55 protein-coding genes and 2 riboswitches (1 of these 57 running past the window's edge) are annotated in these 56,189 nt (G+C 69.0%); of the genes, 25 read left to right on the top strand and 30 right to left on the bottom strand.

What is annotated here, in order from left to right; all coding sequences use genetic code 11:
* Positions 1 to 1,117 carry the 5' portion of a cytochrome c oxidase subunit I gene (gene ctaD, locus ACPYN7_RS15295; protein WP_424348202.1) on the bottom strand. The gene continues 521 nt to the left of window position 1, outside the view, so 1,117 of the gene's 1,638 nt are visible here — the first part of the coding sequence; its start codon is at positions 1,115 to 1,117; its stop codon lies off the left edge, out of view.
* 328 nt (positions 1,118 to 1,445) lie between these two features.
* Positions 1,446 to 1,736 (bottom strand): DUF6457 domain-containing protein, encoded by a 291-nt coding sequence (locus ACPYN7_RS15290; protein WP_058872360.1) that lies wholly within the window; start codon positions 1,734 to 1,736, stop codon positions 1,446 to 1,448.
* Positions 1,737 to 1,837: 101 nt separating this feature from the next.
* Here ACPYN7_RS15290 and ACPYN7_RS15285 point away from each other — a divergent pair, with 101 nt between their 5' ends.
* A complete protein-coding gene (locus ACPYN7_RS15285) occupies positions 1,838 to 2,353 on the top strand; it encodes a hemerythrin domain-containing protein (RefSeq protein ID WP_058872359.1) in 516 nt (171 codons plus the stop codon).
* Positions 2,354 to 2,567: 214 nt separating this feature from the next.
* Positions 2,568 to 3,698 carry an alcohol dehydrogenase family protein gene (locus tag ACPYN7_RS15280; protein WP_424348200.1) on the top strand — a complete coding sequence of 377 codons (1,131 nt, stop codon included), beginning with the start codon at positions 2,568 to 2,570 and terminating at the stop codon, positions 3,696 to 3,698.
* A gap of 1,024 nt (positions 3,699 to 4,722) precedes the next feature.
* On the opposite strand, the gene ACPYN7_RS15275 is transcribed toward ACPYN7_RS15280, so the two are convergent.
* From ACPYN7_RS15275 to ACPYN7_RS15235, 9 genes are all read right to left on the bottom strand, one after another.
* On the bottom strand, positions 4,723 to 5,121 hold the full coding sequence (locus ACPYN7_RS15275; protein WP_424348199.1) for a hypothetical protein: 399 nt from the start codon (positions 5,119 to 5,121) through the stop codon (positions 4,723 to 4,725).
* Positions 5,122 to 5,175: 54 nt separating this feature from the next.
* Positions 5,176 to 7,599 (bottom strand): phosphotransferase family protein, encoded by a 2,424-nt coding sequence (locus ACPYN7_RS15270; protein ID WP_424348198.1) that lies wholly within the window; start codon positions 7,597 to 7,599, stop codon positions 5,176 to 5,178.
* Positions 7,596 to 9,425 (bottom strand): ABC transporter ATP-binding protein, encoded by a 1,830-nt coding sequence (locus tag ACPYN7_RS15265; protein WP_424348197.1) that lies wholly within the window; start codon positions 9,423 to 9,425, stop codon positions 7,596 to 7,598. The genes ACPYN7_RS15270 and ACPYN7_RS15265 overlap by 4 nt, the downstream gene beginning before the upstream one ends.
* Positions 9,422 to 10,696 carry a glycosyltransferase family 4 protein gene (locus tag ACPYN7_RS15260; RefSeq protein WP_082696856.1) on the bottom strand — a complete coding sequence of 425 codons (1,275 nt, stop codon included), beginning with the start codon at positions 10,694 to 10,696 and terminating at the stop codon, positions 9,422 to 9,424. Before ACPYN7_RS15260 ends, ACPYN7_RS15265 begins: the two co-directional genes overlap by 4 nt.
* Positions 10,696 to 12,018, bottom strand: a complete 1,323-nt coding sequence (locus tag ACPYN7_RS15255; protein WP_082696855.1) for a glycosyltransferase — start codon at positions 12,016 to 12,018, stop codon at positions 10,696 to 10,698. The genes ACPYN7_RS15260 and ACPYN7_RS15255 overlap by 1 nt, the downstream gene beginning before the upstream one ends.
* A complete protein-coding gene (locus ACPYN7_RS15250; RefSeq protein WP_058872362.1) occupies positions 12,018 to 13,223 on the bottom strand; it encodes a glycosyltransferase family protein in 1,206 nt (401 codons plus the stop codon). The genes ACPYN7_RS15255 and ACPYN7_RS15250 overlap by 1 nt, the downstream gene beginning before the upstream one ends.
* 154 nt (positions 13,224 to 13,377) lie before the next feature.
* Entirely contained in the window at positions 13,378 to 14,046 is a 669-nt protein-coding gene (locus ACPYN7_RS15245) for a response regulator transcription factor (RefSeq protein WP_058872353.1), read from the bottom strand.
* Between the two features lie 9 nt (positions 14,047 to 14,055).
* On the bottom strand, positions 14,056 to 15,570 hold the full coding sequence (locus ACPYN7_RS15240) for a sensor histidine kinase (RefSeq protein ID WP_424348196.1): 1,515 nt from the start codon (positions 15,568 to 15,570) through the stop codon (positions 14,056 to 14,058).
* A 414-nt stretch (positions 15,571 to 15,984) separates the two neighbouring features.
* Positions 15,985 to 17,490, bottom strand: coding sequence for an L-lactate permease (locus tag ACPYN7_RS15235; protein WP_424348195.1), 1,506 nt, complete (start codon positions 17,488 to 17,490; stop codon positions 15,985 to 15,987).
* 132 nt (positions 17,491 to 17,622) lie between these two features.
* Here ACPYN7_RS15235 and ACPYN7_RS15230 point away from each other — a divergent pair, with 132 nt between their 5' ends.
* Both ACPYN7_RS15230 and ACPYN7_RS15225 read left to right on the top strand, forming a co-directional pair.
* Positions 17,623 to 18,120 (top strand): DUF1990 family protein, encoded by a 498-nt coding sequence (locus ACPYN7_RS15230; protein WP_424348194.1) that lies wholly within the window; start codon positions 17,623 to 17,625, stop codon positions 18,118 to 18,120.
* 164 nt (positions 18,121 to 18,284) lie between these two features.
* Positions 18,285 to 18,539: a hypothetical protein gene (locus tag ACPYN7_RS15225; RefSeq protein WP_424348193.1), complete on the top strand. Its 255-nt coding sequence runs from the start codon at positions 18,285 to 18,287 to the stop codon at positions 18,537 to 18,539.
* Between the two features lie 380 nt (positions 18,540 to 18,919).
* On the opposite strand, the gene ACPYN7_RS15220 is transcribed toward ACPYN7_RS15225, so the two are convergent.
* The 5 genes from ACPYN7_RS15220 to ACPYN7_RS15200 form a co-directional block, all read right to left on the bottom strand.
* Positions 18,920 to 19,657, bottom strand: a complete 738-nt coding sequence (locus ACPYN7_RS15220) for a hypothetical protein (RefSeq protein ID WP_424348192.1) — start codon at positions 19,655 to 19,657, stop codon at positions 18,920 to 18,922.
* A 71-nt stretch (positions 19,658 to 19,728) separates the two neighbouring features.
* On the bottom strand, positions 19,729 to 20,454 hold the full coding sequence (locus tag ACPYN7_RS15215) for an ABC transporter ATP-binding protein (RefSeq protein ID WP_424348191.1): 726 nt from the start codon (positions 20,452 to 20,454) through the stop codon (positions 19,729 to 19,731).
* Positions 20,451 to 20,993, bottom strand: a complete 543-nt coding sequence (locus ACPYN7_RS15210) for a helix-turn-helix domain-containing protein (RefSeq protein ID WP_424348190.1) — start codon at positions 20,991 to 20,993, stop codon at positions 20,451 to 20,453. The genes ACPYN7_RS15215 and ACPYN7_RS15210 overlap by 4 nt, the downstream gene beginning before the upstream one ends.
* Positions 20,994 to 21,388: 395 nt before the next feature.
* Positions 21,389 to 21,787, bottom strand: coding sequence for an ester cyclase (locus ACPYN7_RS15205; protein WP_284563864.1), 399 nt, complete (start codon positions 21,785 to 21,787; stop codon positions 21,389 to 21,391).
* Between the two features lie 83 nt (positions 21,788 to 21,870).
* Complete coding sequence (locus ACPYN7_RS15200; RefSeq protein WP_284563863.1) at positions 21,871 to 22,605, bottom strand: MerR family transcriptional regulator; 735 nt, start codon at positions 22,603 to 22,605, stop codon at positions 21,871 to 21,873.
* 154 nt (positions 22,606 to 22,759) lie between these two features.
* Here ACPYN7_RS15200 and ACPYN7_RS15195 point away from each other — a divergent pair, with 154 nt between their 5' ends.
* Complete coding sequence (locus ACPYN7_RS15195) at positions 22,760 to 23,773, top strand: arsenic resistance protein (RefSeq protein ID WP_336650633.1); 1,014 nt, start codon at positions 22,760 to 22,762, stop codon at positions 23,771 to 23,773.
* Positions 23,774 to 24,072: 299 nt separating this feature from the next.
* Complete coding sequence (locus tag ACPYN7_RS15190) at positions 24,073 to 25,146, top strand: acyltransferase family protein (protein WP_424348189.1); 1,074 nt, start codon at positions 24,073 to 24,075, stop codon at positions 25,144 to 25,146.
* Positions 25,147 to 25,371: 225 nt separating this feature from the next.
* On the opposite strand, the gene ACPYN7_RS15185 is transcribed toward ACPYN7_RS15190, so the two are convergent.
* The 8 genes from ACPYN7_RS15185 to ACPYN7_RS15150 form a co-directional block, all read right to left on the bottom strand.
* Entirely contained in the window at positions 25,372 to 26,016 is a 645-nt protein-coding gene (locus ACPYN7_RS15185; RefSeq protein ID WP_101851597.1) for a cation diffusion facilitator family transporter, read from the bottom strand.
* Positions 26,013 to 26,363, bottom strand: coding sequence for an ArsR/SmtB family transcription factor (locus ACPYN7_RS15180; protein ID WP_101851596.1), 351 nt, complete (start codon positions 26,361 to 26,363; stop codon positions 26,013 to 26,015). The genes ACPYN7_RS15185 and ACPYN7_RS15180 overlap by 4 nt, the downstream gene beginning before the upstream one ends.
* Positions 26,364 to 27,149: 786 nt before the next feature.
* On the bottom strand, positions 27,150 to 27,797 hold the full coding sequence (locus ACPYN7_RS15175) for a vitamin K epoxide reductase family protein (protein WP_424348188.1): 648 nt from the start codon (positions 27,795 to 27,797) through the stop codon (positions 27,150 to 27,152).
* Positions 27,790 to 29,721: a cytochrome c oxidase assembly protein gene (locus ACPYN7_RS15170; protein WP_180814633.1), complete on the bottom strand. Its 1,932-nt coding sequence runs from the start codon at positions 29,719 to 29,721 to the stop codon at positions 27,790 to 27,792. Before ACPYN7_RS15170 ends, ACPYN7_RS15175 begins: the two co-directional genes overlap by 8 nt.
* 91 nt (positions 29,722 to 29,812) lie before the next feature.
* On the bottom strand, positions 29,813 to 30,439 hold the full coding sequence (locus ACPYN7_RS15165; RefSeq protein ID WP_424348187.1) for a DsbA family protein: 627 nt from the start codon (positions 30,437 to 30,439) through the stop codon (positions 29,813 to 29,815).
* A 108-nt stretch (positions 30,440 to 30,547) separates the two neighbouring features.
* The gene (locus ACPYN7_RS15160; protein WP_019311266.1) at positions 30,548 to 31,462 is read right to left on the bottom strand and encodes a cation diffusion facilitator family transporter; all 915 of its coding nucleotides are present in this window, start codon (positions 31,460 to 31,462) and stop codon (positions 30,548 to 30,550) included.
* Positions 31,459 to 31,827 carry an ArsR/SmtB family transcription factor gene (locus ACPYN7_RS15155; RefSeq protein ID WP_284563862.1) on the bottom strand — a complete coding sequence of 123 codons (369 nt, stop codon included), beginning with the start codon at positions 31,825 to 31,827 and terminating at the stop codon, positions 31,459 to 31,461. The genes ACPYN7_RS15160 and ACPYN7_RS15155 overlap by 4 nt, the downstream gene beginning before the upstream one ends.
* A 455-nt stretch (positions 31,828 to 32,282) precedes the next feature.
* Positions 32,283 to 32,933: a C40 family peptidase gene (locus ACPYN7_RS15150; RefSeq protein WP_284563861.1), complete on the bottom strand. Its 651-nt coding sequence runs from the start codon at positions 32,931 to 32,933 to the stop codon at positions 32,283 to 32,285.
* A gap of 5 nt (positions 32,934 to 32,938) precedes the next feature.
* Positions 32,939 to 33,092: riboswitch (cyclic di-AMP (ydaO/yuaA leader) on the bottom strand.
* A gap of 387 nt (positions 33,093 to 33,479) precedes the next feature.
* On the opposite strand from ACPYN7_RS15150, the gene ACPYN7_RS15145 reads away from it, so the two are divergent.
* Complete coding sequence (locus tag ACPYN7_RS15145; protein ID WP_156125410.1) at positions 33,480 to 33,632, top strand: hypothetical protein; 153 nt, start codon at positions 33,480 to 33,482, stop codon at positions 33,630 to 33,632.
* 55 nt (positions 33,633 to 33,687) lie between these two features.
* Here ACPYN7_RS15145 and ACPYN7_RS15140 read toward each other — a convergent pair whose 3' ends face one another.
* Both ACPYN7_RS15140 and ACPYN7_RS15135 read right to left on the bottom strand, forming a co-directional pair.
* Positions 33,688 to 34,386, bottom strand: coding sequence for a cation transporter (locus ACPYN7_RS15140; protein WP_019311262.1), 699 nt, complete (start codon positions 34,384 to 34,386; stop codon positions 33,688 to 33,690).
* Entirely contained in the window at positions 34,383 to 34,715 is a 333-nt protein-coding gene (locus tag ACPYN7_RS15135; protein WP_019311261.1) for an ArsR/SmtB family transcription factor, read from the bottom strand. Before ACPYN7_RS15135 ends, ACPYN7_RS15140 begins: the two co-directional genes overlap by 4 nt.
* A 115-nt stretch (positions 34,716 to 34,830) precedes the next feature.
* On the opposite strand from ACPYN7_RS15135, the gene ACPYN7_RS15130 reads away from it, so the two are divergent.
* From ACPYN7_RS15130 to ACPYN7_RS15120, 3 genes are all read left to right on the top strand, one after another.
* Positions 34,831 to 35,472, top strand: a complete 642-nt coding sequence (locus ACPYN7_RS15130; RefSeq protein ID WP_019311260.1) for a methyltransferase family protein — start codon at positions 34,831 to 34,833, stop codon at positions 35,470 to 35,472.
* Positions 35,473 to 35,663: 191 nt separating this feature from the next.
* Entirely contained in the window at positions 35,664 to 36,944 is a 1,281-nt protein-coding gene (locus tag ACPYN7_RS15125) for an Nramp family divalent metal transporter (RefSeq protein ID WP_424348186.1), read from the top strand.
* Positions 36,945 to 36,988: 44 nt separating this feature from the next.
* Positions 36,989 to 37,684, top strand: a complete 696-nt coding sequence (locus ACPYN7_RS15120; RefSeq protein WP_019311257.1) for a metal-dependent transcriptional regulator — start codon at positions 36,989 to 36,991, stop codon at positions 37,682 to 37,684.
* Positions 37,685 to 37,723: 39 nt separating this feature from the next.
* Here ACPYN7_RS15120 and ACPYN7_RS15115 read toward each other — a convergent pair whose 3' ends face one another.
* The gene (locus ACPYN7_RS15115) at positions 37,724 to 38,272 is read right to left on the bottom strand and encodes a DUF3093 domain-containing protein (protein ID WP_231559544.1); all 549 of its coding nucleotides are present in this window, start codon (positions 38,270 to 38,272) and stop codon (positions 37,724 to 37,726) included.
* A gap of 346 nt (positions 38,273 to 38,618) precedes the next feature.
* Complete coding sequence (locus tag ACPYN7_RS15110; RefSeq protein WP_284563860.1) at positions 38,619 to 39,161, bottom strand: hypothetical protein; 543 nt, start codon at positions 39,159 to 39,161, stop codon at positions 38,619 to 38,621.
* Positions 39,162 to 40,083: 922 nt separating this feature from the next.
* Here ACPYN7_RS15110 and ACPYN7_RS15105 point away from each other — a divergent pair.
* The 5 genes from ACPYN7_RS15105 to ACPYN7_RS15085 all read left to right on the top strand — a co-directional run bounded on the left by ACPYN7_RS15105 (position 40,084) and on the right by ACPYN7_RS15085 (position 45,387).
* Complete coding sequence (locus ACPYN7_RS15105) at positions 40,084 to 40,272, top strand: DUF305 domain-containing protein (protein ID WP_284563958.1); 189 nt, start codon at positions 40,084 to 40,086, stop codon at positions 40,270 to 40,272.
* 142 nt (positions 40,273 to 40,414) lie between these two features.
* The gene (locus ACPYN7_RS15100) at positions 40,415 to 42,574 is read left to right on the top strand and encodes a cytochrome c oxidase assembly protein (protein WP_284563957.1); all 2,160 of its coding nucleotides are present in this window, start codon (positions 40,415 to 40,417) and stop codon (positions 42,572 to 42,574) included.
* Between the two features lie 185 nt (positions 42,575 to 42,759).
* Complete coding sequence (locus tag ACPYN7_RS15095; protein WP_336650717.1) at positions 42,760 to 43,413, top strand: hypothetical protein; 654 nt, start codon at positions 42,760 to 42,762, stop codon at positions 43,411 to 43,413.
* Positions 43,414 to 43,555: 142 nt separating this feature from the next.
* On the top strand, positions 43,556 to 44,155 hold the full coding sequence (locus ACPYN7_RS15090; protein ID WP_284563955.1) for a copper resistance CopC family protein: 600 nt from the start codon (positions 43,556 to 43,558) through the stop codon (positions 44,153 to 44,155).
* 245 nt (positions 44,156 to 44,400) lie between these two features.
* On the top strand, positions 44,401 to 45,387 hold the full coding sequence (locus ACPYN7_RS15085) for an SURF1 family protein (protein ID WP_284563954.1): 987 nt from the start codon (positions 44,401 to 44,403) through the stop codon (positions 45,385 to 45,387).
* A 111-nt stretch (positions 45,388 to 45,498) separates the two neighbouring features.
* Here ACPYN7_RS15085 and ACPYN7_RS15080 read toward each other — a convergent pair whose 3' ends face one another.
* Positions 45,499 to 46,302, bottom strand: coding sequence for a WecB/TagA/CpsF family glycosyltransferase (locus ACPYN7_RS15080; RefSeq protein ID WP_284563953.1), 804 nt, complete (start codon positions 46,300 to 46,302; stop codon positions 45,499 to 45,501).
* A gap of 543 nt (positions 46,303 to 46,845) precedes the next feature.
* Positions 46,846 to 47,211 (bottom strand): hypothetical protein, encoded by a 366-nt coding sequence (locus ACPYN7_RS15075; protein ID WP_348651682.1) that lies wholly within the window; start codon positions 47,209 to 47,211, stop codon positions 46,846 to 46,848.
* Positions 47,212 to 47,815: 604 nt separating this feature from the next.
* On the opposite strand from ACPYN7_RS15075, the gene ACPYN7_RS15070 reads away from it, so the two are divergent.
* The 10 genes from ACPYN7_RS15070 (at position 47,816) to ACPYN7_RS15025 (ending at position 55,856) form a co-directional block, all read left to right on the top strand.
* Positions 47,816 to 48,094 (top strand): hypothetical protein, encoded by a 279-nt coding sequence (locus tag ACPYN7_RS15070; RefSeq protein ID WP_284563952.1) that lies wholly within the window; start codon positions 47,816 to 47,818, stop codon positions 48,092 to 48,094.
* The gene (locus ACPYN7_RS15065) at positions 48,091 to 48,219 is read left to right on the top strand and encodes a hypothetical protein (protein WP_255219702.1); all 129 of its coding nucleotides are present in this window, start codon (positions 48,091 to 48,093) and stop codon (positions 48,217 to 48,219) included. The genes ACPYN7_RS15070 and ACPYN7_RS15065 overlap by 4 nt, the downstream gene beginning before the upstream one ends.
* 114 nt (positions 48,220 to 48,333) lie before the next feature.
* Positions 48,334 to 48,504, top strand: coding sequence for a hypothetical protein (locus ACPYN7_RS15060; protein WP_284563951.1), 171 nt, complete (start codon positions 48,334 to 48,336; stop codon positions 48,502 to 48,504).
* Positions 48,505 to 49,076: 572 nt separating this feature from the next.
* A riboswitch (cyclic di-AMP (ydaO/yuaA leader) is annotated at positions 49,077 to 49,232 on the top strand.
* Between the two features lie 5 nt (positions 49,233 to 49,237).
* Positions 49,238 to 49,897, top strand: coding sequence for a C40 family peptidase (locus ACPYN7_RS15055; RefSeq protein ID WP_284563950.1), 660 nt, complete (start codon positions 49,238 to 49,240; stop codon positions 49,895 to 49,897).
* A gap of 784 nt (positions 49,898 to 50,681) precedes the next feature.
* Positions 50,682 to 51,329, top strand: coding sequence for a DUF3105 domain-containing protein (locus tag ACPYN7_RS15050; protein WP_424348185.1), 648 nt, complete (start codon positions 50,682 to 50,684; stop codon positions 51,327 to 51,329).
* A complete protein-coding gene (locus ACPYN7_RS15045) occupies positions 51,326 to 52,009 on the top strand; it encodes a DUF305 domain-containing protein (protein ID WP_144943352.1) in 684 nt (227 codons plus the stop codon). The genes ACPYN7_RS15050 and ACPYN7_RS15045 overlap by 4 nt, the downstream gene beginning before the upstream one ends.
* A gap of 285 nt (positions 52,010 to 52,294) precedes the next feature.
* Positions 52,295 to 53,260 (top strand): cytochrome c oxidase assembly protein, encoded by a 966-nt coding sequence (locus ACPYN7_RS15040; RefSeq protein WP_144943356.1) that lies wholly within the window; start codon positions 52,295 to 52,297, stop codon positions 53,258 to 53,260.
* 463 nt (positions 53,261 to 53,723) lie between these two features.
* On the top strand, positions 53,724 to 54,893 hold the full coding sequence (locus tag ACPYN7_RS15035) for a heparan-alpha-glucosaminide N-acetyltransferase domain-containing protein (RefSeq protein WP_336650737.1): 1,170 nt from the start codon (positions 53,724 to 53,726) through the stop codon (positions 54,891 to 54,893).
* Positions 54,894 to 55,426: 533 nt separating this feature from the next.
* Positions 55,427 to 55,645, top strand: coding sequence for a hypothetical protein (locus ACPYN7_RS15030; protein WP_424348184.1), 219 nt, complete (start codon positions 55,427 to 55,429; stop codon positions 55,643 to 55,645).
* A gap of 49 nt (positions 55,646 to 55,694) precedes the next feature.
* A complete protein-coding gene (locus tag ACPYN7_RS15025) occupies positions 55,695 to 55,856 on the top strand; it encodes a hypothetical protein (RefSeq protein ID WP_186367325.1) in 162 nt (53 codons plus the stop codon).
* Positions 55,857 to 56,189: the final 333 nt, after the last annotated feature.

Here is a 56,189-nt window from a genome sequence, read left to right as displayed (position 1 = left end):
AGTGGGCGACCACGAAGTAGGTGTCCGAGACGTGGAAGTCCAGCGGCGGGACCGCCAGGATCACCCCGGTGAGCCCGCCGAACAGGAACGTGAACAGGAAGCCCAGGACCCAGAGCATGGGGGTCTCGAAGGTGATCGAGCCCTGCCACATGGTGCCGATCCAGTTGAAGAACTTCACCCCGGTGGGCACCGCGATCATCATGGTCATGAACGCGAAGAAGGACAGCATCACGGCACCGGTGACGTACATGTGGTGGGCCCACACCGTCATGGAGAGGGAAGCGATGGCGATGGTCGCGAAGACCAGGCCCTTGTACCCGAAGATCGGTTTCCTCGAGAAGACGGGGATGATCTCCGTGACGATCCCGAAGAACGGCAGCGCGATGATGTAGACCTCGGGGTGGCCGAAGAACCAGAACAGGTGCTGCCACAGCACCGCTCCCCCGTTGGCCGGGTCGAAGATGTGCCCGCCCAGGGTGCGGTCCATGCCGAGTGCGAACAGCGCCGCGGCCAGCGGCGGGAAGACCATGATCACCATCAAGGACGTGATCAGGGCGTTCCAGGTGAAGATCGGCATCCGCCACACGGTCAGGCCCGGGGCGCGCATGCACAGGATCGTGGTGATGAAGTTGACGCCGCCCATGATCGTGCCGAAGCCGGACAGGGCCAGGCCGAAGACCCAGAGGTCACCGCCGGCGCCGGGTGAGAACGAGGAGTTGGACAGCGGTGTGTAGGCGAACCAGCCGAAGGAGGCCGCGCCCTGCGGGGTGAGGAACCCGGCGGTGGCGATCAGGGATCCGAAGAGGAAGAACCAGAAGGCCAGGGCGTTGAGCCGCGGGAAGGCGACGTCGGGGGCGCCGATCTGCAGCGGGACGATGACGTTGGCGAAGCCGACGAACAGCGGGGTGCCGAACATCAGCAGCATCAGGGTGCCGTGCATGGTGAACAGCTGGTTGTACTGCTCCTTGGTCTCCAGGATCTGCATGCCCGGCTCGAAGAGCTCGGCACGGATCAGCAGCGCCATCACCCCGGCGATGCAGAAGAAGGCGAAGGAGGAGATCAGGTACATGTACCCGATCGTCTTGTGGTCGGTGGACGTGATCCAGTTGACGACCATCCGGCCTTTGGACCGGGGCACCACGGCCGGGACGGGTGCGGCCCGGGTCTGATCGGCGGTGTACTGCTGGATGGCCACGGTTGCCTCCCGGTCCGATCGATGCCCCACAGGATCGAGGAGCGGCTGCTTTCGGCGACTGCTCCGCCCGGAGGCTCGTTACGGCCACTCTATTCAGTATGTCAAGCGCAATATTCGGGGAGCGGAGCAGGACAGCTGCGAGAACGTACAGGTCCCCGTGCGCGCGAACTCGGGGACGCGGGCATTCCGGGCGAGAACCCCGCCGCACCTCGCTTCACCGAGGCGAACACCAGGTGCTGCCCCGCCGCCCTCAGCCCTCCCGGGGACCGGCCGCCGGCGCCGGGACGACGCCGGCGACGTCGCGCACCGCTTGCCCAGCGCCAGGCCCCTCGAGGCCCTGGGCACGGACAGCCGCGAGGTAACCGGCAACATAGGCCGTCACCGGCACCGCGGGGCGGGCCACCGCGGCGGAAACGGCCCCGGCCAGAGCCAGCAGCTCCTCGAGGGGGACGTCCAGCCCCTCCAGGTCGAACTCGACCCTCAACTGCTCGATCCACCGCGAGAGCAACCGTCGCTCGTCGGGAGTCATTTCTTTTGCCATCACAAAATCCTTTCGTCATGAGCGAGAACGCCGGCCGGCCGAGGGATCCCGCCCCCGTCGAACCCTTGAATTTGCCTATCATATGCTAGTTAAATACGAGCATGACCACCACAAACGAGAACGACACCACCGACGCCGCCGACCCGATGAGCTCCGTGCCCCGTGATTCCCGCGGCCACCACGCCGGCTTGTGGTCGGCGCTGACCCAGCGCACCGACGCCCTCACTGCCACCATCGACACCGGCCACGACGACCTGCGCGCCCGGAGCGCCCTCGTCCACTTCCTGCGCGGTGATGTCCTCGCTCACCTCGAGACCGAGGAACGCGTTCTCTACGAATGCGCACGCACGATCGGCGCCCACAGCCTCGTCGCCGCACTCGAGGTCGACCACCAGTTCCTCCTGCGCCTGATCGAGCGCATCGAGCAGGCCGACACCGCCTTGGAAGCGGCCTTGTCCGCCCGCGCTCTGGCCGTGCTGATCGCCCTGCGGATCGAGAAGGAAGAGACCGTGGTGCTCCCCGCCCTCGCCCAGGCCGGCATCGATGTCTCCGCCCTCCTGGACCGCATGGTCGTTCAGATGGCCACCGACTACGATTCCCACTTCGTCTACCTCTGACCGACAGCGCCTCGCGGGAAACCGGTAGGCACGGATGCTGATCGGGCGAAAGCGCCCCTGACGGGATCACTTCACCTCGGTCCCGCACTGTGGGCGCCCGAGGCGAGCTGTTGACCGGAGGCAGGCAGCCGGTGCGCGCTGTCGGCCCGTCGAAAGGCACACCGCCACCATCGGCTCTATGGCGCCCCCAGCCCGGGTGGCAGAGGATGGGGCCATGGCCACGCCTTCTTCCCGCCCCGCGGAACGTGCTCCCGTCCGGACCATGGTCGCGGTCGTCACGACCGGGGTCGGCGGCTGTGACCGGCTCGTGCTGTCCCGCGTGCCGACACCCGAGCCGGGCGAGGGCGAGGTGCTGGTCCAGGTCCTGGCGGCCGGGGTCAACAACACCGAGATCAACACCCGGCTGGGCTGGTACTCCTCCTCGGTGACGGCAGGCACCGACGACGCCTCGGAGGACCTTACCGGGGACGCCTCGGCGCGGCCGGACGGGGGCTGGAACGCGGCCACCCCGTTCCCCCTGATCCAGGGCGCGGACTGCTGCGGCCGGGTTGTCGCCGTCGGTCCCGGCGGGGACGAGTCCGTGCTCGGGGATCGAGTGCTGGTCCGGCCCTGCATGCGCACCCGGAGCTTCTCCTCGTGGGACACCGTCTGGCTGGGCTCCGACGTCGACGGAGCCTTCGCACAGTTCGTCGCCGTCCCCGCACACGAGGCCTTCCCGGTCCACTCGCACTGGAGCGACGCGGAGCTCGCCACCATCCCGTGCGCCTACGGAACGGCGGAGAACATGGTCGGGCGCGCCGGGATCACCACCGGAACCCGGGTCCTGGTGACCGGCGCCTCCGGCGGCGTCGGATCGGCCGTGGTGCAGCTGGCCAAACGACGCGGAGCGCACGTCATCGGCACGGCCGGTGAGACCAAACAGGACCGGGTCCGTGCCCTGGGCGCCGACGAGGTCATCGGGCGCCACGAGCCACTGGACCTGCTGGGGGCTCAGAGCGTGGACGTCGTGATCGACAACGTGGCCGGCCCCGGCTTCCCGGAGCTGCTCGGACTCCTCGTGCGGGGTGGGCGGTATGTCTCCTCCGGTGCCATCGGCGGCCCCCTGGTCGAGCTCGACATGCGCACCCTCTACCTGAAGGACCTCACCCTGATCGGGTGCACAGCGTGGGACGAACAGGTCTTCCCGGACCTCATCTCCTACATCGAGCGCGAGGAGATCCGGCCGCTCCTGGCCAAGGTCTTCCCGCTCGACCGGATCGCGACCGCACAACAGGAATTCCTGGAGAAAACGCACGTCGGCAACTTCGTCCTGGTCCCGCCCCAGCCCGGTCCCGCATCCGCCTGACAGGGCTGACGCACGAGAAGACACCCTGGCCGAGGAGCAATCCGAGGTATCCAGCACGAACCGTGAGGGCGTCGGTCAGGACGGCAGGAGCCTGGCCCGGCACAGCGTCCACCCGGATCCCGTCTCACCGGGGATTCGTGCCTCCGATGCAGGACATCGACGTCGGGCGGCGCTGCACCAGCACCCTGCTGAGCCACCCGAGCACTGGCACGGTCCGGCGGGCCGCAGAACACCGCGGAACCGGAGCAGGATCGGCCGAACGGGAGCCCCACCGGAGACAAGACTTCCAGTGGGTCAGTGGCCGGCAGCCGGGCCATATGCAAAGCAATCCGCACTGAAGATGTCGAAAGGGATTTCAAGGATCGTCGCCCCGATGACGACTCCGAACGCCTCCCCACTCACCCCGAGGCGATGGTCAAAGGGTCGATGATCGGGCTGACGTCCCGAAGACCCGCCTCCGCCCCTGGTAGGCCAGACAGGCCCCGTCAGCACTTTCCCGACACGTTCCAACGGCCCGACGGCCGGCCGTGTTCAGCCGACGTGCCAGTGACGGCGAATGAGCTCCTCCCGGGCAGCCGCATCTTCTGCGAGCTCCCCGACCGGCGTGGCGTCGTCGGGGTCGCGCAAGCCCACGAGACAGGCGTCGATGAGCGCGCCGGGGAAGACCCCGCCCGCCTCGAAGAGCTCGCGCTCGGCCTCGAGCCGGAGATCCAGCGATCACGGTGGTGATGGACTGAAGGTTGTGCCGTGACCCGACTGGTGTTCGTGCTGGCCGACCTGCCGGTGCACCTGACCGGGACGATCCGCGCCGTCCGGCTCAAGCTCGGTCCTACTCCACCACCGAGCACCGATCCCCACGGCGGACGCCCCCGTGAGCATGGCGCAGTGGTGACCCCGTCGCCCCTGGCGACCCGTGGCACAGAACCAGACGTCCACCTGAGAGGGTCATCTCAGAGGCGCCCCTGTGAGCAGCTTCCGGGTTCGCTGCTGCAGTCCAATTGCTGTCCTCGCCATCCCCTGCTTCTCAGTCGTCGTCCCAGTCATCATCCCAGTCGTCGTCCCAGTCGTCGTCGGCCGGGGCGGGCTGCACGGGCAGCGGGACCTGGGCCGGTGGAGCCGGATCCACCGGGGCGGATTGCTCATCGGGGAGCGGGTCCGCCGGCTTGGTTGTCGTGGAGTCTTCCGCATTCCGTTCCGCGTTGTCGGTGTCGGGGCTCGACGTGTTCTCGGGGACCGGTGTCTCGGCGGACGGCGCTTCGGAGCGCTGGACGGCGCCGGGTGACGGGCCCGGTGCGGGGGTGCCGCTCACGGAGACGCCGTCGCGCACGATCTCCACCCGGTCCGTGTCGCCGGCCACGCTCCACAGCAGCAGCGCCAGCGCCGCGACGACCGTCAGGGAGACTGCCGACCAGAAGATCCTCATGCCGTCCAGTGTCCGGCAACGCCGTGAGACGGGCATGAGAACATGAGGACCTTCTCAGGAGCCCAGTTTGTCGAGCAGTCCCTGCGCCACGTGGCGCCAGCGCGGGCGGAAGGCGTAGAGGCAGGCGAGCCGCAGCCGGGTCGCCTCGGCGTAGACGGCCAGGCGAGCCGGGTCCGCCTCCAGGGTCTCGGCCACGGCGGCGACTGCCTCGTGCCCCGCCGCCTGCAGCGAGGGGTCGAGCAGACCTTGGGCCACGCGTAGCTCCAGGTGGACGGTGAGGTTCGCAAGGTCGAGCTCGGGCTCTCCGTGGGCCGCCGTGTCGAAGTCCAGCAGCCCGAGCTGCTCGCCGTTGAAGAGCAGCTGCTTGTCGTGCAGATCGCGGTGCAGCACGGTTCGTGCGCGCCGCCGGCCGGGCAGGGCCACGAGGTCCTCGCCGATCCGCCGTGCCAGATGGTCGACGACCCCGGGGTGGGCGTCGAGCAGCCCCGGGAACGCCTCGAGCCGCCCCGCCCATCTGCTCAGGGTGCGGGCCTCGTCCTCGGCGGTGTGCTCGGGTAGTTGCTCGTCCCCGGGCACGGTGGTGGCGAGCACGGGCCACAGCTTTGCCCAGTGGCCGCACGCGGCACGGTAGTCGTCCGCATGGCCCTTTGCCCCGAGCTCGTGCAGGCTCCGCCCGGGCAGAACGGAGAACTCGACCCGGTCCTCGGTGTGGCCCAGTACCACGGGCACCGCGAAGCCGGCTGCGAGGCCCTGCCCGTGCAGTGCTGCGGACAGCTCGGCGACTCGTACGGCCCGCCCGCGCGCGAGGTACTTGACGTAGCGGTCCCTGGTCTCGACCACCGCACGCCGGTGGTGCCGGTGCACCACCACACGGCCGTTGTCCGCGACCGCGGCGGCGAGACCCGGCAGGCGGGGGTCCTCTCCGTACGGGAGGACGTGCACCGTCCACGACCGGTCTGGGCCGGGCATCGCCTCGCCTGCTCTGACGCGTCCCTGGTCGTCCGCCAGCTCCAGTGCGAGCCGCCCGGTACCGGTGGGCCAGGCACGGCACACCCGCAGCTGACTGCCGTCGGCGTCGGTCACGGCCTCCGGGACGCGCACCGGTGGAGCGGACGAGGGCGCCGAGCGGTCGTGCGGCACATCGCGGGTGTCTGTACTGGGCGCCTGGAGGGCCTGCTCCAGGAGCTGGTGCGCGAGCACGAGTTGCCGGTGGGTGCGCTCCCGCCAGTCCTGGGCGCTCGAGCGGAAGGGTTCCATGGTTCGGGCGAGGACGTGGAACGCGGCCCAGGCCAGGATCTCGTCGGGGCCCGGGAGGTCGGACTCGGCCCCGTACCCGCGCAGCAGGGCCCCGGTCAGTGCAGGCTTCTCCGGCCCATCGGGTGCTTCCATGGTTCCCGATCCGAGGAGCTCGACGGCGAGGAACCCGCCGAGGTCGTCGGCGGCCGGGCCGGTGCGCACGCGGTCGAGGTCGGTGAGGCGGAGCTGCGGGGCCTCTGGCCCCGCGGAGCGCTCCACGAGCACCTGGTCGGCTGAGAAGTCACCGTGGAGCAACCGCAGGCCGGCCCGCTCCCGCTCGGTGATCGCGGCGGTCACTGCCCGCCCGATGAGGGCGCAGCGCTGGGCCAGGTCGGTGTCCAGCTCGCCGAGGTCGGCGGCGAGGGCAGTCAGTTTCCGTTCCGGGACGATGGGAACCCCGACCCGTGCGGAGCCGATCAGCGACGGACCGCCGAGGTGCAGCCGGGCCAGCGCGGCGCCGGCTGCCGTGGCCGCCGGGAGAGCAGTCACGCGGGCGGAAGCATCCGAGCGGTCGGCGGCCAGGTCGGCCAGGTCACCGCTGCCGAACCACGGGTAGCGCACCGCGTGCGGCGACCACGTTCGTCCGGGAGCTGGGACGGGGGCGAGCACCGGCACTCCCGCCGCGGCTAGCCGGGCCAGCAGCGCGGGGTCCGCGGGGCTGGGGCCGGCGGTGACCTTCGTGACCAGGCGGGCGCCGGTGTCGTGGTCGGTGTCCGTGAACACTGCCCGGCGCCGGGGGTTGTAGCGGAGCAGCCGGGCGGGAGCTCCCGGTTGTCCGAGGTTCTGCCCCTGTTGTGGATCGAGTGCGATGAGCGGGCGCCGAAGGTCCGGATCCGCTGCGATCCGGCCCACGGCCAGTCGGTGCCCGGGCCGGCCCGGGACGCCCGATACGAGCACGGGGCCGCTGCGGCCGTGGCGCGTCTCGTGATCGTTTCGCGCCATGACCTTGTCGAGCTTGTCCCGCCCGTCCCCGGTGGGGGCGTAGGCCGCGACCCAGTGCACCGCCCCGGTTCCCTCCACGTCCACGCGGGCGACGACCGAGACCCCCGGCTTGTAGCGCAAACGGCTCGTCCGCAGTCTTCCGCCGAGCTCGTTCCCGAAGAGCTCGGTGAGTCGGTCGGCGTCGAGGATCGTGTCGAGGGCCGGCAGGCTCTCCCAGGAGTGCGGCAGGTGGGCGTTCACGTCCGGACCTCCCGACGTCGGCGCGTGCGCTGCTGCTCGACCCAGGCGGCGAACACGCCGTCGGGGCGGGACAGCAGCTCCTCGGGGGTGCCGTCGAGCAGGATCCGGCCGTCCTGGACCCACAGCACCCGGTCGCAGGTCAGCGCCAGTGCAGCGTCGTGGGTCACGGCGATGGAGGTCCGGCCTCGGACGAGCCGGCCGACGGCGTCCAGCACGTCCCGGGCGGCTTGCGGGTCCAGTCCTGTGGTGGCCTCGTCGAGCAGCACGACCGGTGCGTCGCGCAGCAGGGCGCGCGCGATGGCCAGGCGCTGGCGCTGACCGCCGGAGAGCGTGGCCCCGCGCTCTCCCACCGGGGTGTCGTAGCCCTGCGGGAACCCGGTGATGAAGTGGTGGGCCTGGGCTGCCTCGGCGGCGGCCTCGACCTCGGCGTCGGTGGCCGCCGGGCGGCCGAGCCGGATGTTCTCCCGCACGGTGCCGTGGAACAGGACGGAGTCCTGCAGCAGCAGAGCGGTGCTGCTGCGCAGGGTGCCGAGGCTGAGCACGCGCAGGTCGTGGCCGTCGAGGGTCACGGAGCCCGCGACCGGGTCCATCATCCGCACCAGCAGCGAGACCAGGGTCGACTTCCCGGACCCGGACGGGCCGACGACGGCGACGTGCTGGCCCGCCGGGATCACGAGGTCGACGTCGCGCAGCACGGTGCGCCCCTCACGCTCCGGGTCGCCGTAGGCGGCGTCCACGTGGTGGAGGGCGATCTCCCCGTGCACCCCCGGCAGGACCAGGGCGTGTGGGGCCTCACGCACGTCCACGGGTTCCTCCATCAGCTCGGCCACTCGTTCCCCGGAGGCCGCGGCGCGGGCGATGCGCCCGGTGTACTTGGCCATGTCCCGCAACGGTTTCATGCACGTCTTCAGGTAGGTGATGAACAGGACCAGGTCGCCCAGGCTCATCGCGCCCTGGAGGACCCGCATGCCGCCGCCGAAGATCACTGCCGCGGTGGCCGCCCCCACGATCACGTCCGTGGTCCGCTCGAGCGCGGCGGCCAGACGGCGGGACTGCACCCCCTGGGTGAGGGCCAGTTCGTTGGAGCGGGCGAAGGACTCGGCCATGTGCTCCTCCAGCCCGTAGGCCTGCACGGTGCGGATGGCGCCGAGGGACTCGTGGGCGGTGTTCGCCAAGGCGCCCTCTCCCTGCCGGGTCCGCCGCGAAGCCTCGGTGATCCGGCCCGAGGAGCCGCGTCCCACGAGCAGGAAGGCCAGGATCGCCACGACCACCACCAGGGCCAGGAGCCAGTCGAGGACGAGCATCACCGTGCACATGACCACGAGGGTGAGCACGTTGGCCAGCAGCGGCAGCCCCGCCGTGACGGCCACCTCCTGCAGCTTGCCGATGTCCGAGACCAGGCGCTGGACGGTGTCCCCCGCCCGGGAGACCGAATGATAGCGGTCGGACAGCGCCTGGACGCGGGCGAACACCCGGGCCCGCAGGGCGGTGGTGACACGGGAGCCGACGAGGGCGAACGCGACCGTGGCGAGGTAATTGGCGAGGGCCCGAAAACCCACCACCGCGATCGTGGCCAGTCCGGCGGCCAGCAGCAGCTGCCACGAGGCCGCGGGGATCCACGGGTCGACGTTGTCAGCGCCGAGGGAGAGGGAGATGGCGTCGACGACGATCTTCAGCGGCCAGGGCTCGAGCACCCGGAAGGCCACCTCGAGCAGCAGCATCAGCACCCCGCCCCCCGCCAGCAGGCGGCGCTCGCGCAGATGCGGGCCGAGCAGCCCGAGGGTGCGGCGGAGGGCCCGGCGGTCGAAATGCTTGCCCCCGCTCACCGGCGTGCCCCCGCGGGAACCGACGGCTCGGCACCGGCCTCGGCGTCACCTGGGCCCCTCAGCCCCGTGCCTGTAAGACCTGTGCACTCGAGCTCCGTGCCGGCGAGGGTGCGGTCGAGGGCCGCAGCCCAGGAACGTCGTGCGACCGCGTCACGGCGGCCGGCCCGACCCATGGCACGACGCCGGTCGGGATCGGCCACCAGCGTGTCGACGGCTCGAGCCAGCGCGGCGGGATCCGAGGGCTCCACGAGCAGCCCGGTGACCCTGTCCTCGACCGCGGCCGGGACCTGGCCCACGCGGGACGCGACGACAGGCAGGGCCGCTGCGGCGTACTCACAGATCTTCAGCGGCGAGAAGTACTGCCCCGCCGCGTCCTGCGTGGCGGGATAGGGCGCGACGGCCACCGCACAGTCGGCCAGAAGGTCGGGGATCCCGGCGGGGGCCACCGCACCCGTGAACTCGACCTCGACGCCCAGTTCGGCGGCCAGCTCCTCGAGGGGGACCCGCTGGGGGCCGTCCCCCACCACGCGAAGCCGCCAGTCAGCAGTGGCCACGGACCGGGCGCGCAGCAGGTGCTCCACGCCGTGCCACGGCTTGAGCGTGCCGACGAACACAACCACCGGCGGCACCGGGTCGGGTCCCGCCACGGCCGAGTCAGCGCACGGACGGATTCGGTCCACGTTGACCCCGTTGGGCACAACCAGTACGCGTCCAGCACGCCCGCCGGCAACGGCCACGGTCCGATCCACCCAGTGTGCCACCGGCTCCGATACGCACACGGTGCGGGTGGCGGCCCCCACCTGAGCGCAGAGGGCGGCGAGAGCGGCGGCCCGGTCCACGAGGTCGCGGTGCGTCTGCTGTTCGTCGATCAGCGGCGCGTTGACCTCGAGGATGCCCGGGACGCCCAGGGCGTCGGTGATCTCGGTGAGGGCCGTCGAGAACAGGGAATACCGCTCGTACACCGCATCGGCGCCGTCGGCGACGACCCGCTCCGCGATCCAGCGGGCGGCGTGCGCCTGGGCGCGCTCACGGGCGGCCACGCGGGCAGTGCGCCCGGGTGCCGTCGTGGCGGGGGCCGCCTGGACCGGGACGTGGACGACCGGGACGTCGGCGAGGTCGTCCGGGACGTCCTCACCGAGGCGGGTGGCATAAAGGCGGACCTCGGCGCCACGGGCCCGCCAGGTCCGCAGGACCTCCTGAACGTGCACGGAGGCGCCTTTCGTACCGAACACGGGGACGCCGGGATCGGCGCAGACATAGGCGAGGCGCATCAGCGGTCAGCTCCTCCGAGGACGTGGGCAAGAACCGCGGCGGGGGCCGCGACGAGGGGTTCGGTGGAGGTCGCGGCGGAGGTCGGACCGGACGGTGGAACGGTGGGGACCAGCGGGGGCAGCAGCGATCGCAGGGCGGCGGCCTGCTCGGTGGAGTCGTAGTCGCGGGCCACGAGCGTGCGGGCGGCCCGGGCCGTGCCCACCCGGTCGAAACCCGGCTCGGCGACGGTCCTGAGAGCCCTGAGGAGGGCGTCGTCGTCGGCGGTCGGCACGAGGATCCCCGTGCGCGGGGCAGTGTTGCGGACCACCTCGGGGATGCCGGTGACATCGGTGGCGATCACCGGCACGCCCAGGGCCATCGCCTCGAGCAGCACGGTCGGCAGGCCGTCGGCATTGCCGTCTGCCCCCACGACGCACGGGGCGAGGAAAACGTCCGCGGCGCCCAGCAGCCGCCTGATCTCGGCCTGGGTGCGGGGACCCACCAGCTCGACGACGTCCGCGGCGCCCAGCTGCTCGATGAGGGCCCGCAGGTGCTGCTCCAGCTCGCCGCCGCCGGCGATCGTGACGGAGAGCCGTCCACCGGCTGCGCGGTACTGCGCGGCCGCCCGAACGAGTCGGTCGAATCCTTTCTTCTCCACGAGCCGGCCCACGGCCGCGACCCGCAGGACCTCGCCCACGGGGGCGGGGTCCCGGTAGGGGAAGCGGTGAAGCTCGAGCCCGTTGCGCACCAGCCGCAACCGGTGGGCCTGGCCGGGGTGCGCGGCGGCCAGGTGGCACCGGTTGTACTCGGAGATGGCGACCACGTGCTCGGCCCGCTCCAGGGTGCGACGCAATCGGGCCGGGTCCACGGAGTCGTGGAAGATGTCCTTGGCGTGGGTCGTCACCGAGAACGGCACCCCCGTGAGCCGGGAGGCGATCTCGGCCACGTGCGCGGCCAGCGTCGCGAAGTGGGCGTGCAGGTGCGTGATGCCCTGCTCCACGACCTGAGTGGCCAGCGCCACCCCCTGGTGGACCTCCGCGGCCTCCGTGCCGGCCAGCTCCGGCAGCAGCTCGGCGAAGCGAGACCCGAACCCGGGGATCACCTCCGTCGCACGGGCCAGGACGGCCCAGCCGGCGGAGGCCCGGTCGGGACGCTCCACGTGGTGGACCGGCGCCTGGACGCGGGCGAGCTCGGGGTGGAAGCGGGGGTCCGTGCTGTGCCGGAGGGCGAAGATCGTGAGGTCCTCGCCCTGAGCTTCCCGGGCCAGCACCTCGGTGACGACGAAGGTCTCGGAGAAGCGGGGGTAGACCTTGAGCACGTAGCCGATGCGGTGACCGCCCATCAGAGGCTCACCGCCACGGTCGGCGCGCCCGCGGGCACGGAAGCCGCGGCCCTGGCCAGCAGTTCCGCGGTGAGCACGGGAACGGTGTGCAGCCCGCCGAGGGCCAGGTGCCGGCGTGGTTGAACGGTGCCGGCCACGCGGTGCAGCCACCCGCTGAGCGCGGTGCTGGTGAGGGCGTCGACGGTCAGCACATCCACGGCGCCGCGTGCCTGGAGCGCGCGGGCCCGGATCAGTTGTTCCTGACGAGGACGGTCGCGGGGCACCAGGAGGGCCGGGGTGTTCGTGGTGAGTATCTCGGCGACGGAGTTGTAGCCGCCCATGGACACCACCGCGCTGGCGTCGACGACCTCCGCGAGAGCGTCCGGGACGCAGGGCAGGACGCGGGTGCCCGGCACGGCGGCCGCGCGCACCTGTTCGGCGTGCTCCTGCGGCATCTGCGGTCCGGTGATCACCACGTGCTCGTGGCCGTGCGGCATCCGGGCACGAGCCGCGGCGAGGGTCAGCCGGTGTCCGTCACAGCCTCCGCCGACCATCGTGAGCACATAGGGCCGATCGACTCCGCTCGTGCGGCGACCGGCAGCCCGTCCGGTCGCCAGGTAACCGGTGTACCGGACCAGGTCGGCGAGCGCCGCGGGGATCTCCCCGGAGGCCACCGGGTCGTGCACGGCGCGGTCGCCGTAGACCCACAACTGGTCGTAGACCTCGTGCACCCGGTCGAGGTCCCCGAGCGCGGCCCACTCCCGGGCAACGGCCCCGGGATCGTCGAGCACCTCGCGCAGGCCCAGGACCACCGCGGTGCCGGGGCTCTGGGCCCGCAGCCGTCGCAGCGGTTCCAGCAGCTCCCCGTCCACGCCCCAGGGGTGGCGGTCGACGACGACGAGATGCGGGCGGAAGCCGGTGAGCGCCGCGTCCAGCATCCCGGAGCGCAGGGAGGTCAGGTGCGCCATGCCCACGGCGAGGTTGCGCGGCGCGTAACCGCCGGAGCCCTTCCGGATTCCCGGCAGCACCACCCAGTCGAAGCCCTCGGGCCGACCGTAGGACGTAGCATCGTCGACGCCGGTCAGGAGCATGCCTGTGACCCGGCGCCCGGTCAGCGCCGGCAGGTGCTGAGCCAGGGAACGGGCCAGGGCCAGGTTCCGCCGGGTGTGCCCCAAACCCTGGGAGTCGTGGGAGTACAGCACCACCCGCAGCTCGTCGTCGCTCATCATGTCCTCCTCAGGGAGACGCCAGACCGTCCGACGTCCTTGCAACCGCCTCCACTGTGAAGGGGGGACATGATGGGAACATGAGCCGTCGATGAAAGAGTTCTCATCTTTCAGCGCATGCGGATCGGCCGCACAGGAAAGGCGGGCCCGGCTGCTAGAGGCGGGCGAGGCGGTACCCGGCACCGCGCACGGTGATGATCTGCTCGGGTCCGAGCTTGTTGCGCAGGTACCGGACGTAGACGTCGACCACGTTGGAGGAGCCCTCGAAGTCGTATCCCCACACCTTGTTCAGCAGCTGTTCCCGGGTGAGCACCTGACCCGGGTTCTCGAGGAAGGCCCTGGCCATGGCGAACTCACGGGCGGACAGTTCGATCTGCTGACCCTCCAGCACCGCGCAACGGGTCCCGACGTCGAGGGAGAGCGCCCCGTAGCGCAGCTCGTCGGCGGCCAGGTCCCCGACGGCGCGGTCGCGCAGCCGAACCCGGACACGGGCCAGCAGCTCCTGGAAGCGGAAGGGCTTGGCGAGGTAGTCGTCGGCGCCCTGCTCCAGACCCGCAACGGTGTCCTCGACCGAATCGCGGGCGGTGCACATGATCACAGGAATCGAGAAGCCCATGGAGCGCAGCACGGACAGCACCTTGAAACCGTCCATGCCGGGCAGCCCGACGTCGAGGATCAGCAGGTCGAACTCCCCGGTGCTCGCGTAGTCGAGGGCGCTCGCACCGTCCTCCACCACCGTGGTCGTGTAGCCCGCGGCGCGCAGACCCTTTTGGATGAAGCGGGCGATCCGCTCCTCGTCCTCGGCGATAAGGATGCTGGCCATGGGCGTCCTCTACTTTCTGGGACCGACGGACGAGTCGATGAGTGCCTCGGCGACCTGTTGGACGGGCAACCGTAGCGTGAACATGGATCCCTGCCCAGGGCTCGAACGCAATCGGACGCTCCCACCGTGGCCCTCGGCGATGGCAGTGACGATCGCCAGGCCAAGACCGGCCCCCTCCACAGTGCGCCCGGTCTCGGCACGGCCGAAACGTTCGAAGATCCGGCGCTGATCCTTCTCTGCCACGCCCTGACCGGTGTCCCGGACCCACAGTTCCACGTGGCGGACGGACCCGTCGCTCTCGCCCGCTCCGTTCGCCGGGGCCCCGGTGGACCAGGCGGCGCCCAGCGCCACGACGTCCCCCGGGGCGGAGAACTTCACCGCGTTGGCCGCAAGCTGAACCACGGCCTGGGTGAGCCGTTGCCCGTCGGCGAGGATCCAGCCCTCGGCGCGGGACTCGAGCGACCACTTCCGGTCCCCGAGGGAGCGCACCCGGTCCATGGCGTCGTCGAGCAGGGCTCCGATGTTGACCGGATCGGGCCGGATGAAGTCCGCCCGCTGCGCCTTCGCGAGCAGCAACAGGTCCTCCACGAGGCGGTTCATCCGCTCGATCTCGTCCAAGAGCATCGCCCGGGTCTCCGCGACGTCCGCAGCGTCGTGCTCATCCATCAGCTCGAGGTTGCCGTGCAGGATCGTCAGGGGCGTGCGCAGTTCGTGGGCTGCGTCGTCGAGGAACTGACGCTGCTCGACGAAGGCGGCCTCGATCCGGCCGAGCATGCCGTTGAAGTTCGCGGCCAGCTGACCCACGTCCGAGTCCTGCTGCGTCACGGGCACACGCCGTCCCAGGTCCTCCGGGCTGATCTGCTCAGTGGCCCGCCGCAGTCGCGTGATAGGGGCCGTGACCCGCCCCACCAGGACGTATGCCACCAGGCCGGCCACGACCATCGTGAGGGCGGCGATGCCGAGGTAGCGCCAGAGCGAGTCCAGCACGATCTGCCGCTGAGCGCTCATGTCGAAGCCGACGACGAGGTAGCCCTGGCGGGGATCCTCGTCCAGGACCACAGAGATCACGCCCAGGCGGAGCATGCGCCCGCCCTGCTCGTGGTCGAAGACCACGGTCTGCCCGGGCCGGGCCCGCTCCACCACCGCGGCGATCGTAGTCGGGTCGTCGAGCTGGAACCGGGAACGGGCCGCGTGCTCGAACGCCGGCTCGCCGTCGACGAGCGCGAGGATGCTCTCGTACTCCCCGGGGACCGTGGTGGTCATGAAGACATAGAACAGCTGGGGCAGATCCGTGAACGGCTCCTCAGCCAATGCGTCCAGATCCTCGGACGGGGACGCGTCCGGCCCCAGGGGACCGCGCTGCGCCAGCCGCTGCAACTCCCCCGCTTCTTGGACGATGTCCTGGCGGACGGATTCATCGACGTCGACCAGGCGCAGATAGTGGGTCAGCCCACCCACCGTCAGCAGCGCGACGGCGAGGAACACCAGGGTCGTGGCGAGTACCCGGCTGCGGACAGACCTCAACTCCGTCCGCACCCTTTCCCGCCACTCTCCTGACATGAGACTCAGCCTATCGACGGCACATGAGGGGACTATGAAGGGGGAGCGAGCCGTGCGGCTCACTCCCCCGACGGTCCGAGGCAATGCGTCCCCGGCTGGTGCGGGACAGCATCTGCAGCAGGGGGCCTGGGGGCTCACGACAGCCTCAAGAGCGGAACCACGGCGTCGGCAGAACGGGAGATTTCGAGGGCCGGAGATGTCCAACAGACATGTTCCACCTCGGCCGCCGGTCGCTTCCAGCTCAGCGCTGACCATCGCTTCACCTCGTCCATGGCCCTGAGCGGCGGGAACCATCACTCCTGAGCTCCTGTCCGAGCCGCTGGTCCGATCACGTCCGCGAGGCCCGTTCGGCGCCGGAGGAAAGGCAGGGCCCAGGGGTCAGCCTGCTGTCGGCATCCAGAGCATGTTCACAATGCCCCACAGCACCAAGCACACCAGCACGAACGGCAGGGTCCTGGCGACCAGGGCCGCCCGGGTGAAGGCAGGCCCGGGGGTGTCCTTCCGGTGCAGCGGGCCGGCGATCCGGTAGGCGAGCTCGATGCGCGCCGGACTGGCCAGGCAGGCCAGTCCGGCCGCCACGTTCTGGGAGGCCATCATCCACAGGGGGTCCATGCCCAGGGCATGCGCGGCCGCGTCCTGGGTGCCCCCGAACATGGCATTGGCGCCCGTGCCCGAGGCCGTGATGTAACCGCCCAGGCCACCGAGCAGCGGGACCAGGAACAGATAGGCCTGCCCCAGCCCGGTCAGCGCCGTGGCCAGGGCCTCGGCCAAACCGCCCCCGGAGATCGCGGTGCCCAGCACCAGGTACAGGCCGGTCGGCACCGCCACCTGGAGCCACATCCGGGCGCTCTCCCGGGGAAGCCGGCGCCGGTGGCCCCTGGCCAGGGAGAGCACCACGATCCCGACCAGGGCTCCGGCGCTGGACCACAGGGCCGGCGAGCCCAGCACTGCGCCGAACCCACCGAGCGGCAGCCGGTCTTCGAGAAGCTGCCCGATGATGGTGCCGCCCAGCAGCACCAGGTACGGCACCAGAGCCCGGACCGGGGCGGGCCCCAGACGTCCTCGACTGATCACCCCGGCCCAGCCCGCGGACATCAGCAGGGTCGCCACCGCACCGGCCACGGCCGTGCCGAACACCAGATTCGCGGCAAGGACCAGGACGGACAGCACCACTCCCGACGCCAGCCCCATGCCGATCCAGGCGCCGTAGTCAGCAGGCCGGGGCCGGCCGTCGGAGGTGGGCAGCCCCCGGCCGGCGATGACCGCGGCCACGGCACCGGAGCCCCAGAAGGCGATGACGTTCAGGGCCCCGGAAGCCACCCCGAGGTCGTGGAGGGAGACGCCGGCGATCTGGGAGCCCAGCAGAGTGCCGGGGCCCATCGAGCCCCACGGGCCCACCATGAGCCCGACCAGCGAGAGGGAGGCCGCCCGCAACGGCGTGAACCCCAGGGACAGCAGCAGCGGCAGCCCGATGATCACGGAGACGCCGAACCCGGTGACGGTCTCCAGGAACGGCACCACCCCGTGCACCATGAGCAGCGCCGAGACCACTGTGGGGCCGCCCCCGGACGAGAGCCACCGGGCCAGGCTCTCCTGCGCACCGGTCCGGTCCATGACCCGTGCGAGCAGGATCCCGCCGGCAATGATCGCCAGCACCTCGACCAGGGTCCAGAAGCTCTGGCCGAAGGCCGAGGCCACCTCCCCCACAGGGGTGTCGAACCAGGCCAGGCCGATCAGCACGGCTGAGACCAGCCCGGCGCCGGGAGCCACCCACGGCGGCGCCGGCACGAGCAGCAGCACCAAGGTCAGCACAATGGGCAGGGCCGCCATGAGCACGTCCAACGGCGGCCCACCTCCACACTTCTCCTGTCGGGTCTCTGACACCGGCAGATGCTACGCCCTGACGACGTCAGGGTGGCCACTGATACGGAGGGCCGCGCTTACTGCACCGCGGACTCACGAGTCGGGCCGGTAGCCTCGCCATATGTAAAGCGCCTCCTTGGCATAGTGAGCGCTATGACTCTGCTCGACCGCCCGCTGACCTATCCGGAGATTGGCGCCACCGCTGGGCAGCTCCCCAACGGGTACGACCATCTGGGGGTTCGCCGGGTGATCGACCACGGGGAGTCGACGTTCCACCACGCAGCCGATCGATTGATGAGCTGGCAGACGCACCGGGCAGCCGGACTGACTGTCGTGGCCACCACACCGCGCGTCGAGCAGGACAGCCGTGTCCGTCTGCGCCTGGGCCGGCACCTGTTGCGGATCTCCTTCGGATGCCAGGTGGTCTACGTCGTGGAGGAAGAGCGCCGGCGGGGCTTCGCCTACGGGACCCTGCAGGGCCACCCCGAGCAGGGCGAGGAGAGGTTCTGCGTCGAATGGCGGGAGGACGACACCGTCGTGTTCACCATCACCGCCTTCTCCCGTCCAGGCACCTGGTGGTCCCGCGCCCTGGCGCCGGTCAGCCATCGCCTGCAGCAGCGATACACCCGCCGGTACCTGCACGCCCTGTAGCGCCTCTTCGAAGGCCAGCGAGGGTGCGCCACAGCAACCATGGGCGTGGCCTCGACGTGCATTAGCCTGCACGCCAGCACAAGTGCGCCTTCTCCGTGCGCGCTGGGCCTGATAGTTCTGGGCTTGAGCCGAGACAAATCGGAAAGTTCTACAGGAGGTGTGCAGTGGAGGACATCTTCTGGCCGGCCCTGATCATGGGCCCCGTGATGATCGTCTTCGGGATGGTGGTCATCAGGTTCCGCAAGACGCTGATCTCAGTCATCATCGAGGCCCAAAGCGTGCTGTTCGGCCGGCGAGTCGGTCAGATCTTCGCAGATCGCACCGGCTCTTCGGCGCTGCTCTATCCCGGGGTCGGCGCCGTCGTCCTGGGGGTCGTGATCATTCTGATGGGTCTGTTCCTGCCGCGGGAGATGTTCTAGTGGGGTGGCCGAGCCTTGTCTTGGGTGCTGCCATGGTGATCACCGGTGTGGTCTTCCTGCTTTGCCGGAAGGCACTTGCGGGTCTCTACGCCTCACGGCGCCAGGTTCTTCCGCCGAATCATCCGCAGTACCGAGCAGAAGCTGCCTTCACCGCCGGTCCCATCGGCGTCCTGGGATGTGCTGGCATTTTGGCTGGCCTCATCGTGCTCGGTGCGGAGGTGCTTTAACTTTCCGCGCGCGGGAGGGCCAGCTTCGATGCACGCCCCAGGGCCACTACATCCCGCCCGGGCGCAGGCTCACCTCGGCGTTCAATGGGCAACCCTTTACGGGCTGCCGCGGATGGTGCTTGTTGCGCTCAGGATCGTTGGCGGGTCGTGGTTCTAGTGGCCGAGAAGGCGGGTGCTGCGAAATCCTCGGGCGGTCATGCGAATGATGAGGGAACTCGCCAGCAGTGTTGCCAGCAGGACGAGGCCGAGGACGGGTAGTACCCATTGGCCGAGGAACATCACCGATGGGACCGCGAAGAGTGTCGGTGCGATGGCCAGAAGACGTATCGGGCCGCCGTTCATGCCTGCCCGTGATTCCAAGGTCTTGGGATGCAGAAGTGCCCCGAACAAGGTGACGCTTGCCGACCACACGCCCATGGACAGCGGCAGCACGATGAGGGCGAGCAGATACGGCACGGTCACAGTGACGGACATGCCCGCGAGCACGGCGCCGATGGTGAGTGCCACACCGAAGCTCGAGGTCGCAGCGGCACAGGATGCGCAGGCCAGCAGCAAGCCGGCGCCGAGGTAGGCCCGGAACAGGTCACGGCGCGGGATGGGGCTGGCGAGCAGCACTTCGATGCCTCCGCCGTTCACATCATCGGCGACCACACCGGGCAGGGTGAGCGTGGCGACGACGCCCACCAACGCACCCAGCAGCGCCGGGGCCATGGCCAGCAGGTAGGAGCTCATCGGCTCCACCTCGCCGCCGAGATCCCGTACCGCAGCCAGATCCGTGGTCAAGAGACCCAGGGCCTCCCGCACATCGGGCATCAGCTCGACGCTTCCCGGCGTCAGGAAGATCAACACTGCGTATCCGGCGCCGATCAGCGCGGAGAGCCACAGGGCCATGGTTCCTTGTTGAATCCACGCCCGTCTGGTGAAAGCACGCACACGGCGGCCGGCCAGATCCTGTGGGCGGCTCATGCGGCTGCTCCCAGGTGGTTCAGGATCATCTGCTCGTTGACCTCGGCGCCGTCCTCGCCCAGGACGATGAGGTCCGTTCCCTGCACCACCAAGTAACGCTGCGCTAGTTCCAATGCCTCGGGGACACTGTGGGTGGAGTACAGCACCGTGCGGGTGGTGCCCCACTCCCGCAGGAGCTCGCGCATCCGGGCGGCATAGACAGGGTCCAAACCCGTCAGGGGCTCGTCGAGGACCACGAAGTCGGGATCGGTCATGGCCAGACGCGCCAGGTCGACGCGCTGGCGTTGCCCGCGGCTGAGGGTCCTCACACGCTGGTTCAGGATCGTGTTGAGATCGAACTGCTCGACCAGGGCGTCGTGTTCGATCAACGTGGCCTGCGCAACGCTGTCCCGCACCGCGCGCCAGAAGGTCAGGTTCTGTTCCACCGTGAGCTCACTCGCCAGGGCAAGCTCATGACCGAGATAACCGACCCGGGAGCGCACCACCGCACCGTCACGCACCGGCGCGCCGAAGACCGTGCACCGCCCCGACACCGCGGGAATCACTCCGCACAGGGTGCGCATCAACGTGGTCTTCCCGGCCCCGTTGCGCCCCAGCAACGCCGTGACACCCGGGCCCAGTTGGAGGTCGACGGGCCCCAACACTGCTGCCCCGCCGTACCCGACCACCAAAGCATGGGCTTCGACCGTCAGTGCCCCCGGCCCGCGATCAGGTGCCCTCATTGCGCGTTCTCCGTGTCAGGTCGCGGCAGCAGTACCGTCGTCAGGACACGGCGCCGGCGGCCCTGGCCCTGCTCGTTGCCCATCAGTGCCCGCAACGCACCCATCACGGTGTCGAAGAACTCATCGACCTCAGACGCCGTCGCCCAGAAGTCCGCCTGCGCGAAGCTCACCCGATCCTCCACCAGATCATGCTCACCGGCACTCACATAGGTACCGAAGTCACGGATCACCCCGGAGGTGAACATCGTGAACGTCGTGAGGAGTTCCTCCGGCGAGAGGCCCCGCAGCTCCTCCGGCGAAGGATTGGCCAATCCTTCGACCACTCGATAGGTCTTCTCACTCACCCCCCGAACCTGCTGTTCACCTACGACGGCGAGCAGTCCGTGCGTGACCAGATACGCCACATGCCGGTAGAGCGTGGCGATCGGAATGTCCGGAAGACGCTCATGCAGTTCGTGGGTCGTCAAGCCGTCACCGGCAAGGAGTGCTTGGACGACCCGCATGCGGACCGGATGGAGAAGAGCAGCAGAAGTCACCATGCCCTACTTATATCATTATCAATACTGATACTGATGATATGGGGTCGCCCTTCGCTGACACAGAGGCCCATCTCCACCGTGTGAACCCATGGCCTGTCCGGGGTTCAGACATCCGGCACTCACCCCGATGACACCCCAACGGGTGTCCGCACCCCTCACCGACGGCCGGAACTCAGTGGCTCGACCACAACCGCAACCTCGCCACCGTCATCGGTGTCCGGTAGCCGGCCATATGTAAACCGTTTTCGGCCACGGCCGCCCCCGTGAGACCTGGTCCTGAGATCGATGGGACTCACCGGAGGGCGTGGGCAGCTCCATGCGTCGTCGCGTTCGAGCTGACACTCTTCGCTCCAACCTGGTCAAAGGCCCGGCCCGCCGGTGGGCGCGCAGCCGCTCTAAGGGCGTAGCCCTAATTGGCGGAAGCGTTCCAGGGTGTCTTCCAAACCCCAGGCCTTGGCGATCAGACCGTCGCGGAAGGTGAAGAAGTACACCTCGTCGATGTTCTCGAACCGCCGGCCCGTGGGCGTGTAACCACGCCAGTCACCGAGGTGGGTGCCGGAACACCGGAACCGGGCGGCTACCGTGTCACCGTCGCTGACCAGTTGCACGATCTGCATACGGGTATCGGGGAAAGCGGCGCGGAACGGTGCGATCCAGCGCCGGGCGACCGGGGCCATGGCCGGGGTGTAGAGCTCGTCCAGAACCTGAAGGTCCCCGCCAACCAATACCTCCTGGACCAGCCGGGTGACCACCGCGGTGTTCGGGGACTGCGCGGGGTCGTCAGGGACGGTCATGGTGTGTCCTCCGGGCGGGTGGGACGTGGGTGTGCCGCCACCATACAAGGGCCGCCCCACGTGGCCACCCACAGCGCCGGCGCCTACCAGTCCCTGATCACCCCGGGCCGAGGGTCACCTCCCGCAGGGACAGCTTGGACCCCGCGTAGGGCCTCGAAAACTATGGAGGTCTTCCGGTCTTGGACGGACACGGTCAAGGTGCACCGACCACCCTCCAGCCGTAACGCGAGGGTGGTGCTGCAGTCGTTGTCATGCTCGATCCGAGCAAGCGCCGAGACCTCGATGAGTCGCTCGATGGGCAGGTCGACCACGAGGGAGTCACCATCGACTAACACCGGACAGTGTTGAAGGATGTCCTGCCAGTGACTCCGGCGTCTCGCGCGTCCGTCTTCATCAATCCATCGCTGGCCCGGGGAGTCCGAGAGCACCAGGAACGCGCACTCCGAGCGGCACCGTTCGGGGCTGTCCGGGCACGCCATGACGTGTCTGCTGGCGGCGTTGAGGTGCTCGTGGAGTCTGGTGAGCTTGGCCAGGTTCTCCTCGACCTGCGTCAGCTGCTCGGTGAGCAGCGGTTGCAAGGCGGCTTTGACCTTTGTGCAGGTCCCCGTATCGGCCAGATCCAGCAGGTTCTTGATCTCGGGCAGCTCCAGGCCCAGCTCCTTGGCGGCATCGATGAATTCCAGGCGCTCCAGCGCGTGCTCGTCGAAGGCCCGATAGCCGTTATCCGAACGCTGCGGGGCGAGCAACCCCATGGACTCGTAGTAGCGCAGCGTCGTGGCCGGCACCCCGGAGCGAGCGGAGACCTCGGAAATACGCACGCCCCCACCGTAAGCACCCCCGACTTGACCTTCAACCCATCTCTAAGGTTTACGATCCTCCCCTGACTTACGTAAGCGCCGCGTCCGCGCGCACGTGACGGCCCGCGCCTGGGTTGATGACTGTCCGGTGGGTGGCATCGACGAAGGACAGCGGATGGTCGAGATCCACCGCATCGAGAAGGAGGAGTACCCCATGTCCTGGTGGGAACGGTTGCAAAGTGTGCTGGTGGCGGTCGCCGCTGTGGCCGGCCTGGCGGTGGGAGTGGCCTGGTCGGTCGGTGCGGCCGCCGAGCACGTGGTGCTGCCGGCGTTGATGGTGATGCTCGCGGCGGTGTTCGTGCAGATGGACGCGACCCAGCTCGCCCAGGCCAAACGCGCCCGGGCGGTGGTGGCGGCCAGCCTGGTGCTCAACTTTGTGTTCACCCCGTTGCTGGCCTGGGGACTGGGTGCGGGGCTGCTGGGTGGATCACCGGACCTGCGGATCGGGTTGCTGCTGCTGCTGGTGACCCCGTGCACGGACTGGTACTTGGTGTTCACCGCGATGGCCCGGGGCCATTCCGGGATCGCCGCGGCCTTGTTGCCGGTGAACCTGATCCTGCAGCTGCTGCTGCTGCCGCTCTACGTGCTGCTGCTGGGCGGGCAGGCGGCCATGGTCGATCTCGGCACGCTGGCCGAGTCGGTGCTGCTGGTGCTGGCCGTGCCCTTGGCGGTGGCCCTGCTCGCGCGCTGGGCCTCCGCCCGGTACCGGGGCGTAGCCTGGCGCGAGCAGCGGATCCTGAATCCGGCCGGGCGTCTGGTGCTGCCGCTGCTGTACCTGGCGGTGTTCGCGATGTTCGCCTGGCAGGCCCGCACCGTGCTGGCCCACCTGGACGAGCTGGCCATGTTGCTGGTGCCGCTGGCGGCGTTCTTCGTCATCGCCCCCCTGGCCGCCACCGCCACCGCCCGCGCACTGCGCCTGCCGGCCGACCAGCGAGTGACGCTGACCATGACCACCACCGCCCGGAACTCCCCGATCGCCCTGGCTCTTGCGGTGGCCGCGTTCCCGGACCGGCCACTGATCGCCGTCGCCCTGGTCGTGGGCCCCTTGGTGGAGCTGCCCGTACTGGCGGTACTGGCCCAGATCGTGCGCGCCCCGAAGCAGGTAGAGCGACAGGCGGCCGGCGCCTGACCGGAAAGCAACCCTTTAGCGCAGCGTCGCGGTCCTGGGAAGTGTCCGGTAGACGGCCATATGTAAATCAAACGGCCTCATGCTGGCCGTGCGCAGGAGTGATTCCGTCCCCACTTGTGCGGCACAGCACACACCATGTATTTGCATAACTAAACTCGTGCTCGGATGGGTGGTGGCCCGGCGTCACATCTGCTCCTGCACCCGGCGGACCGACCCACATCCTGCAGCAGACCACACCGGCCGCGCTGCCCGCACACTTCCGGAAGGCAGCTGCCGTGGCCACGACTCTCCAGGAACGCTTGAGCGACCGCCACAACCGCCTCAATGCCATTCGCCTGGTCCTGGCGTCTGTGGTCATCCTGGGCCACGCCTGGCCGCTGACCGGCGCGGACGGCCCGAGCCTCGTTTTCCTGTCCGACGTGGCCGTCAACGGCTTCTTCGTGCTCAGCGGCTACCTCATCGCCGAGAGCAGGGTGCGGACCACGCTGGTGCCGTACCTGTGGCGACGGTTCCTGCGCATCTACCCGGCCTTCCTGGTGAGCCTGCTCTTGGTGGCCGCCGTCTTCGCGCCGCTCGCGGCCGCGCTCGAGGGCACGTCGCTCGACGTGGCCTCCGCCGCCGGCTTCGTGCTGAGCAACGCCGACCTGAGAATGTCGCAGTGGGGCATCGACGGGACGCTGACCGCGGTTCCGGCTCCGGACTCCTGGAACGGCTCGCTCTGGACGCTGTTCTACGAGGCCCTCGCCTACGTGCTGATCGGCCTGGTCCTCAGCGTCGCCGTCGCGGCGCGGCACGCCCGGTGGGTGCTCCCGGGGATGTTCCTCGCCGTGCTCGTGCTCCGGCCCTTGGTCGAGGGCCCGCTGGAGGTCACGACCGGCATCTATCTCAGTGGCGCCCGGCTGGTGGGCTACTTCCTGGCGGGTGCGGCGGTCTGGGCCTGGGCGGGAAGGTGGCGTCCCACCTGGGTGCACGTCGTGGGGGCGGGCGTCGTCTACGCCGTGCTGACGGACCAGGGCTGGGCGGACCTGTACGGGCAGCTGCCGCTCGCCGTGCTGCTCCTCGGCCTCGGCGCCAGCCCGTCCCGGAACTGGACCACCCGCACCGACCTCTCCTACGGCGTCTACATCTACGCGTACCCGGTGCAGCAGCTCCTCGTGCTGCTCGGCACGGCGTCGTGGGGCGTCGCCGTCAACTCCCTGCTCGTCGTCCTGCTGACGCTGCCCCTGGCGCTGCTGTCGTGGACGCTCGTCGAGAAGCCCGCCCTGCGGGCCAAGGCGTGGCTCGATCCCCGCGACCGGCCCGACCGGAGGGTCCCCTCCGACGGCGCAGAGGGCCCGCACGCCGCGGCCGTGACGGGGCGCCGTCCGGACTGACCCGGCCGGGCCGCCGGCGTCCTGGCGGTGCACCTGCCCCCAGACCCGGGGAACCCCCACTGCAACATCGCCTCACGGAAAACCGGTAGCTGACCATATGTAAAGCGGTGGACGTTATGTCCCGAATGGGCACCCTCGTCGAGGACGATTGAGGAGCACTGCTTGTCACAGGGCCACTCGGCGTTGCGCGGTGATCATGACCACCGTCGTGGCGTGGGATGCCGATCAGCCGTCGTTCTCTACGAGCTCGCCTTCCCAGGCTTCCTTGCCCTCATGGATCGCGAAGGCGGCGATGACGAACCCGGCCACCGGATCCACCCATGCCGCTCCGGTGAGGGCGAAGATGAGCAGCCCGACCAGAGTGGAGACCGACAACAGCACGCAGATCCTGGTCTCGGCCGCGTCGGCGAGGATGAGATTGTCCCCCAGGGTCGTGCCGACCTTCTTCTTGGCCGCGGCCAGGATCGGCATGATGGTCAGTGAGAGCACCAGGACGATGATGCTCGCCGGGGAGGATTCCGGGGTCTCCCCCGCGAGCAGGGACCGGATCCCTTCGTAAGTGACGTAGGCGGCGAGGACGAAGAAGGTCACCGCCACCAGGCGCAGGGCGATCTTCTCCTTACGCTCATCGGTCACACCGTGGCGCAGCCGCGCGGACAGGCGCAAGGCGACCAGCACCGCGGCGATGGACTCGATGCCCGAGTCGATACCGAAGCCGACCACGGAGACCAGCCCGGCCAGCAGGCCGGCGGTGACGGCAACGACGCCTTCGACGACGTTGTAGCCGACGGTGAACTGGGCCAAGCGCAGCCCGCGACGGGTGAGGGCTTCGGTCTCCATAGGAGACAAGGTGGTGGTGGGGTTGCTCATCGATCACCTTCCGTGGACGTGCCGTAGGTGGGGCAGAGCGCGACCTTCGACCCGGTGGCCGCCAGCAGTGTCTCAGCGGTGGCCAGCAGGTCCATCAGTTCCGGGCGGGCCAGTGTGTAAAAGGTCTGCCGGCCCTCGGTGCGCCCGACCACCAGCCCGCACTCGCGCAGGCAGGACACATGGGCCGAGACGGTGGACTGGGCCAGACCGGTCTGCTCGACGAGGTCCCGCACGCGGGCCTCACCGGCGGCCAGGCGGGCCACGATGGTCAGGCGGGTGGGATCGGACAGGGAGTGGAACAGGGCCACGGCCGGGTCCAGGTCGGCCACACAACTGATGTCCGTCATGAGTCGATGTTATCGCTTAATGGCGATTGATCGTTGAGTGACGATGTGCTTGTGCTTGCCAAGGGCACTGGTCATCGATCAGGCCCACTCGGAGGCCAAGCGCACCAATCGGGCGGGAATGATGCCGTGGGTGAGCTTCTTGGCCGCGGCCAGCACCGACAGGATGATCAGCGCGAGCACCAGGATGATGGTGCTCATTGGGGAAGCCTCGGGGGCCTCACCTTCGGATTGCCCATTGAGGATCTGAGAGGCCGTCCTGTGCCCGTCGGATTCTCCGGTCCGGGCTACGTCGCTTTTCGACAATATCGACGGGTGCCCCAGCCTAAGGGGAGCAAAGACTGGGGCACCCTAACGCCCGTGCACGGGGTGATGAGAACGGGGTGTTCTCACTTGCAAATTATGCCCTCACTGGCTCGGACGAACAGCCCGTAGAGCAGCCAGGGAGCAAGCTATGGGGAATCTTCACGCCGTCTTGAGGAAAGCTATACAAACGACTTCGAAGTCAATACGGGCATCCTCCGATGAGCAGGGGCAGCACTGGCGTGGGTGTCCCACTAATGGTGGTCGCTTCCATCCCTCAAACGGAGCGCGTCGTGTCACCGGATGCGCGGCACCGTCGGGAACAGCCAGAGGGCCCCTGCCATGGCAGGGGCCCTCTGGCTGTTGTTCGAGGACATCCAACAGCAGGTGCTGCGGCAAGATCCAGGGGGCAGTTGTCGGGTCGCTGGACATCGTGGCCATGGCATCTTTGAAGGGGCGCTATGGCCGGAATCGTTCAGGGGTGGGTCAGAGGCCGGTGAAGGTAGAAAAGAAGCGGAAGAACACCGAGGCAGCCACGGCCACGTAGGCGATGGCCACCAGGGTCCAGGCCCACTCGGTGGCGAAGCGCACCAACCGGGGCGGGGCGGGGATGACGCCGTGGGCGAGGTTGCGCACGGTGAGCAGGAGGAACAGCGGGATCATCGCCGCCCACACGATCATGCAGTACAGGCACAGGATGTAGATCGCGAACAGGGCCTGGGACCACAGCCAGATCACGAACACCGCCCCGAGAGTGACCCCGACCTGCAGGCCCGCCCAGTACCAGCGCCCGAGGCGGGCCCCGGCCAGGATCGTCATGGCGGTGGTGATCACCACCGCGAAGGCGACGATGCCGATCAGCGGGTTGGGGAAGCCGAAGAGCTCCGACTGCCAGGTGCCCATGACTTGCCCGCAGGACACCCAGGGGTTGATGTCACAACTGGTGACGTGGCCCGGGTCCTTGTAGAGCTGAAGGCGCTCGAGCACCAGAATCGCCGAGGCGACCCACCCGATCACCCCGGTCACCAACAGGACCAGGGCGAAGGGGCGGCGACGGGCGAATCCGGGCAGGTGCTCCTCGGCGACCGGGTCGGCGCCTGGGTGGCGGTGGGCGCTGGTGGTGGTTTCAGCCATGGTGGATGTCCTTGGGGGTTCCTCGATCAACGGTGGCGTCGGTGGTGCCGTGCTGGTGTCTTCGAGCCAGGACGGCCAGGGCCGCGGCCAACAGGGGCAGGACCCCGGCCAAGAGGATGGAATGGGCCGCGGATTGTTGATCCGCCAGCGGAGAAGGCCCCCAGTCTCGGCCGAGTCCGGAGAACCACTCTGGTTGGATCACCGTCGGTGACAGGGCCGTGAACACCACCCAGATCCCCAGCACGGTGGCCACCGCGAGCAGCACCAAGGCCTGCGTGCGCACCGCTCTGCGGTCCGGTGGGGCGGCCAGCGCGGCGGTAGCGAAAATCAGGCCCAGGGCCACGGCGGTGGTGTTCATCAGCTCGTGGCCGACGTGGGTGTGCAGGGCCACGGCGAAGGCGGGGGTGTAGTAGAAGACGCCCAGCCCGGCCAGCATCAGGATCCCGGCCGGGGCCGGGTGAGCCAGCAGGGCCCCGGCCCGGGAGGTGCGCCATGCAGCGGCGAGCTCGCACCACCCGGTGCTGCCGTCAGTGCGGACCGGAACCAGGGCCGCGGCCAGGCGGCCGGGCGCTCCGGCGATCAGCAGCAGCGGCACCGGGAAGCTCAGCAGCAGGTGGGCGGCGGTGTGGACGCTGAACAGGATCGGGGCGTAGAGGGCCATCGCTCCGCAGGTGACGTAGACCAGCAGCACCAGACCGGCCAGGAATGCGGCCGTGCGTGCCACCGGCCATGGTGCGCCGGTGCGGCGCAGGTGTCGGGCCCCGCCCAGGTAGAGGCAAGCCGCGAGGATCGCCACGGCGATCCACAGCCAGTCGACGCGCCACTGGGTGAACCAACCGGAGAAGCTCAGGGGCGGGGGCAGGAGGTAGCCGGTGAGGATCTCCGCGGGGGTGATGTCAGGTTGTCTCTCCAGAGGCACCGGGGTGGGGGTGCGTGCCAGGGCCACGCCCAGGGCCATCACGGCGCAGAGGATGAAGACCTCCACGGTGATCAGCCGCCACACCCGGCCTAGCGTCGGGGTGCCGGCGGTGATCGCCCGGCGGTTCAGGTATCCCAGCACGCCCAGGACCACGGTGGCGATCGTCTTGGTGATCACCAGCGCCCCGTAGCCGGAGTCCAGCCCGTCCCAACCACCGATCCGGTAGACGGTGTTGATGACCCCCGAGATGGCGACCAGGACGAAGGCCACCCCGGCCAGGGCCGAGAAGCGTTCCAGCACGGTCCGGGCTGACCCGTGGCCGGTGGCGGGGGCGGTCAGCAGCGGGGCGAGCAGGGCGAGCACGATGATCCCGCCGGTCCAGATCCCGGCACCGAGCAGGTGCAGGGCCAGAGCATTGACGGCCCCGTTGTGATCATCGACCCCGGCCACGTGTCCCAGTTGGGACAGCGGGATGACGGCGGCCAGGGCCACCAGGGCGGTGGCGGCCACCGCCGCCGGGGAACGAACGAGCACGGCCAGGGTGGTGGTCAGTGCCGCGGCCACCGCGGTGACGGCCCATGCTTGGCCGGGGATCAGGCGGGTCACGTAGTAACCCAGTTGCCCGGTGAACTCGGCCGAGCCGGACACGGGAGCCCCGATGGTGTCGGCGTAGCTGAGCACGATGATCGCCACCGCCGCCAGGGTCCACACCGCGGCCGCGGCCGCAGCCACCGTCATGGCCCGGGCGAAGGCCGGGTGCTCGGCCCTGGTCTGTCCCGCTCCGGGGACCGGAGTGGACCGGGGCACCACGGTGGTGGCGAAGACCAGCCCGGCCCAGGTGATGCCCATGGCCAGGTGATGCACGGTCGTGGCCAGCGGCAACCCCCAGCGCACCAGGACCCCGGGATCGAGCACTTCCCGGGGCGCGGTGGCCCCGGAGGATCCCAGGGCCACCCACAGCACGGCCAAGGTCCCCACCCCGATACCGATGTAGACGGCAGCCATGGCGCGCCGGCGCCGTCCAGTCGGCGTCGGGCCGGGAGGCGGGGGGAGGACCACCGGCGGGGTGGGCGTGTGGGGTGGGGTGACCATTGGGTCAGTCGGTGGCTGCGGTTTCGACGGCGTCCCGGAAGCCTTCCAGGGACTCGGGGTTGAGCACTTCCCCATCGAGGAAGAACGTGGGAGTCCCACCCACCCCCAGAGCCTCACCGTCAGCGACATCGAGCTCGATGCGCTCCTGGGTGGCCGGATCAGCCACCGCGGCGTCGAAGGCGGCCATGTCCAGGCCGAGGTCTTCGGCAAAGCCGCGGAAGACCGCGCTCTGGTCCTCGGCCGACTCCCCCCACTGTTCCTGGGTCTCGAACATACGCTGGTACATCGCCTCGTACTGTCCCTGCTGGGCGGCGGCTTCGACCGCGAGGGCGGCGTTCATGGAGTTGCGGTGGCCCGGCAGCGGGAAGTAGCGGTGGACGAAGGTGACGGTGTCGGCGTACTCGGCCCGCAGCTCCTCGATGACGGGGTAGGCGGCCCGGCACCCTTCGCACTCATAGTCCAGGAACTCCACCAGCACGGCCTGTTCGTCCGGTGCCTGGGAGAGCACCCGGCTGTTCTCCCGCACGACCTGCCCCTGGCCCTGGGGCACCGTTTCGGGGGTGGAGTTGGCACGGGCGATGAGGATCGGGATGGCCACGGCGGCCACGACGGCGACCAGGAGGACCCACACGATGATCTTGGCCTTGGAGGGCTTCTGCTTTGGGGTGGGCGGGCTGGCGGTAGTACTTACAGGGGTGTCCGTTCTGTCTCCGGCAGCAGGGCGTACCGGTGGAGGGGGCTAGGGGTGGAGGGTCTCATCGTGGCGGTGGGAGGCCGGTTCGATCTGGAAGGTGGAGTGCTCGATGGCTACGTCGAAGTCACGGGCCACGCAGGCCTGCAGATCCGCCAGGACGACCCCGGCGTGCTCAGCGTTCAGGCAGCCGTCGTGGACGGTGACGTGGGCCGAGAGCACCGGGGTGTCGGAGTCGATGCGCGAGGCGTGCAGATCGTGCACACCGACCACGTGCGGCAGGGCTTCCAAGCGGGTGCGGACCTGCTCGAGGTCCAGGCCCTTCGGGGTGGTTTCCATCAGGACCTCGATGGTGTCGCGCAGCAGGATCAGAGCCCGCGGCACGATCAGGGCGGCGATCAACAAGGACACGACCGCATCCGCCCGGGTCCACCCGGTGGTGGCGATGACGATCGCGGAGACGATCACCGCTACCGAGCCCAGGGCGTCGTTGGCCACCTCCAGGAACGCGGCCTTCATGTTCAGGTTCTCCCCCCGGCCCGAGGCGAGGATGACCAGCCCGATGATGTTGCCGACCAGCCCGACCACCCCGAACCACAGCATGGCCGTGGACTCGACCTCGGGGGGCTCCAACAGCCGGCGCACCCCTTCGACGGCGATGAACCCGCCCACAGCCAGCAGCACCGAGGCCTGGGCGGCCGCGGCGACGATCTCGGCGCGCTGGTACCCCCAGGTGCGTTTGTCCGTGGCCGGTTTCAGCGCCAGGGTCGCGGCGGTGAGGGCGATGAGCAGCCCGGCCGAGTCGGTGAACATGTGCCCGGCATCGGCCAGCAGCGCCAGGCTGCCCGAGACCACCGCACCGATGATCTCGGCGACCATAATCGTGGCGGTGATGGCGAACACCACTGCCAGTTTCCCCCTCCGCCCGGCGCCGGCGTGGGAATGATCGTGCTCGCCGCTCATACCGGAATCTCCTGGGTGGTGGCGTCATCGGCGAGGGCCTCGGCGGCGCACTCGGGTGTCCCGCACCGGCACACCGGTTCGACGGTGAGGATAGTGCCCAGCAGGTCCTCCAACGCGTGGGCCAGCTTGGGGTCCGAGAGTTCATAGCGCACGTTGCGCCCCACCGGCACGCCCACGACCAACCCGCAGTCGCGCAGACAGGCCAGGTGGTTGGACAGGATCTGCCGGCTCACCCCGATCCGGGCCGCCAGTTCCGAGGGCACCGCTGGGCCCTGCTGCAGCTGCAGCAGCACCGCGGCCCGGGTGGGATCGGCCAGTGCTTTGCCGAAACGGGACATCACCGCGACCGGGGACAAGATCCTCATCCAATAACCGTACAGCAGAATCTGTATCAAAGGAGATGAGGGGCTTCCCTTGATGATCGGGCAATGTCCAGCTCGTATTCATACGGTGAGGGCGGACGGGGGTGCCGTCCGCCACTGCGGCATCCCCGTCCCCCGAGCCATCGCTGCACCCTAAGGGCTCTCGCTCCAATGCCGAGGCGGAGCAGGATAAGCACTGCCCGCGTCCAGCGGAAGACAGGGCAAGGCCATGAGCACTCTCCGATCCTCTCCGCAGGACTGCTCCCCGTGTGCCGATTCGCTGGCGTGTGCACATCGACAGGATCGTGGCAATCGTTCGAGTCTGCGGCTACAGCTGCGGAGTGCACCCATGCGGTCCATCCGAGTGCACCCATGCGGTCCATCGACGATGATCCTGGCGGGGCACTCCGCACCTGACGGATGAGCCCACCGGCCGGCCTTCACCACATCGGCGAGACTCACCGGTAGGTGTAGTACCCGTCGACGGGCATGGCGTTGACGGAGTGGACGAAGGTGCCCTGGGTCGGGTTCAGCGCCGAGACCATCTTGCCGCCACCGATGTAGATGCCGATGTGGTTGCCGCCGTTCTGGGACACCAGGTCACCAGGCTGCGGGTTGGACGTCGGGGTGGCGGCGGCGATCTGCTGGAAGCTGGTGCGGGGGATGTCGATGCCGTTCTGGGCGTAGACCCAGCCGGTGAATCCGGAGCAGTCCCAGGCCCCGAAGGAGGTCCCGCCCCAGACGTAGCCGGTGCCCACGCCCTGCATGGCCGTGCCCACGATGCCGCCGGCGGCCGGGGCGATCTCGGTGATGGCGGTGGACTGCGGGCTCACGCTCGAGGTGGCGGCGCTCTGCTGCGGGGCCGGGGTCGGAGCGGCGGGCTGCGCGGCGACCGGGGCCGGGGTGGTGTAGGAGGCCAGGTTGGCCGTCGCCGATGCCGGAGCCGCATAGGAGGACCCGGAGGCGGCGGGGATCTCGGCGTAGGCCTGGGCCGGAGCGATGGAGCCCACCAGTGCGGCGCCGGCGGCGGCGACGACGGTGGTGGTACGCACGGCGCGCGAGGAGGTCTGGGCGCGGTGACGGGCAGTGTGCTGCTTGAAAAGCGACATGGGTGGATTCCTCCCTTTGCCTACGAGGTGAGCTGTCGGATGCGGGTGGGAGACACCCGGTCGCAGAACGCACGCGCTCTGAGACTTAACCCCAAGGCCCCGGTACACCGGGACCGGTAATGGTTCCCCCGCTTCTGCCAAGCGATTTCTCTTCAGGAACCCCGGGCACCGGCAGAACTCGGCGATGTGCCACGAGGGCGCCGACAGGATCAGTGGTCGGCACGCACTGAAGAGTACAAGGAGATTACGAAACAATCACAATCCGATTCGGGAATGTATAGAGATCGTAAAGAAGTGGTCAAGGCTTGATGAAGACCTGAATTGTTGTCGGCTTTTTCCTGTTAATTTCCCGAGAAAGGCGGGGCGCTCTGCGCTTTGAGTGAGGTGGCTTGTTGGTGCGTGGGCGCTGCGCGGGGAGTCGTCGCCCACACAGCGGTGGGGACAGGAGCCACTTCAAAAGGCGCGGCGGGTGGATCGAGAGCGAAGCCCGCGGCCATCCTGGGATATTTCGCGCTGCATCAAGCCCCGGAAATTTGGGCTCTGTCCATGCTCGCACTGACTGGCGGAACGTTAGCCAGCGTTGTGGTCGAGGAGATGCCCGACCAAGCCCACGAAGGCGACACCAGCGTGCCGGGACCGATCCTGCTCACCGGCGGAGTTGCGCTGTTCGCCGCGATCTCCGTCTACCTCGGTTCCTGAGAAGCCGTGCGCCCCGGCGTCCTCGTCTCGGGGCGCCGACGCGTGCCGACCGTGCTCAGTGGGCGCAGTTGGGACCGCATCCACCGCAGTGTGCACCGTCCTCGGCGGTGAGGACCGCAACGGGAGTGCAGCAGGCGTCTCCGCGCCAGGCCTCCAGCCCCTCCTTGACCGCCACGGCGGCGATCACCAGCGCAGCCAGCGGGTCGGCCCAGGACCAGCCCAGGGTGCTGTTGAGCACCAGGCCTACCAGCAGCACGGCGGAGAGGTAGGTGCACAGCAGGGTCTGCTTGGAATCGGCCACCGCAGAAGCAGAGCCCAGCTCCCGGCCGGTGCGGCGTTCGAACCAGGACAGGAACGGCATGATGAGCAGGCTCACCGCGGCCAGGGCGATCCCGACCGGGGAGTGTTCCGGCTCGGCGGCCCCGAGCAGGGCGCGGATCGCATCGACGGTGACGAAGGCAGCCAGGCCGAAGAAGGAGAACGCGATCACCCGCATCGCCACCTTTTCCCGTCGGTGCGGGTCCGGGGCGGCGAACTGCCACGCCACCGCCGCCGCGGAGAGGACCTCCACGATCGAGTCCAGGCCGAAGCCGATCAGCGCCGAGGAGGAGGCGATGGTGCCGGCGGTCAGGGCGATGACCGCCTCGAGCACGTTGTAGGTGATGGTGCCGGCCACGATCCAGCGCACCCTGCGATGCAGCACCGCCCGGCGTGCATCGGCGATGGGCTTGGGGTCCAGGGTCAGGGAGGTCATGTGCAGGTGCATCCTTCCGGGGAGCAGCAGGTCGGGTCCACGGTGACCACCAGCTCCAGCAGGTCCCCCAGGGCGGCCCCGAGGCGGGGATCGGCCAGGGAGTACCAGGTGCTGCGCCCCTCGGCGGTGGAGGTCACCAGCCCGCACCCGCGCAGGCACCCCAGCTGGTTGGAGATCACCTGCTTGGACACCCCCAGGGCCTGAGCCAGTTCCGAGGGCCGGGCCGGGGCGTCTCGGAGGGACAGCAGGATCCGGGTCCGGGTCCCGTCCGAGAGAGCATGGCCCAACCGGGACAGGGCCGAAGTATGGGTGGGGGTCACCGCGGTCATCCCCCCTACGGTACAGGTTTCTGTGTACTGTTGAGGGGTGGCCTGCTGGCACTCCTCGGGCGCACCAGCGGGTCACCCGGGGCGTGCTGCGTTTGCCGGATCGAGGAGGACCGTGATGATGTCGGAAGTGGCCCCGGCTCTGGCGCTGGGCCTGTACCTGGCCGGCCTGGTGACCGCCTTCGGTGTGCGGTCGTGGATCCACCGGCGCCGCACCGGCTCCAGCGGCTTCCGCGGGGTGAGCGGGGCGCCCGGCTCGCCCGAGTGGTGGGGCGGGATCCTGTTCGCGGCCGCCCTGGTTCTCGGTGCGGCCGGGCCCGTCCTGGCCCTCACCGGCACCGTGGCCGCACCCCGGCTCCCGCAAGCACTGTCCTGGGCCGGGGCGGTCGTCACCGTGGTGGGTTTCCTCGGTGTACTAGCCGCCCAGGCCGGCATGGGCGCCTCCTGGCGGGTGGGTGTCGACGCCACCGAACGCACCGAGCTGGTCACCACCGGGGCTTTCGCCGTGGTCCGCAACCCGATTTTCACCGCGATGCTCACCACCCTGGCCGGCCTGACCCTCCTGGTGCCCACCGTGGTCACTGCAGCGGCGTGGCTGTGCTTGCTGGTGGCCGTGGAGCTGCAGGTCCGTCTCGTCGAAGAGCCCTACCTGCTGAGCACCCACCGACAGGCCTACGCCTCCTACGCCGCTCATGTCGGCCGGTTCATGCCCGGTCTCGGCCGACTCCGCCCCGCACCCCTGGGCGAGCTGACCCCCTGAACCCAGGACCCCACCACTGGCCGACAGTTCCCCCACCCCAGGAGACCAGCACCGTCCGGAGTTCCATGCCCCTGTGATCGGCTGTCGAGGCGCCCAGCCCCTCCTGCGCGCGCACGTTTGGGGGCATGACCAAGCCCTCGAGGCCGGGCCCCCATTCCCCGCGCCGGAAAGTTCGTATAGCTTAACTTTCTATGAGGACCGGGACCGGGCGCACCGGCTCAACAGGTGTTGCCGCCACTTCCCCAGGAGAGCGGTGGGTGCGCCGCCAACCGCTGCCCTGGTTGTTGGGTCCAGCCTTCGTGGCCGCGGTCGCCTACGTGGACCCGGGCAACGTCGCGGCGAACCTCACCGCCGGCGCCCAGTACGGGTACCTGTTGGTGTGGGTGCTGGTGGCCGCCAATGCCATGGCGGTACTCATCCAGTACCTCTCGGCGAAGGTCGGGCTGGTCACCGGATCGAGCCTGCCCGAGTTGCTGGGCGACCGATTGCCCCGGGGCTGGCGGCTGGCCTACTGGGTCCAGGCCGAGCTGGTGGCCGCGGCCACTGACCTGGCCGAGGTAATCGGCGGGGCGATCGCCCTGCACATCCTCTTCGGGATCCCGCTGCTGGCCGGGGGCGTGATCGTCGGGGTGATCTCGATGCTGCTGCTGGTCCTGCAGACCCGCCGGGGCCCTCGGTTTTTCGAGTTCGTCGTGACCGGCCTACTGGCGATCGTCACCGCCGGTTTCGTCACCGGCCTGTTCTTCGGCCCCGTGTCGTGGGACGAGGCCGTCGCCGGGATCGTCCCACGGTTCGAGGGCACCCCGACGGTCCTGCTGGCCGCGAGCATGCTCGGGGCCACGGTGATGCCCCACGCCATCTACGCCCACTCCGCCCTGGCGCGGGACCGCCACGGGCACTCGGTGCCCGCCGAGGCCCTGCCGCGGCTGCTGACCGCCACCCGGTGGGACGTGCTGCCGTCCCTGCTCGTGGCCGGGTCGGTGAACATCGCGATGCTGCTTTTGGCCGCGGGCAATCTCGCCGGGGTGCCCGGCACCGACAGCATCGAAGGAGCCCATGCGGCGATCACCGCCGCCCTGGGCCCGGCCGTCGGGGTCGCCTTCGGCATCGGGTTGCTGGCCTCCGGTCTGGCCTCGACCTCGGTGGGCTCCTACGCCGGATCAGCGATCATGGGCGGGTTGCTGCACGTGCGCATCCCGGTGTTCACCCGCCGGCTGATCACCCTGATCCCGGCCCTGGTCATCATCGCCGTCGGGGTGGACCCGACCTGGGCGCTGGTGCTGTCCCAGGTGCTGCTGAGCCTGGGCATCCCTTTCGCCCTGATCCCGTTGGTGCGACTGAGCAGCAACCGGGATCTGATGGGCGCCTTCGTGAACAAGGTGGCCTTGACTGTCGCCGCCTGGGTGGTCGTGGCCCTGATCGTGTCGTTGAATCTGGCGCTGATCATCCTGACCGCCACCGGGGCCGATTGAGTGGGCCCGGCAGCTCCGGCGCGGCACTCGGTAGCGTGGATCCCATGGACTTGAGTGAGATCACCCCGGTCGCCCAGGACTATCTCAAGGCGATCTGGTCGGCCACCGAATGGGGCGACCCGCCGATCACCACCACAGCCCTGGCGGCGCGGATGGGGACCTCCGCCCCCAACGTCACCGACACCGTCAAGCGACTGGCCGCCCAGGGGCTCGTCGAGTACCAGCCCTACAAACCCGTCACCCTCACCCCGCAGGGGCGCGCGTACGCGGTCGCGATGGTGCGCCGGCACCGACTGCTGGAGACCTTCCTCGTCACCACCCTGGGGTATCCGTGGGAGGAGGTCCACGACGAGGCCGAACGTCTCGAGCACGCCGTCTCCGACGCGATGATCGAGCGCATCGACGCCCAGCTGGGACAGCCTACGGCCGATCCGCACGGGGACCCGATCCCCACCGCGCAGGGACGCACCCGCCGCCCACTCAACACCACCCGGCTCACCAGGGCGAGGCCGGGACGATACGAGATCGTTCGTCTCTCTGATGCCGACCCGCAACTCCTGACCCGGTTCCGCGCCTGCGGCCTCGTGCCGGGCGGGCCTTTTCGTGTCATCGCCCAGGGAGCCAGCGGAACCACCGGTGTACCGGGGAACCAGCACACCGCGATCGATCTGGCCCCGGTGGAAGCCGAGGCCATCTGGGTGACACCCATCACCATCCTCAATACTCTCCGGAGCCTCTGAGAGCTGGTCACCGGACGAGCCCCTCACAGGACGCCGGTCTCAGCCGGCGGAGAGGATCTCGACGATGCGCTCCGGGTGACGGGTCGAGGTCAACCAATAAGGGGTGGGATCCACGGGATCGGTGATCTGGATGCGGACCACCGGGCCCACGGAGACGCGGAAGTTCATGTAGGCGCGGGCGTCAAGCTCGGGGCCCCGCACCCGTTGCACGGCGCTGCCGCGAAACGCTTCGGCCTCGCCCACAAACCGACGCTCGATACGGGCCCGCCCCACCTGCAACGACTCCCCGGTGATCACGATCCCGGTGCTCGAAACAATCAACGCCACCGCAGTGCCGCCGGCGACCACGGCCCCGACGGCCGTCCCGGCCCACATGTTGATCGGGGCCAGGGCAATGAAACCCACCAGGCCCGCGAAGAGCACGAGCAACCACATCCACCACGCGGCCGACAACCGTTCCTCGTACAGGACCGCCCCAGGGGCGGCCTTCGCGGGAAGGTTCTCGGCCCCAGGTTCGGCCGGGGAGGATCCCTGGGCGCTGCGGGACTCATCGGGTGGGCAGACGCCGGGGGACGCAGGATGGGACATGCTGCAACCCTCTCATGACAGCGCCCCCGCGGACCTTCTGGTCCGTGATCCCGGGGAGCAGATCCCGTCCGATCTGGGGTTTCTGGTTCGGCCCGATCACTGCCCCACCCAGAAATGTCTTTGTGATGGGCGACAAGTGAGGAGTGTTCATCGATACCCGGCACTTCGGGAGCCCCCGTCGAGGACCTGGAGGCCACGGTTCTGCTGCCCAAGAATTGCATCCAGTGGTGCAAGAGCAATGCTGCGGGGTGCTGTCACCAGCCACGACAGCGTGCGGATGGGGCCCTCACCGATGTTATGTGGGTGAGGGCCAGCCACAAGCTGGATGGCCCCCACCAAAGCGCGATCAGTGCCCGAGGCCGGTCTTGTGGCTCACGTCCTTGTACCAGTCCGACCAGCCGTGACCGTCCCAGTAGCGGTACTTGACCACGTGGTACACCTTCTTGTCCTGGTGGTGATTGAAGTGGCGCCACTGCCCCCCGCCCCAGGTTTCACCGCCGTGGTGGTTGAAGCTGTACTGGTAGTAGTCACTGCCGTGCTCGTGAGAATTCCCGTACTTGTCCTCGGCGTAGTAGTACTGCTTCACCTGCACCTTGGTGTAGCCCTTCTCGCACTTCACCTTGAAGGGGAACGCGGCGTAATGCTTCCCCTGATACTTCTTGTAATGCGGCTTGTAAGCATCCACATCACAGCCCTTCTGCTGCCCCTGGGTCACCACCGCGGCGGACTGCACCTGGGTGGTCGGCGTGGCCGCGGCTTGGGCCGGTGCTCCGAGGGTGGCGAGGCCGCCTGCGGCCAGAGTGAGCGAAGCCATGGACAATACGGCCTTGGAGAAGTAACGCCGGCTGGGCTTGGCGGTATGCGTGGACAATGCGCGAGTGGATGACATTTTGATCTCCTGGCGAGATGCGGGGATTTATTTTGCCGAGCCCCTACCCCTGTTGCGGAGGCAATTTTTGGTGCGCCGACATCTAAAGCATGTCGGCCAGGTCATTGCGCAGCATCCATCCCGGAGTTGATTTCCCAACTACACCCACGGGTGCACACCGCACCCACCTGAAGGACTGCCATACGGCGCGAGGAAACTTACTGACCCACCAGGTTGGCGACGCGGTCTTAGCACCCTGGATCCGGTGTGGAGTTGTCCAGAATTCCGTCCGACCAGACCTCCTCCACGTGGCGCAGCACCACCAGGCGGTGATGGGCCTGACGCCGGCGTACGAAGTTCTGTGAGTCATGCGAGTTTCCTCGGATTCGGAAGACCCGAGTGGCAACCACCTCTGTCGGTTTTAGAACGAGCCGGTTCAAACCGTTAGGGGCATGACCCTAGCTCGCGATCGGGAGGGAGAAGTAAAATAGAGGGACAAGACTGGCGCTCGGCCCGCCAAGGACCGGGGAAGCATCTCGATGGACATTGCTCCCCACCTGGGACGATGTCAGGAGCTAGGGGGCACTGCGGAAACCGCTGTGTGCAGTGCAGACTGTGCGCGGCGGAGAGTTCCCGAGCTGAGGGCGTGACCATCCTTTCGTGGATGGGCATGCCCTTCTTGCGTGTCCAGTACGTTATTGCCGACACCCACCAACAACAGGCCAGGCAGATGCACGGGTGGCTTTCGGTGCAGGGACTAGCGCCTCAGTCTCGATCCAGCCGCCCATGGCATGGATGGATGAGGACGGCGGCCACGGTGGGCCTCACGGGTTCGCCCCGGCCGCCTCACGAAAAGTTGCGGCGACGCTGGGCATTCCCCAAGCAGCTCGCCAAACTCGAGGAAACTGAGGGGCCAGAGACCGGGAGATGTGACCTGTAGCTGATGATCCCCCACCACCAGGCCGGCCCCAGCATGGCTGCCGCCATCCTGGGGTGCACGGAGGATCCGACCGTGACTTCCTTGGCGCACTCGATCCTCACCAGCCAGCAGCCCGAGATCCAGTACAGGGAAAAGCTGCTGGCCACCCCCACTGACCCCCGAGCCACCCAGACGCCACGGATGGGACGATGAGAGCCCCGACGCAGCCCAGGAGGCCGTCCCGGAGACCTGCTGAAGGGCGCGGCCGATCATGTGGGGCTGGGGTGGGGTGCCAGGCAGGGACAATGGAGGCAACCCGCCGCCTTCTTCAGCGGCGGGTGAAGGAGAGCAGCTCATGAGCACGAAAACGCCCGAGCACACCGGGCAGGCGCACCCCGGGCTGGGCCGGCTGGGCGGTCACGGGGTGAGGCGGTGGCAGCTCGCTGCTGCCGTGGTGGTGGCCTTGGTGGTGTTGATCCTGGCGATGCTCTACAGCGGCTCGGGGGCCGCTCGTCTGGCGGCGGATCCGGGGGCGCTGGTGCGCTGGGGTCTGCCCGTGGTCGAGGTGGTGCACAACAGCGCCCTGGTCGTGGTGCTGGGTTCTCTGCTCTTCGCTTTGGGCGTCGTGCCGAAAAAACGTGGTGGGTTCCGCCGCCGCACAGACGGGCGGAACGGAGGCCAGGAAGCGGAGCACCCCTTGTTCACGGCCACCATGGGTCTGGCCGAGGTGGCGTCGGTGGTGTGGACGGTGGCTGCCGTGGTGGTGCTGGTGCTGTCCTATTCCGATGTGGCGGGGGTGCCGGTCGGCGGGGACGAGGCCTACGCGCAGCAGCTGCTGTACTACGCCACGGATCTTTCCCTGGGGCAGTCTCAGGCGGCGACCGTGGTGGCCGCTGCCGTGGTCACCACCCTGGTCTTCGGCGTCCGGGCCCTGATGGGACTGTTGCTCACCTTCGTCCTGGCGTGCACGGCCCTGGTGGCGATGGCCCTCACCGGTCACGCTGCCGGGGGCGCGGACCACATGGGTGCGGTGAACTCCTTGGGCCTGCACCTGCTGGGCGTGTGCCTGTGGACCGGTGGGCTGGCGGTGCTCGCCTGGCTCTCGCCGCAGCTGAGCGGATCTGACGCGGGCACCGGCACGCTGCCCGCGGGGGCCGGCCGCGGCGCCGGCGTCCGGGGCCAGGTGCCGATGGCCGCCGTGGTGCTGCGCCGCTTCTCGGCGGTCGCCTTCGGGGCCTTCTTCTTGGTGTTCCTCTCCGGGACCATCAATGCGGCGGTGCGCATCGGCTCCTGGGAGCAACTGTTCAGCCCTTACGGGCAGTTGGTGCTCCTCAAGGCCGCCCTGACCCTGGGGCTGGGCCTGGCGGGGCTGGCCCACCGCCGCTGGTTGATCCCCGGTGTGGAGGCCGGCCGTCTCACCGCCCGGCGCGCGGTGTGGCAGCTGGTGGCCGGGGAGCTGCTGGTGATGGGTGCGGTCATGGGCGTGGGCGTGGCCCTGTCCCGCACCGCCCCACCGGTGCCCGAGGAGATCGCCCCGGATGCCACCCCGGCCGAGATCCTCACCTGGTACCCACTGCCAACCGAGCCCACTGCCGCCTCCTGGTTCACCACCTGGCGGGTGGATCCACTGTGGCTGGCGGTGGTGGTCTTCCTCGCCGCCGTCTACCTGTGGGCGTTCGTGCAGGTCCTCCGCCGCGGGGACTCCTGGTCGGTGCTGCGCATCCTCTCCTGGCTGACCGGGCTGGCGGTGCTGTTCTACGTCACCTCCGGTGGGGTGGCCGTCTACGGCCTGGTGCTGTTCTCCGCACACATGGTGGAGCACATGATGTTGACCATGGTGGTGCCGATCTTCCTGGTCCTGGGTGCGCCGGTGACGCTGGTGCTCAAGGCGCTGGAGCCCCGGCAGGACGGGTCCCGCGGGCCGCGCGAGTGGATCCTGGCCCTGGTGCACTCCCCGTTCTCCAAGATCGTGACGCACCCGATCTTCGCCGCGGTGAACTTCGCGGCCTCGATCGTGATCTTCTACTTCACCCCACTGTTCGGGTTCACCCTGCAGTACCACGTAGGGCACGTGTTCATGATCACCCACTTCTTGATCACCGGGTACCTGTTCATGCTCGTGCTGATCGGCATCGACCCGATCCCGTACCGTCCCGGCCACATGATGCGCCTGATTCTGCTGCTGGCCACGATGGTCTACCACGCCTTCGTCGGGGTGGCCCTGATGGGCTCGGACACCCTGCTGCAAGCATGGTGGTTCGCGAACATGGGCCGGGATTGGGGCCGTAGTCCGATCGAGGACCAGCAGTTCGGCGGGGCCCTGATGTGGGGAATCGGAGAGTTCCCCACCGTCGTCGTCGCCGTGGTCGTGGCGATCATGTGGGCGATCGAAGGCAAAAAGGAGAACCGTCGCGTGGACCGGGCCGCCGACCGCACCGACGATGCCGAGCTCAAGGCCTACAACGCGATGATGGCCGGGCTCGCCGAGCGGGACGAACCCACGAGGCGTCCCTGAGCCAGGTCCACGGAGGGAAGCCGTGACCTTCACGGCGGCCTGACAACAGAGGCGACATGACGCACCGCGGTGTAGGCCCGACCGGCACCTGCCGCCAGGGCCTGTCGATTTGGTGGGGCACTCGAGGGCCACCACATAATGGGATCGCCGCCTCGAGCGGCTGATGAACTGAGGGGGGTGGAGGCGTGAGCGCACGTGCACGCCGACTTGCCCGCGGGTGGGCCGGAGCCGGGATGGCCACGGCCTTCGCCGCCGCCTCCCACCTGGCCGCCGGCGGTCACGTTCCTCCGGTGCTGTTGGTGTTGCTGTCCCTGGCCCTGTCCGGGCCGGTGTGCATGGCCCTGGCCGGCCGGGTGCTCTCCCGCTCCTCGTTGCTCACCGGCGTGCTCGTCAGCCAGGGTGTCTTCCATCTGCTCTTCAGCATCGCCGGATCCGTGACGACCGTGGCCGATGCCACCCACCACGCGGCGCTGAGCTCACCGTCCATCGGACCGGCCCTGGTGCTGCAGGCTCAGGCTCAGGCTCACGCGGTGAATGGTGGCACCGGCATGCTGGTCTTCCATGTGGTGGCCGCCGCGGCCACGTACGGGTTCCTGCGCCACGGCGAGGTGGCCGTCGTGGACCTGCTCGACGCCCTGCGACTGCGCGTGCGCCGGCTGTGGCGGGTCCTGTCCGCCCCGGTCGTGGTGCACCGGCCCCGACCTGTCCCACAGGGGCGTCCGCATACGCTGACGGATCAGTCGCTGCTGCGCCCGGTGCGCTCCTACCGCGGACCACCGGCAGGTTGTCGTCGGAGTCTTCTGCTCCCGACCGGGCTCGCCCGGTTGCCCGCCGGCTGAACACCACCACCTCTGTCGGGGCCGGTAGTGGTCGTGGGCGGAGAAGACAGACTCGGCGACTCACGCGCCGCCGGATCGACCACCGGCTCGGCGGCTCTGTCTGACCCACTCATTCATTGCCCCTCGAAGGGACCCCTTTGCCATGCTGACCACCACTTCTGTTCTGCGCCGTACCGCCGCCACCCTGAGCGCGGTCGGCGCCCTGACCGCCCTGGGACTGGTCCCCGCAGCCGCCCATGACGAGGTGCTGAGCACCTCCCCCGAGCAGGGCGCCGTGCTGGAGAGCGCCCCGGAACAGATCGAGCTCTCCTACAGCGGGGAGATCATGGACATCGGCCACCAGGTGCTGGTGACCGGCCCCGAGGGGCAGTCCGTGACCGAGGGCCCGCTCGAGCGCGACGGTTCCCAGGTGGTCCAGCCCCTGGCCGAGACCGGGTCCGAGGAGGGGACCTACCAGGTGGTCTGGCGGGTGGTCTCCAGCGACGGTCACCCCATCGAAGGCACCTACACCTACCAAGTGGGTGACGGCGCGGACACCACCACCGCGGCCCCCAGCCTCAGCAGCACCCCGACCGACGCCCCGACTGACGGCTCGGACAGCTCCGCCCAAGCCCAGGACGCGGCCGCACAGGAGGACTCCGGGGGTCTCTCCGGATGGGCCGTCGGCGCCACCGTGGTAGTGCTGGCCCTGGCCGTGATCGGGCTTCTGGGCTTGATGTCCCGTCGCCGCCGCAAGAGCTGAGCCCCTCGCAGCCCGGCCGGCGCAGATGCTCTACAGCACAGGCCCCAGGGGCGCGGCGACAGCCGTGCTCCTGGGGCCACCCCCGACCGCCCCGAATGCCCAACCGCCCACTCTGAGGACCACGACCGCCGTAAAGTTCGACCTGCCCGGACCGCTGCCACCGCGAGGCCCCGCAGCTCCCCCGGCGGGGCCGGATTCCCCGCAACTCTCCCACCAGGGCTGCCGCGGGGAAGGTGGAGTCTGACATGGGCACCTACCGTTTCCTGCTCAGCGGCCAATGGCTGGGCTTCCTCCTGCTCGCCTGCGCCGCCGCCGTGGTCTCCGTGTACCTGGGCGGCTGGCAGATGGACCGCAACGACCACCTCGTCGGCGAGAACACCAAGATCACGCAGAACTACCGGGCCGAGCCCCTGACCGGCGCGGCCGCCGCCGAGCAGTTCGCCGCCCACGACCCCTCCCTCACCTGGCGCCCCGTCAAGCTCACGGGCGAGTACCTGCCCCAGGACCAGGTCTTGGTCCGCAACCGGCCGCAGAACGGACGCGTGGGCTACGAGGTCCTGGTGCCCTTCCGCACCGGCACCGGGCAGGTGGTGGTCCTGAACCGCGGCTGGATCCCCACGGGCGCATCGGCCAACGGCATGCCCGACGAGGTCCCGACCCCGCCCGCAGGCACCGTGACGGTCTCCGCCCGGCTCCAGCCCGGGGAGCCGGCCGTCAGCCGTGGGGCCCCCGAGGGGCAGATCGCCACCATCGAGCTCGAGCAGTTGCAGGAGCGGTGGGACCGCCCGATCGGCACGGAGGCCTACGGCCAGGTCTTCACCGAGGCCCCGGCGCCCGCGGTGGCCCCCGCCCCGGCCCCCGAGCCGGAAATCGACTCCGGACCGCACCTGTCCTACTCGCTGCAGTGGTACGCCTTCGCGGCTCTCTTCTTCGTGGCCTACGGCTACGCCGCCCGCCAGCAGGCCCGCAACGACGCGTGGGACCGCCAGTTCACCCAGGAGATGGAGCGCCGGCTCGCACGGTTCTACGATGAGGACGGCAACTACATCGGCCAGGGCGACGAGGAGCTCGTCATCCGCCAGCTGGAGATGGCCGACGACATGCCGGCCCACCTGAAGTCGCTCATGCGGCCCCGGCCGCAGCGGCGGCGCTCCCGCCCCACCTGGGAGGACGAGGAGGACGCGATGCTGGACGCCCTGGAGACGCCAGCCGCGGTCCGGAGCGGAACCTAGGCCCCGCTGCGGTCCACGGACGAGTTGCACTGACCCGCAGCGTTAGTGATGCGCTCCGACACGAGGCGGTGGGCCAGGACGGAAAGTCTCGGCCCCCCGCTCACGGCCGGCTCAGGAACTGGCATCCGCCCCCTCAGCGCTCTGCCGGACGGCCTTGGCCGCCAGGAGGTAGGCGAGGATCCACGGCTCGACGAGATACCGGTGGCCCAGCCGCCGCGGCTGGGTGGCCAGTCGGTAGGCCCATTCCAGGCCCATGGGCCCGAGCCAGCGCGGGGCCGATTTCTGGATACCAGAGTACTGGTCGATCACCCCGCCGACGGCGGCGTAGATCGCCGTGGGCAACTCCTCCCAGTGCCGACTCAGGAACTCCTCCTGCAGCGGCATGCCCAGGCCCACGATGACGAAGTCCGGCTGGAACTCCTGGAGCGTTCCGACGATGCGGTCCTCGAGGGCCGAGTTCCACCCTTCGCCGGGCCAGCCCTCGACCGTGCGCTCAGGGTCCTCCGCACGGAGCATGGCGACCGTGGCGGCGTTGCTTTCGGGGCTCGCGCCGATGACGGCCACGCGCCGCACGGGGGTGTTCCGGATCAGGCCGGGCAGCCAGTCCATGGTGCCGATACGGTGCCGCCTGGCGCTGAGCGGCCGCCCGGACTGCCACTTGGCCATTTTGAGGATGGGAAAGCCGTCCGTCAGCACCACGTCGGCCTTGTCGTAAAAGGCGCGGAACGTCGGGTTGACCTCCCACGTGTAGAGACTGTGCAGATTGTGGCCGAGGATCACGGTCTTGCGCCGCTCCTCCCACGTGGCCGCAATCCACTGGTGCAGCTCATTGGTGTCCATCGGTGTCACCCGGATGCCGCTGACCGGGATCTCGATCTTGCCCAGCTTGTCCGTCTGAGTCTGGTACTTAAGCATGTGTTCCCCCACTGGTTCGGCAGTTACTGCCTCATCGGTTGTCGGTCGGCACGTTTGCCCCCGCCGTGGGATCCCCCAGATCCTGACTGGCGCATGGGACACGCTCCCGTGGGCGCAGCATTCGGGGACACCAGCCCGTGTTCCCCCGAATACCCGCCAACATTCACGTTAGCAACGACGGGCCCCCCGGCGTGCCCCCACTTCCGGGTTGCGCCGTCCCCCAATATGTACCTATTTGCATTGATGTGCCTCCGTGCATCCAGCGAGGTTGCGTCCTGCAGAGTGGATGCTCTATTGGCGTCAAGGCGCTGTGATGTCGCGTTGGGCGGTCTCGTCGAGCCAGTGCTGACAGCGCTGGAGGAGCATGACGGTGAAAACCATCGAACCCATCGTGGTAGACGTATCCACGTCTCTCCCACCCAGGTGCAGTACCCCTTGCCCTGCTCGCCTGCTCCACAGGGCCTCGGCGAAGGCCAACCGCTAATCCGCCATATGTAAGGCGGTGGGTGTTGTGTCCTGGATGCGCAAGCCCGCCGGGGACAGCTAAGGGCCCTGCCAGGCACAAGGCCCCTCAGCGTTGCGTGGTGATCGTGACCAGCGTGGTGGAACGGGATGTCGATCAGTCCTCGTCCTCGTCGTCGCTCTCGACAAGCTCGCCCCGGCCTCCTTGCCCTCGGGGAGGGCGAAGGCGAAGAGGATAAGCCCGGCCACCGGGTCTACCCACGCCGCGCCGGTCAGCGCGAAGAGGATCAGCCCGGTCAGAGTGGAGACGGACAGCAGCACGCAAATCCTGGTCTCGGCGGCGCCAGCCAGGATCAGGTCGTCACCCAGGGCCGTGCCGGCCTTCTTCTTGACCGCGGCCAGCACCGGCATGATGACCAGGGAGAGCACCGGGATGATGATGCTCACTGGAGAGGGGTCGGGGGTCTTGCCCTCGGATTGCCAATTGAGGGCCCGCGAGCCAGTCCCGGATCCGTCGGATTCTTCGGTCCGGGCTACGTCGCTCCTCCACATTATCGACGGGTGCCCCAGCCTAAGGGGAGCAAAGACTGGGGCACCCTAACGCCCGTGCACGGGGTGATGAGAACGGGGTGTTCTCACTTGCAAACTATGCCCTCACCGGTCCGGAAGAACAGCCCGTACAGCTACCAGAGGGCAAGTTATGGGGAATCTTCACGCCATCTTGAGGAAAGCTATACAAACGACTTCGAAGTCAAGACGGGAATCCTACGCTGAGCAGGGGCCACACTGCCGTGGGTGTCCTGATGACGGGGGTCACTTCACCCCGTGTTGGCGGGTGAGTCCATCACCGGTCACGGCGACGACGGAAAGACACCGCAACGAGAGCCCGCAGACCGCGACATCGGGCTCTGGGAGCAGGGTTGCTCCCAGCGGGAAACCGGCTTCCTCCGCTACTGTCGAGGACGACACCTCCCGACGCCGCGGCGCGGCCTGAGCCTGACGCGGGGCTGTCCGGGGAGCCTGCCCGAGCGCCCTGAGGAGCACGACCGCCGTGGAGTCCGACCGGCTCAGATCGCTGTCCCCGCACGGATCCGCGGCACCACCGGCCGGACCCGACAACTTGCAGTGCTCCCGCAAGGGCTGCGGCGCGGACGCCGCGTGGCGGATCCGCTGGAACAACCCGCGCATCCACACCCCACACCACCGCAAGAGCTGGCTGGCGTGCCCCGACCACTGCGAGAACCTCGAGAGGTTCCTCCGCGCCCAGGGCTTCTGGAAGGACACCGTCCCGCTCGGCCAAGACGGGCCCGCCGGGCAGGACCGACCGTGAGCGACGACCGGTTCCAGCTCAGCGGGAAATGGCTCGACTTCTCTCTGTGGGCCGGCGCCGCCGCGGCGGTCTCCGTGGACCTGGCCGACTGGCAGATGGACCGCAACGACCACCCCCTCGGGTAGAGGCGGTCATTTCGCAAGGGCTTGGCAGGCGTCGCCACGGCGAGGCGGATATCTTGTTGGCGTCTCGAGCGGCCGATGCCGTTGCCCGCTCGCCCCGCCGATTGGAGGCCCCCTGTGAAGCGCACCATCACCATCACCGCCCTCGTCCTGGGGTGCGCCCTGGTCCTGCCCGGATATACCGGCAGTATCGAGGAAGCAGCAGACGAAGCATCCTCCGGATTTCCCGTTGCCGCAAACGGAATCAACGTCTTGGAGGCGGCCGTGTCGATGCCGTCTGAACACTGACCCCCGGGCGTGCTCCTAGGGCCATGCAGTCGAATCACCTGCCGGAGAACACATCGATTCCTGTCCTGCCCTTGAGCGTGCCCGTTATTCCTCTACACGCTGAAGGCATGAAGATTCGATGAAGAAATGTGCTTCGTTCGGATGGCGGATTACGGCAGACATGAGCGCGCGCTGAATTTATCCTCCGATATCCTCCGAAGCCTCCGCCCGAGAGCCTCGATCGCTTTTCTTGCCCTACGCGCGGAAACCGCCCACCGCAGCCACCGGCGGTCTCCCAGTGCTGACAGGCCGCCGCAGGCGTGCCGAGGGTGTGCATCTTCGGGCCCATCAGGGACTCTCCCCGGCCATGCCCCCGCTAACGGTGAACACACTGATGTTCCCGCCCGAAACGAAGCTCCACTGGGCCGGGAACACGTTGCTGAGCACCCTCGGCAACCAAGACGACCACCCGATCGGCGGCCGTGACCAAAACGTGACATTAGGGGGTGGGCCCTGTATTGTCCTCCTCGTGCCGAGAGCTGATCTTCTTGGCGCCCCCGTGGCACATCGCCGAGTTCTGCCGGTGCTCGGGGTTCCTGAAGAGAAATCGGTTGGCAGAAGCGGGGGAACCATTACCGGTCCCGGTGATCCGGGGCCTTGGGGTTAAGCCGTTCAGAGCGCGTGCGTTCTGCGGCCGGGTGTCTCCCACCCGCATCCGACAGCTCACCTCGTAGGCAAAGGGAGGAACTCCACCATGTCGCTTTTCAAGCTGAACGCTGCCCGCCACCGCGCCGAGACCTCGTCCCGAGCTGTGCGCACCACCACCATCGCCGCCGCCGCCGGCGCAGCGCTGGTGGGCTCCATCGCTCCGGCCCAGGCCTACGCCGAAATCCCCGCCGCCTCCGGGTCCTCCTATGCGGCTCCGGCCTCGGCGATGGCCGATCTGGCCTCCTACACCTACCAGGCCCCGGTCGCCGCGCAGCCCGCCGCCCCCGCCGACCAAGCCCCGGCCCCGCAGCAGAGCGCCGCCACCTCGAGCGTGAGCCCGCAGTCCACCGCCATCACCGAGATCGCCCCGGCCGCCGGCGGCATCGTGGGCACGGCCATGCAGGGTGTGGGCACCGGCTACGTCTGGGGCGGGACCTCCTTCGGGGCCTGGGACTGCTCCGGATTCACCGGGTGGGTCTACGCCCAGAACGGCATCGACATCCCCCGCACCAGCTCCCAGCAGATCGCCGCCGCCACCCCCACCGCCAACCCGCAGCCCGGTGACCTGGTGTCCCAGAACGGTGGCAACCACATCGGCATCTACATCGGTGGCGGCAAGATGGTCTCGGCGCTGAACCCCACCCAGGGCACCTTCGTCCACTCCGTCAACGCCATGCCCGTCGACGGGTACTACACCTACCGCTGAGCCGGACTCGCTGCTGCGGTGCCCCACGGGGTCACCGCAGCAGATCCCCGGACCGCTCTCACCCGGGGCCGGGCCGCCTCTACCTCACGCGCACCTGCTGTGCCCTTCACCTGCTGCGCCCTTCACCTGCTGCGCCCTTCACCTGCTGCGCCCTTCACCTGCTGCGGGAGTGCTTCTTTCCGAAAGCACCCCCGTCGGACATCGGTCGTTTCGGTGACACCGTCCGGGATCAGGCCTGCACTGGGGCGGTGAGTGATGCGCTGGGCGCGGCCGGAACCAGTTTCCGCGGCTAACCGGCCGATCACTTGAGTCCGGCGCCCGCGTCTCCACCGTCCAGACCTAGACCGGTGTCCTCGTCGACTGCTCCCCGGGGGCGCCCACACCGGGGTCCATCCCGGCGGTGGCGAGGCCGTGCACGGCGGCTGGAACGGCCACCAGGCGGTCCTCGACAGCGTCAACGTCGGCTCCGGGCCGGTCCAGGTTTGCCTACGCTGAGCCGGTTCAGGCATCACATACTCCGGGTGCGTCCTCTTTGAACGACCAGCGAGGAGTGCGCACCCGGTCCTTACTTCCCGCCCCAGGCCGGGATCTCCTGCGTCGTCGTCGTTAGCCACCGAGGACGCGCCTCTCCTGCGCTCGAGGATGCACACTCGCCCACATGTCCAGGAGTGGGTGGTGGACGATCTTCCCAAGAAGGCCTTGCAGGAAAGGCTCAGCGCAGTGGGCTACTGTCCTGCCCGTTCATGAGGAGCAAGACCCTTTTTGGGCCTTTCAAGGAGGACGCATGGCTGGTGGTACGGACCCGGAGCGGGCGCGGCAGGAACGCGCTGCGCTGCTGGAGAAGCACTGGGCGGCCGATGCCCGGGCCACCCGCAGGCGGCGGGTCCTGGCGGGCGCGGGTGCGGTGACGGCTGTCGCGGCGGTGGCGGCCCTGGTGACGGTGGCGGTGATCAACGATCCCCCGCCCCAGGCGCGGGAGGACATCGAGATCGCCGGGCTGCAGACCTTCGAGGGCCTCGGCAACTCCCATGTGGAGACCGCGGTGGACTACGAGCAGTCCCCTCCGGTGGGCGGGGACCACGCCAGTGACTGGCTCAACTGCGGGGTCTACACCGAGCCGGTGCCCGAGGAGAACGCCGTGCACGCCTTGGAGCACGGGGCAGTGTGGGCCGCCTACGACCCCTCGGCCCTGTCCGAGGACCGGGCTGAGGCCCTGCGCCAGGCTGTCCCGGACACCTACGTGGTGCTCTCCCCCTACGAGGATCTGGGCGCCCCCATCATGGTCTCGGCGTGGGGGGCTCAGGTCGCCCTGGACTCCCCGGAGGATGAGCGCCTGGAGCAGTTCGTGACCAAGTACTGGCAGTCCCCCGACGCCCCGGAGCCCGGGGCATCCTGCACCGGCGGCATCGATGCCCCCAGCCGGGTCGCATGAGCACCAGCACCACCGGCGCCGCCTCCAGGAGCTTGGCAGGGCACCGGGGACGGTGGGTCCTGCTGGTGCTGGCGGCCGTGCTGTTGGTGGCGGCCGGCTGGGCGGTGGGGCAGCTGAGTGCTCCGAGGTCCTCCACCCCGGCGGAGGGCAGCCCGGAAGCCGGGTTCGCCCGCGACATGCAGACCCATCACCTGCAGGCGGTGGAAATGAGTTCCCTGGTCCGTGACCGCACGGAAGACCCGGAGATCCGCCGGTTGGCCTACGACATCTCCCGCACCCAGCAGCAACAGGTCGGGCAGATGTACGGGTGGCTCTCCGTGTGGGGGTTGCCCCAGGCCTCGTCCCAGCCGACCATGGCCTGGATGGACGACGGCGCGCAGGACCACACGTCCATGCCCGGTATGGACTCCACGGCCCCGGGCCTGGACGCGCGAATGCCGGGTATGGCCACCGCCGAGCAGCTGGCCGAGCTCCAGGACGCCCAAGGCCGGAAGGCCGAACGGCTCTACCTCGAGTTGATGATCCCCCACCACCAGGCAGGTGCGACCATGGCCCAGGCCATCCTGGAGCGCACCGACCATCCCGTGGTGACGTCCCTGGCGCAGTCGATCGCCACCAGCCAGACCTCCGAGATCGACTACATGGAGGACCTGCTGGCCGAGCGACGCACCCCATCATGATGTCCATCCGCACGCCAGGATCAGCACACGTGGCCGGGCCCGTGAAAAGGCTGACGGGCTCAGACGTGAACCGGTCTCCAGGTTCGGCCCAGCTGTGCGCCGGGACCGGAATCCACCGGGGTTCTTCGGCCGCCACCTCCGAGATCCCATGGAAGTCCGGGAAGGGGCCGGTGGGGCACGCCCGCCCCACCGGCCCCGGTCCTGAGCTCAGGGCCCGATCAGGACCCCGGGCCCGTTCTGTGGCGTGCGAAAATGCGACCCTGGCAGTCGATGCTCTCCGTGACCATGGTTGACCCCAGCGTGGAAGGGCCGGTCTGGGTCCCGACCGAGCCCCCGAGTCTGGAGAACTTCCTGGCGCCCACGATGCAACCGATCCCGCTCATCCCGGCCATCGCGCTGGTGCTGGCTGTGCTGTATCTGGCCGGAGCAACCCGGCTGTGGACAGCACGGCGGCGGTGGTCGGTGTGGCGGACCCTGTGCTTCCTCACCGGGTGCGCGGCCACCGCGGTCACCATGGGCGCGGGAATCGAAGGCTACGGGCTGCGCATGTTCTCCGTGTTCATGTTCCAGCAGCTGACTTTGATGATGTTCGTCCCAGCGCTGCTGGTCCTGGGCAGCCCGGGCACTCTGCTGCTGCGGGCCACACCCCACCGCGGACCCGGCGCCGTGGTGCTGCGTCTGGCCCTGTGGGGTTTGCGCTCCCGCTGGGGCAGGCTCGCCATCCACCCCGCCTTCTTGGTCCCGCTGTTCTTGGTCAGCTTCTACGGGGTGTATCTCAGCGATCTGGACGACCGGCTGCTGCCCACCTGGTACGGCCACATCGGGCTGGAACTGCTGTTCTTGGCCTCCGGGATCCTGTTCACCGTTCCGTTGCTGTCGGCCGATCCATTACCGATCAAGCAGACCTACGGCAGTCGCTTGGCCGACATTGTCCCCGAGATGCCGCTGCACGCCTTCTTCGGCGTCATCGTCATGATGGCCCCGCTACCCGTCGTGGAGTTCTTCGCCACGCCCCCCGCCAACTGGGGCATCGACCCGATGGCCGATCAGGTCCTGGCCGGCTCGTTGGCCTGGACCTACGGAGAATTGCCGTCCCTGCTGATCCTGCTGTTCATCATGGCCCAATGGCACCGCGACGATGCGCGCAAAGCCGCCCGCGACGAGACCGAGACCGCCGTCAGGGGCACCCCGGAATTGGATGCCTACAACGCCTACCTGGATCAGCTGCAGCAGCGCACCGAGAACCGCTAGCCCCCACGGGAACCGGCTGACGCCGGCTGGAACGGGCAGGGACGCCGACGCGACCCGCCCGCCCCTGCCGTCATCTAGTGCGTGGTCTGCCGGTGGTCTGCAGGGCCCTGTCTGGCCAGGGACTCAGCTCAGGGTGTGGACGACCCGGACGCCGGCCTTCTCCGCCGGTTCTCGCCCGGTTGTACATCCGTGGTGCTGATATTCGCGGGGCCGGAGAAAACCGTCCGCAACTCGGCGCAGCGGTCCTGGAGGCGAGAACTGCTTCCACAGCCAGGACACAGGAAAAGGATAACCCTGGGCTAATCCGCCTTGGTGGGATGGAGGTTGAGAGGGGCCCGCAGGTCCGGGCCGGTGGGCGGGACCCGCCGGTACATCCGAGAGAAGGAACGCACCAGCATGGTCAACATCCACCACCCGAATTCGGGGACGCGGGGACCAACAGGGGGGCTCAGTCCTCCCGCTGGTGAAGAAGCCACGGCTGGTGGGGGTCGACGCCGCTCGGGGTCTGGCCCTGCTGGGGATGTTCTCCATCCACATTCTGCCCGCCTGGAACCCTGAGACCTACGAGGTCACCCTGCAGTGGCAGCTGTTCGCCGGGCGCGCCGCGGCCCTGTTCGCCCTGCTGGCCGGGGTCGGCCTGGCGTTCTCCACCGGCGGGCGCACATCCCATCGGGGCCGGACGATGACCGCCGATCGGGTGGGGCTGTTCATCCGGGCCGTGCTGATCACCGTGCTGGGTCTGCTCGTCAACCAGCTCATGCCCGGCGACCCGCCCGCCTACAACATCTTGCTCTACTACGGGATGTTCTTCCTGCTGGCCATCCCCTTCCTGCACCTGCCCGCCCGCACCCTGTTCGTCCTCGCCGGGGTGAGCGCCGTGCTCACCCCCGTGCTGATGCTGTCCCTGCGCGGGGTGCTGCCGGCGATGGAGACCTACAATCCCACGATCACCGGGGTGCTCACCGACCCCGGCACCGTGCTGTCCCAGGTGCTGTTCACCGGCACCTACCCCGCCGTCCCCTACCTGACCTACCTGCTCGCCGGCATAGCCATCGGCCGGCTCAACCTGCGGTCCCTGCACGTCCAGGGCCGGCTGTTCACGGCCGGTCTGATCCTGGCCCTGGCCGCGTGGCTGGTCTACTGGGTGCTGATCCTCCAGGCCGGCGGCTACGACCAACTAATGAGCTCCACCCCGTCGCTGAGCCACGAACAGATCGACGAGATCATCATTTGGGGCCCCGACCCCGTCCTGCCCGACACCACGTGGTGGTGGCTGTTGATCCCCGGCCCGCACACCAACACCCCGATCGCCATCCTCTACGGTCTCGGCTCCGGCACGGCCGTGCTGGGGGCGTTCCTGCTCATCGGGCGGAAGGCCGGCGCCTGGCTGCTGCCGCTCAGTGCTGCGGGCTCCATGACCCTGACCCTCTACACGGCCCACCTGCTGGCCTTGGCCGCGATGGTGCACTACGAGGTGCCCCTGCTGTGGTTCCTCATTCACGCCATCGGGGCGGCGGTGTTCGCCGTGGCCTGGCAGCGCGCCTACGGGCAAGGCCCGCTGGAGCGGGCCCTGGCCCGGACCGCCGGCGCGGGGCGCGGGCTCGTCCTCGCCCCCGGTCGTCGCGAATCCTGAGCCCGGACGCGGCTGCAACAGCGGCTGGTTCCCATCGAGCCGGCGATATCGGTAGCGGACACCAAAAACACCCCTACGGACCCCACGGAAGTAAACCGTGCCTTCGCCGGTCGGCCCCTGCTGGGCCACCGGTTCGGTAGTCACGACGACGAACCGGTCCGGCCTTCCGGGCCCGTCGTGGTCCGGGTGCGCCCATTCCTCCGACGGGTGCCCTGCCGTCGGATCCGATCAGCAGGCCAGCGAACATTTTGGGTACCCGAGACAGAACATGAGCACGCCGCCATTGGCCGGCAGGGCACCTGCATGGGCTTTTCGACTGCGGGGCTGGGATCATGTGACGAGGATCGGCACGTGATTCCAGCCCCGTGACGCACGGTGCAGAGGCTCGATGGGCTCAGGCCCTGGAGGCTACCGGGGTCCTTGACCGGTCACCGATGGGCAGGCGGCATAACCCTCTCGGCATCGGTTGCGCCCCTGCAAGGTGGCGCTGGACCTGGATGCCGGCAGACGCGCCGCGGGATAACAGATGCGGGGTGGCCCAGGTACACGACCTGCACCTGTGGACGCTGACCTCGGGGATGAACGTGGCCACCGCCCACCTCGTCGCGGTGCCCGGTGCGGACCATCAGAAAGTGCTCGGCGGTGCTCAGGACGTGTTGAGCGAGCGGTACGCAATTGTGCACGCCACCTTGCCGGCGGAAACCCGCCGACTGCGCCAGTTGCCACGACCTGACCTGGTAAAGGCAGCCTGAGACGGTCCACCCGTGCGACGGCGACTTAGCCACCACCGACGGTGGGCGCATGAATCTCAACTACGCCACCTCCCCGACCGAGAAGTCCCAGGACCATACCGGCTCTATCGTGCCGCTGCTGGGCTTCAGACCCGAGGCCGAGGACCTCCCGGCACTGATCGACCAGTTTGGCATCTTTGACATCACCACCACAGCCCTGAGTCTGCGCTGACCCGTAATCATCGGCCCGACCGGGGGTTCCTGATGGACCCACCGGTCGGGCCGACCGCCGTCCCAGCACCTACTAATTCCCCGTCCAGGACCGGTGGGGTGGCAGACTCATCACATCCCGGCCCGCCGCCCCAGCCACTCCTGACCCGATGGGCTGTTCCTCGCTGGGGTCGGCCCCACCAGGAAGTCCTTCATCTGGTGGAGCCGCCCCTTCGCCGACAGGGACGCGACCGACCAGCAAGGACCTGCCGTGGGATGGGTCTTGACCCCGGGTCTTGGACACGGTGTCGTTTCGGTTATGCCGCTTCCGGGAGCGTAGCGGACGCAGCGGTCT

This window comes from Kocuria sp. CH-021 (assembly GCF_049716185.1).
Taxonomy (GTDB): domain Bacteria; phylum Actinomycetota; class Actinomycetes; order Actinomycetales; family Micrococcaceae; genus Kocuria; species Kocuria cellulosilytica.
The sequence above is the reverse complement of the archived record's forward strand: the minus strand, read 5'-3'. Positions and strand labels throughout refer to the sequence as shown.

Coding starts and splice junctions, on each gene's coding strand:
- ACPYN7_RS15290 (WP_058872360.1), bottom strand. CDS start 1,736: ATGGCAAAAGAAATGACTCCCGACGAGCGACGGTTGCTCTCGCGGTGG.
- ACPYN7_RS15285 (WP_058872359.1), top strand. CDS start 1,838: ATGACCACCACAAACGAGAACGACACCACCGACGCCGCCGACCCGATG.
- ACPYN7_RS15280 (WP_424348200.1), top strand. CDS start 2,568: ATGGCCACGCCTTCTTCCCGCCCCGCGGAACGTGCTCCCGTCCGGACC.
- ACPYN7_RS15275 (WP_424348199.1), bottom strand. CDS start 5,121: ATGAGGATCTTCTGGTCGGCAGTCTCCCTGACGGTCGTCGCGGCGCTG.
- ACPYN7_RS15260 (WP_082696856.1), bottom strand. CDS start 10,696: ATGCGCCTCGCCTATGTCTGCGCCGATCCCGGCGTCCCCGTGTTCGGT.
- ACPYN7_RS15255 (WP_082696855.1), bottom strand. CDS start 12,018: ATGGGCGGTCACCGCATCGGCTACGTGCTCAAGGTCTACCCCCGCTTC.
- ACPYN7_RS15250 (WP_058872362.1), bottom strand. CDS start 13,223: ATGAGCGACGACGAGCTGCGGGTGGTGCTGTACTCCCACGACTCCCAG.
- ACPYN7_RS15245 (WP_058872353.1), bottom strand. CDS start 14,046: ATGGCCAGCATCCTTATCGCCGAGGACGAGGAGCGGATCGCCCGCTTC.
- ACPYN7_RS15230 (WP_424348194.1), top strand. CDS start 17,623: ATGACTCTGCTCGACCGCCCGCTGACCTATCCGGAGATTGGCGCCACC.
- ACPYN7_RS15220 (WP_424348192.1), bottom strand. CDS start 19,657: ATGGCCCTGTGGCTCTCCGCGCTGATCGGCGCCGGATACGCAGTGTTG.
- ACPYN7_RS15215 (WP_424348191.1), bottom strand. CDS start 20,454: ATGAGGGCACCTGATCGCGGGCCGGGGGCACTGACGGTCGAAGCCCAT.
- ACPYN7_RS15210 (WP_424348190.1), bottom strand. CDS start 20,993: ATGGTGACTTCTGCTGCTCTTCTCCATCCGGTCCGCATGCGGGTCGTC.
- ACPYN7_RS15205 (WP_284563864.1), bottom strand. CDS start 21,787: ATGACCGTCCCTGACGACCCCGCGCAGTCCCCGAACACCGCGGTGGTC.
- ACPYN7_RS15195 (WP_336650633.1), top strand. CDS start 22,760: ATGGTCGAGATCCACCGCATCGAGAAGGAGGAGTACCCCATGTCCTGG.
- ACPYN7_RS15185 (WP_101851597.1), bottom strand. CDS start 26,016: ATGAGCAACCCCACCACCACCTTGTCTCCTATGGAGACCGAAGCCCTC.
- ACPYN7_RS15180 (WP_101851596.1), bottom strand. CDS start 26,363: ATGACGGACATCAGTTGTGTGGCCGACCTGGACCCGGCCGTGGCCCTG.
- ACPYN7_RS15175 (WP_424348188.1), bottom strand. CDS start 27,797: ATGGCTGAAACCACCACCAGCGCCCACCGCCACCCAGGCGCCGACCCG.
- ACPYN7_RS15170 (WP_180814633.1), bottom strand. CDS start 29,721: ATGGCTGCCGTCTACATCGGTATCGGGGTGGGGACCTTGGCCGTGCTG.
- ACPYN7_RS15160 (WP_019311266.1), bottom strand. CDS start 31,462: ATGAGCGGCGAGCACGATCATTCCCACGCCGGCGCCGGGCGGAGGGGG.
- ACPYN7_RS15155 (WP_284563862.1), bottom strand. CDS start 31,827: ATGAGGATCTTGTCCCCGGTCGCGGTGATGTCCCGTTTCGGCAAAGCA.
- ACPYN7_RS15150 (WP_284563861.1), bottom strand. CDS start 32,933: ATGTCGCTTTTCAAGCAGCACACTGCCCGTCACCGCGCCCAGACCTCC.
- ACPYN7_RS15145 (WP_156125410.1), top strand. CDS start 33,480: ATGCTCGCACTGACTGGCGGAACGTTAGCCAGCGTTGTGGTCGAGGAG.
- ACPYN7_RS15140 (WP_019311262.1), bottom strand. CDS start 34,386: ATGACCTCCCTGACCCTGGACCCCAAGCCCATCGCCGATGCACGCCGG.
- ACPYN7_RS15135 (WP_019311261.1), bottom strand. CDS start 34,715: ATGACCGCGGTGACCCCCACCCATACTTCGGCCCTGTCCCGGTTGGGC.
- ACPYN7_RS15130 (WP_019311260.1), top strand. CDS start 34,831: ATGATGTCGGAAGTGGCCCCGGCTCTGGCGCTGGGCCTGTACCTGGCC.
- ACPYN7_RS15125 (WP_424348186.1), top strand. CDS start 35,664: ATGAGGACCGGGACCGGGCGCACCGGCTCAACAGGTGTTGCCGCCACT.
- ACPYN7_RS15120 (WP_019311257.1), top strand. CDS start 36,989: ATGGACTTGAGTGAGATCACCCCGGTCGCCCAGGACTATCTCAAGGCG.
- ACPYN7_RS15115 (WP_231559544.1), bottom strand. CDS start 38,272: ATGTCCCATCCTGCGTCCCCCGGCGTCTGCCCACCCGATGAGTCCCGC.
- ACPYN7_RS15110 (WP_284563860.1), bottom strand. CDS start 39,161: ATGTCATCCACTCGCGCATTGTCCACGCATACCGCCAAGCCCAGCCGG.
- ACPYN7_RS15105 (WP_284563958.1), top strand. CDS start 40,084: ATGATCCCCCACCACCAGGCCGGCCCCAGCATGGCTGCCGCCATCCTG.
- ACPYN7_RS15100 (WP_284563957.1), top strand. CDS start 40,415: ATGAGCACGAAAACGCCCGAGCACACCGGGCAGGCGCACCCCGGGCTG.
- ACPYN7_RS15090 (WP_284563955.1), top strand. CDS start 43,556: ATGCTGACCACCACTTCTGTTCTGCGCCGTACCGCCGCCACCCTGAGC.
- ACPYN7_RS15085 (WP_284563954.1), top strand. CDS start 44,401: ATGGGCACCTACCGTTTCCTGCTCAGCGGCCAATGGCTGGGCTTCCTC.
- ACPYN7_RS15080 (WP_284563953.1), bottom strand. CDS start 46,302: ATGCTTAAGTACCAGACTCAGACGGACAAGCTGGGCAAGATCGAGATC.
- ACPYN7_RS15055 (WP_284563950.1), top strand. CDS start 49,238: ATGTCGCTTTTCAAGCTGAACGCTGCCCGCCACCGCGCCGAGACCTCG.
- ACPYN7_RS15050 (WP_424348185.1), top strand. CDS start 50,682: ATGGCTGGTGGTACGGACCCGGAGCGGGCGCGGCAGGAACGCGCTGCG.
- ACPYN7_RS15045 (WP_144943352.1), top strand. CDS start 51,326: ATGAGCACCAGCACCACCGGCGCCGCCTCCAGGAGCTTGGCAGGGCAC.
- ACPYN7_RS15040 (WP_144943356.1), top strand. CDS start 52,295: ATGGTTGACCCCAGCGTGGAAGGGCCGGTCTGGGTCCCGACCGAGCCC.
- ACPYN7_RS15025 (WP_186367325.1), top strand. CDS start 55,695: ATGAATCTCAACTACGCCACCTCCCCGACCGAGAAGTCCCAGGACCAT.